We start from the raw sequence: 53970 nt of genomic DNA, 5'->3' as shown, positions 1-53970 counted from the left end.
GGACGCGACCCGGAACGCGATGATCAGGCCGTCGGTGCGGTTGCCGCCACGGCTGGCGCGGTCACCGTCGCCGTCGCCGCGCTGGGAGACCTGGTTGTCCCTGGGGTCGGTCTGCCGCGGCGTGTCCGGCGCGCCGCCCGCGAAGTTGAGGGAGATCTGCTGCGTGCTCAGCGCGTACGCCACGATCCCGACCGCGATGACGAGCGCGACGATCGGCAGCAGCGGCACCGGCAGCAGCGAGAGGAACCTGAACGGGGACTTGCGGGACCGGGCCGGCTCGGCGGGCGCCTTCCGCGACCAGGGGTCCGACGTCTCGGGAGCGGTGGCGGGATAGGAGCTTGGAGCGCCTGGATAGTCACCCGGATAGTCCCCGGGGAGGGGCTCGAACAGGTACCCGTCCGGTGGGCCGTGCGTCTGCGGCGAACCGGACGAGACGCGTTCGTGCGGCGACACGTAGACGCGGTCGTCCGTCGGCCCGGCGAAGTCATCGAAGTCGTCGAAGCCGCCGTAGCCGTTGTAGGACGGATCCAGGTCGTTGTAGGACGGATCCAGCGGAGCACCGTAGAACAGACCCTGGGACGCGCCGACGTCCGATACGGGTTCGTCGTCCGGTCGTTCGCGCCTGGCGTGTCGTCCCATCACATCCCTCTTCGATCACAGGATGTATACCAAACCCGCACCAACCCTGCCTACAGGATGCGTCAATGTGAACGGGTGGGGATGTCGCGTGCGTACCGTTTCACGTCGGGAAATGGTCCCATGCGCCGGTCGGTGGTTCGCGTCCGTCCACACGAACTCCTGCCCCTTCGGCGACGGTTCCGATGACCGTCCAGGCAGGCGGGACGGTGCCGGGAGGGAACGTCGCGGCGAAGGCGTGGTCCTCGCCGCCGGTGAGCGCGTGGTGCTGTCCGTCCGGCCCGAGGATCTCCGGGGCGGGGACGGCCGAGGAGTCGACGTCGATCTGGACGCCGCTGGCGGCCGCGATGTGCCCGAGGTCCTGGACGAGACCGTCGCTCACGTCCAGCAGGGCGGTGGCGCCGTGGGAGCGCGCCTCGTCCCCCGCCGCGTACGGGGGTTCTGGACGGCGATGCGCCGCGAGCAGCTCGGCGGGGCCGTCCCGTCCCGCGTCGAGCAGCGCCAGCCCGGCGGCGGCGTACCCGAGCCGTCCCCGGACCGCCACGACGTCGCCGGGACGCGCCCCGGACCGGGTGAGCGGCGCGGCGCCGCCCAGATCGCCGAGCGCGGTGACCGCCAGCGTGATCTCGGACGCCCCCACCACGTCACCCCCGGCGACGGACGCGCCAACGACACGGCACTCGTCCGCGAGCCCGTCGTACAGGGTTTCGGCCCAGTCCACGCAGGTGTCGGGTGGCGCCGCGAACCCCACCAGAAGGGCCGTGGGACGGGCGCCCATCGCGACGATGTCGGCGAGGTTCTGCGCGGCGGCCTTGCGCCCGATGTCGTACGGCCCGGACCAGTCGCGGCGGAAATGGCGGCCCTCCACGAGCAGGTCGGTGGTGGCGACGACACGTGCGTCCGGCGCGGCGATCACGGCGGCGTCGTCGCCGGGGCCGAGCCGCACGTCAGAACCCTGCGGGAGCCGCCGCGTCAACCGGGCGATCAACCCGAACTCGCCCGCGTCACCGATCGTGCCCATCCGCCCCGTCCCCCGCGCTCCGGCCGTCCGTCCGTGTCCGATCACGGCACGCGAGCCCCTGGCCACGCGCGGCGGCGCGTAACACGATACGGTGAACCGTCCGACGGTTGATTCTCCGCCCGGGGAGGACGTGATGGTGCAGGCCTACATCCTCATCCAGACCGAAGTCGGCAAGGCCGCCGCGGTGGCGGGCCACATCTCCGGCATAACGGGCGTCACTCTGGCGGAGGACGTCACGGGCCCCTACGACGTGATCGTCCGAGCCGAGGCGCGCAACGTCGACGAACTCGGCAAGCTCGTCGTCGCCCAGATCCAGGCGGTCGACGGCATCACCCGCACCCTGACGTGCCCGATCGTCCACATCTAGGTTGAGACGCACGCTCCCGGGCGTCCTCGCCTGTCTCGCGCTGATGGCCGCCGCGTGCGGCGACGATGCCGTGCAGGTGCCGGTGCCCCAGCCCGACGCGGCCGTCCAACGGCTGTGCGAGGGGCTGCGGCTCCCCGAGAAGGTGCACGGGCAGGAACGGCGCGACACGTCCCCGTCCTCGCCGCTGACCGCCGCCTGGGGGTCGCCCGCGATCGCGCTGCGCTGCGGTGTGCCGCGCCCCCGGTCGCTCAAGCCGATGTCAGAACTCGGGGAGATCAACGGGGTGCTGTGGTTCGGTCGCCCCGTCGACCGTCCGGTCACGTTCGTCGCCGTCGGACGCCAGGCCTACGTCGAGGTCACCGTCCCGCCCAAGTACAACCCGGCCGGGGACGTCCTGATCGAACTGGGCCCGCTGATCACGGCGACGATCCCGGCGAAGCCCGAGGGCCAGATCTGACGGTGAGGCGGGTGGGATTCGAACCCACTCAGCGCAAGGCGACCGGGTTACAGCCGGACCCGACTCTCCGAACGTCGGCGCCGCCCCTCGCACGGCCTCGCGGCCGCGTCGTACCTCCGGAGGGATTCGAACCCCCAGCGCACAGCACCTCATGCTGTCGTCTCTACCGTTGGACTACGGAGGCATGCGTACGGCTCCCGGGATTCGAACCCGGAACAACCACTTCCTGAAAGTGGCCCCTCTACCAATTGGAGTAGAGCCGCATGAAAGGACCGGTCTCCTTTCAGAGACCGTGTGTCCCGCCGACGTCGTCTACGGTGCCACCATTCCCGAATTCACCGCAACGCATTTTCGGGTCAGGTCTCGTCGGGCAGGGCCGCGCCGAACGCGATCAGCGCCCAGAACGCGACCATGACCCAGCCGAGCGCGATCCCCGTCACCGCCAGCCCCAGCCCGCGCTCCCCGGAGCGCCGCAGCCGCGCCCACGCCACGTGCCCGGCGACGATCGCCGGGATGGACGGCAACCCGCACGTCACCAGGCCGACCGCGCCCATCGACACCGCGTAGATCGCGAGGCTGTTGACGCGCGGCTTGGCGGGCGGCCCGTACTGGGGCGGCGCGTACCCCGTGGGCTGCTGGTACGCGGCCCCGCGCGCGGCGACCGCGTCGGCGTACCGCTTCCACGTCTCCGCCTCGGCCGTGCGCCCCTGCCCGTGCAGCAGCATGGCAAGGTTGCGCATCGCGCCGGGATCGCCCGCCTGCGCGGCCTGCCGGTACTGCCGTTCGACCAGCACCTCCGCCTCCCCGGCGGCGAGCGCGGGCGGCCGCACGGCCTCGGCCGTCTGGATCCGGGGCTGTGTCGGGAACTGCGTGGGGGGCTGCGTCCTGGCCTCGCGGACGCCGCCGGAGATGAGCCGTCCAACAGCGCCTGGGCGGCCGGACGCCGCGCCGGGTCCTTGGCGAGCGCCGCGCGGACGGCGGCGAGGAGCGACCCGTCCAGCCCGCTCAGGTCCGGCTCCTCGCTCATGATCTGGTGGATGATCGCCGGGATCGAGTTTCCGCCGAAGCACGGCCCGCCGCGCGCGGCGAACGCCACGGTCGCGCCCCAGGCGAAAACGTCGGACGCTGGGGCGGCGCCGCGTCCGTCCAACTGCTCGGGGGCCATGAACGCCGGGGTGCCGACGATGCCGCCGGTCACAGTGAGGCGGGTGGCGTCCAGGGACCGCGCGATGCCGAAGTCGATGACCCGCGGACCGAACGTGGACAGCAGCACGTTGGCGGGTTTCAGGTCGCGGTGCACAATGCCCGCGTCGTGGATGGCGGTCAACGCGGTCGCGATCCCGACCGCGACGGCCTCGAGGTCGGAGCCCCGCAGCGGCCCGTCCTTGGCCACGGCGGCGTCCAGGCTCGGCCCATTCACGAACTCCGTGACGAGATAGGGCGGATCCGCGCCGGGCCCCGCGTCCAGGACGGGCGCGGTACAGAACGGCCGCACCCGCTGCGCCGCCGCGACCTCGGCCTCGAACCGGGCGCGATACTGCCGGTCAGCGGCGAACTCGCGCCTGATCACCTTGAGACCTTGTGCCCCGCAGCGTCCAGCCCGGCGTAGACCGTTCCCATCCCACCCTCGCCGAGCCGGTCCACGACCCGATACGGGCCGATGCGGTCCGGCAGGTCGCCATGCGCCAAGGGACATTCCCCTCATCAAGTGAGTTTCAGCCCCCAAGCCTGGCACATCTGATCACCCCAAACGCCCCAGCCCAACACCCCCAACCAAACCAACCCTCAGCCGGACAGCTCGGCGGCGGACTCGACCCGCACGGAGCGGCGCAGCCAGACGTCCAACCGCTCCCGGTCAGTGCACGCGAGGATCCGCTCGCGCTCGTCCGCGCGCAGCGCCACGCCCCTGGCTTCAAGCACCATCACCACGGACTCGGCTTTTCCCTCGACTTTTCCTTCGGCGTTCGCGGCGCGACGGAAGTCGGAGTAGTAGTGCGACACGCTCTTCGCCACCGCCCCCAGATCGACCAGGCCCCTAGGGAAGTCACCCACTGGCGGCGAACTCAGCCGAACAGGTCGGCGGCGGACTTGGCCTCCACGACACGACTCAGCCAGGTCTTCAACTGCGCCAGGTCGGTGCACTCGAGGATCCGCTCCCGATCCTCAACACGCAACGACACTCCCTTGCCTTCCATCATCGACACGATGATCTTGGCCGTGGTCGTTTTCTCCACGCTGCGGAACAGGTCGGAGTAGTACGGCGAGTCGGTCTTCATCATGGCCTCCAGGCTCTTGCGGACGACCTCGGGAAGCACTCCGGCTACGAAGTCATAGTAACGGTTCAGTCTGGCGTCGTGGTTGTCGCCGAGCAGGTTGGTGGCCTGGACGGCGGACTTGACGACCTCGGCGGATCTCGCGCCGTACCCGTGGTAGAGGGCGGACAGGACGCCCATGGCGGGGTCGGCGGCGATCTCCTTCGGGTCGTTGAGGAACGGGACGTGCTCCTGGCGGACCACCAGGGGCACCAGGACGTTGTTCGGGTGGCCGGTCTGGATGGGGCGCTCGCACTGGGCGGCGATGGCCGGGTCGGGTGCGAGGACCAGCAGTGCGACCGGGCAGCGTTGGCGGGCGCGGAGGATGGCGATGTAGAGCGGCCACGTCCACTCCTTGTCGGTGGGCGGCCAGCGTTGGACCTCCACGACCACACCACGTTTGCCGTCGACGGTCTCCATGACGACGGCGGCGTCGCCCGAGTACTCGCTGGTCTTGAGGTCGATGAAGGACTCCGAGACGTCCTGGACGCTCACCACCTCGGGAATCTCGACGCCCATTTCCGCCAGGAGCTCACCGGCCAGTTCTGGCGACCAGCGGAAGAGTTCCGCCGAAATGTCGTGTTGTTGACTTGGCATGCGGAAGACACTATCGGCACTTCTTTGGATATTGCTTGGTACTTCGTTGACCGTGAGTTATGCCACGCCGCAAAACCTTTTGTTCGGTGCAATTCGGGCTTTTGATGTCTAGAAAAAGTTGGACTTGGGGGAACCGGGTGGGTCTTCTGGGCGTCTGAGGTCTATGGGTAGTCGTACCTTTGCGTCGGTATCGGCGGCGATGTTGCTGGTCGGGGTGACCGGGTGTGGTGGGTCGTCCGGGGGCGGTAAGGCGCCGGAGGCGGCGCCGCCGATGCGGCTTGTCGCTTATGACGGTTGTGACGCTCTGCTGGACGGGTTGCGTCAGGCGACGGCGGAGAAGGTCGGGCCCTACGGGTTGAGCGACATGCCCTTGGGGCTGGCCGAGGATGGCATGTCGCGAGGGAAGGTGCCGCAGGCCGCGCCGGTGCCGGGGGGTGCGCCGGAGCATTCGACGACCAACTCGCATGAGCCGGGGGCCGACGAGCCCGATCTCGTCAAGACCGATGGGCGTCGGATCGTGACGCTCACGGATGGGCGGCTCCGCGTCATCGATCCGGTGACGCGGAAGGTCGTCCACACGCTGGATATCCCGGGGGCGCAGCGGCGCGGGATTGGGCAGTTGCTGCTCAGTGGTGACCGTGTGCTCGTGTTGAGTGAGTCGTGGCCGCTGGTTTCTCTTCCGCGTCGGGCGATGCCGGGGAAGGTCAGGCCGTGGCCTCATCCGGCACGGCCTACGACTCGGTTGACGTTGGTCGATCTGTCTGGGACGCCCAAGGTCATCGGCAATCTGACCACCGAGTCCGACTATCTGGACGCGCGGCAGAGCGGCTCCACGGTCCGGGTCGTGGTGCGGAACAGGCCGGACATCGACTTTCCCGGCCATGGCGCGGACCCGAAGAAGGCCGTCCAGGAGAACAAGGCGGCCGCGATGAAGGCGCCGCTTGGTGCGTGGCTTCCGGAGTTCCAGGTCGATGCGGGGAATGGTGGGCCCGCGAAGAAGTACACGCCTCCGTGTGACCAGGTGAGCCGTCCGGCCTCTTATACGGGGTCGGCGATGCTGAGCATGCTGACGCTCGACCTGTCACGTGGGCTCGGGGACCCGCAGGCGATCGCCGTTACGGCTGACGGGGCGACCGTGTACGGGAATGGGAAGAGCCTCTATGTCACCGGCACTCCCCCGCGGCCTTTCCTGTGGAAGGAGCCGAGCAAGGCGATCGAGCAAAAGACTGATGTCTACAAGTTCGACGTCAGTGGGAAGGGACGTCCGCGTTATGTGGCGTCCGGGTCGGTGAAGGGTGATCTGCTCAATCAGTACTCCATGTCGGAGTACGGCGGGAATCTGCGTGTGGCCACTACTGTCGGGCGGTTCGGGGCTGATCGGGAGCGGTCGGAGAGTTCGGTGCATGTGCTCGCGCAGGATGGTGCGCGTCTTGGTGAGATCGGGCGTGTCGACGGTCTCGGCAAGGGTGAGCGGATCTACTCCGTCCGGTTCATCGGGGCCGCCGCGTATGTGGTGACCTTCCGGCAGGTCGATCCGCTCTACGTGCTCGACCTCAAGGATCCGCGCCGTCCCCGGTTGACCGGCGAGTTGAAGATCACCGGCTATTCCGCGTACCTGCATCCCATGGCGGACGGCAAGCTCCTCGGTGTCGGACGGGACGCCGACACGTCCGGACGCACGCGCGGGCTCCAGGTCTCGCTCTTCGACGTGTCCGGCCAGCCCCGCAAGGTCGCGTCCTACCAGGTGAAGGGCGCCTCGTCGCAGGCGGAGTTCGAGCCGCACGCCTTCCTGTACTGGCCGCGGTCGGGGCTGACGGTGATCCCGGTGGATCGTCCGGGCGGCGGGACGAACGACGCCCTCGCCCTCAAGGTGTCCGGGACGTCCATCAGCGAGATCGGCACCGTCAAACATCCAGGGCGGGCCTACACCGGTGGCGTCCAGCGGTCGGTCATCGTCGGCGGCACGCTCTGGACGTTCTCCGAGGACGGCGCCCGCGCCACCGACGCCGCCACGCTGAGGAGCGCGGCGTGGGTGCCGTTCGGCTGACCGGTCAGCGCAGGCCGGTGGAGCGGCGCAGCGCCGTCTGGATGAGGCGGTCGACGAGCGCCGGGTAGTCGAGCCCGGTCGCCGCCCACATCTGCGGGAAGGCCGACGCGGGGGTGAAGCCCGGCATGGTGTTGATCTCGTTGAGGATCCAGCGGCCGTCGGAGGTGTGGAAGAAGTCGACGCGGGCGAGGCCCTCGCAGTCGACGGCGTCGAACGCCTGGACGGCGATGCGGCGGACCTCCTCGATCGCGGCGGGCGGCAGGTCCGGCGGGATGGCCAGGCCGGAGGCGCTGTCGATGTACTTGGTCTCGAAGTCGTAGAAGTCGTGGTCGCCGCCCACCAGCACCTCGGCGGGCAGGCTCGCCTCGGCGGGGGCGTCGTCCACGCCCTGTAGGACGCCGCACTCGATCTCGCGGCCCTCGACCGCGGCCTCCACGATGACCTTCGGGTCGTGTTCGCGGGCCGCTTCGACGGCGGCGTCGAGGTCGGCCTCGTCGGCGACGCGGCTGATGCCCATGCTGGACCCGGCGCGGGCCGGTTTGACGAACACGGCGCGTCCGGCCGCGAGCCCCAGCTCCTTGATCTCGTCGATCTTGCGCTTGCGCTCGTGCCGCCAGGCGCGGTCGCCGACGACGACGTAGTCGCCGATGGGCAGGCCGCGTGCCTGCCAGACGAGCTTCATGAACTCCTTGTCCATGCCGACGGCACTGGCCAGCACCCCGGCCCCGACATAACGGACGCCCGCGAGTTCGAGCAATCCCTGGATGGTGCCGTCCTCGCCGTAGGGGCCGTGCAGCAGCGGCAGCACCACGTCCACGTCGCCGAGCCGCTCGGGGACCCGCTGCGGCCCGACGACCATCAGGCCGCGGTCGTCGGGGTCGAACGGCATGGCGAGGACGCCGCCGGTGCCGGTGACCTCGGGCAGGCGGCCGTCCTCGATGGCGAGCCGCTGATCGCTCGGCGGGAGCACCCAGCGGCCGTCGCGGGCGATGCCGATCGGCACCACCTCGTACCGCTCCCGGTCGATGGCGGCCATGATCGCTCCGGCGGTGACGCAGGAGATCGCGTGCTCGGAGCTGCGCCCGCCGAAGACCACCGCCACGCGGACCCTTGATGCCTGGGACATGAGGCCCGACCCTACCGGTGATCAGGCACGATCGGCCACGAGCGACCGCCCGCGTCGCCGGTCACACGCCGTACCGTTCGGGCTTCGGGGAGCGGGAGATCAGCGAGATGGCCGCCTCCTTCATCGGCATGCCGTGGTACAGGACGGCGGTGACGGCCTCCGCGATCGGCATCTCCACGTTGTGCTTGCGGGCCAGTTCCAGGACCGCCTCGGACGACTTGACGCCCTCCGCGGTCTGCCGGGTGACGGCGATGACCTCGTCCAGCGTCATGCCGCGTCCGAGGTTCACCCCGAACGTCCGGTTGCGCGACAGCGGCGACATGCACGTCGCGACGAGGTCGCCCATCCCGGCGAGCCCGGCGAAGGTGTGCTCGTCGGCGCCGAGCGCGGCGCCGAGCCGGGCGATCTCGGCGAGCCCGCGGGTCATCAGCATCGCCTGCGTGCTGGCGCCGAACCCGAGCCCGACGGACATGCCGACGCACAGCGCGACGATGTTCTTCACCGCGCCGCCGAGCTCGCAGCCGACGACGTCGGTGCTGGTGTAGACGCGGAAGTACGGCGTCATCGTCGCGGTCTGGAGGCGCTGGGCGGCGTTCTCGTCCACGCAGGCGGCGACGGCCGCGTTGGGCTCGCCCGCCGCGATCTCCGGGGCCAGGTTCGGGCCGCAGAACACGGCGACGCGCTCCGGGGGGACGTCGGCGACCTCGCAGACGACCTCCGACATGCGCCGGGACGTGCCGAGTTCGACGCCCTTCATCAGGCTGACGAGGACGGCGTCCGGCGGCAGCATCGGCACCCACGCGGTGAGGTTCTGCCGGAGGGTCTGCGCCGGGACGGCCAGCGCGACGAAGTCGGCGCCCTTGAGCGCCTCGGCCGGGTCGAGCGTGGCGCGGACGGACTCGGGCAGCGTGACGCCGGGCAGGTAGTCGGGGTTCTCGTGCCGTTCGTTGACGGCCTCGACGACCTCGGGACGGCGGCCCCACAGCACGACCTCGCCGCCCGCGTCGTGCAGCAGCTTGGTGAACGTGGTGCCCCAGGATCCCGCCCCCATCACCGCGGTGCGGTACGTCACGAGCCCTCCGCCTTCGGCTTGGAGGCGGCCTTCGAGCTGGCCTTGGAGGGGGCCTCGGACGTGCCCTTCGAGCTGGCCTTCGAGCTGGCGCGGCGCTCTTCGAGGACGCGGTGGTGGTCGTAGGGCGCCTTCGGCGGCTCCTGGCCGCGCAGCCCGGCGAGCAGGGCGGTGATCGTGGCCATGATGTCCTCGGTGGCGGCGCGCAGCGTCTCCCGGCCGGGCGGTCGTTCCGTGTACCGCGACAGGTCGACCGGCGGCCCGGCGGCCACCTTCATCGTCTTGCGCGGGAACGGGTGGACGCCCTTCTTCAGGCTGCCCGCGAGGCCCGTCAGCTCGCCCTTGCGGTAGGGCAGCAGCTCGTGCGCGCCCCACGTCGCGACCGGGACGACCGCCGCGCCGGTCTTCAACGCCATCCGCGCGACGCCCGTCTGCCCGGTCATGGGCCACAGCTCGGGGTCGTGGGTGCAGCTGCCCTCCGGGTAGAAGATCAGGCACTCGCCGTCCAGCAGGGCCCGTTCGGCGTCCTCCAGGACGTTGGCCGCGTCGGCGCTGTACCGGTGGACGGGAATCTGCCCCGTCCCCCGCAGGACCCTCCCGACGAACCCGGCGTCGAACAGCGTGGACTTGGCAAGGAACACCGGAAACCGGCCGGACTTGTGGACGAAGTGCGCGAGCGCCAGCGGGTCGGCCTCGGAGATGTGGTTGGCGGCGATGATGACGCCGCCCGTCGCGGGCACGTTCCCGCGGCCCCGCCAGTCCCGTTTCAGAAGCGCGGTGAGCAGCGGGCGCAGGACGGCGGTCGTGAACCTCCGCCACCCCGGCGAATGAGCGTGCCCCATGCTCGATTCCTCCTCGTCCCTTCCCCCAGGTGAACGCGGGGTGTACATGAGTGTCGCGGTTGGGTGCGCATAGTGTCGAGTTGCCATGTCTACCGCAGAGAACCTCCAATGGTCGCTCATCGTGCCGGTCAAGGTGCTGGCCAGGGCGAAGACCCGCATGTCGGCGACGGCCGGCCCGCACCGCGAGTCCCTCGCGCTGGCGGTGGCGACCGACACGGTCGCCGCGGCGCTGCGCTGCGACCGGGTCCGCACCGTGATCGTCGTCACTGACGACCCCCTTCCCGCCGCCGATCTGGCCGCGCTCGGCGCCCGGGTCGTGCCCGACGTCCCGGACGCCGGGCTGAATCCCGCGCTGGTCTACGGCGCGGCCCGGGGCCGCGAGCTCGCCGCGGACGCGGGGGTGGGCGCGCTCTCCGCCGATCTGCCCGCTTTGCGTCCCCGTGAACTCGCCCTGGTCCTGGACGCGGCCGCCGACGCGCCGGAGGCGTTCGTCCCGGACGCCGCCGGAACCGGGACGACGCTGTACACGACCCGTCCGGGCGTCGCGTTCTCCCCGGCCTTCGGCGCCGACTCCCGCGCGGCGCACCGGGCCCGCGGCGCCCGCGAACTGGCGTTGCCCGGCACCGACACCGTCCGGCGCGATGTCGACACGCTCGACGACCTCCGCGCCGCGCTCGCGCTCGGTACCGGCCCCCGCACCGCCGCCGTCGCGGCGAACCTGCCCGCGCTCGCCTGAACCCGTCCGCGCTCGCCTAGAGTTCCGCTATGCAGGCAACGGTCAAGGAGTTCGACACGCGAACCCGGACGGGCAGCGTCCTGCTCGACGACGGTACGGAACTGCCGTTCGACGCGGAGGCGTTCGCGGCTGGCGGCCTACGCCTGCTGCGCTTCGGCCAGAGGGTCAACCTCGCCGTGGACGACGACGACCGGATCTCGGTCGTGACCCTGTCCACCTTCCCGCTCGGTTGATCCCGCCCGTCCGACCCGGGGCGGACATGCGACAGCGCCCGGGGCCGACTCTGGGCCCGGGCGCTGTCGCGGGTACGCCTACTTCTTGCCGGCCACCAGGTTCTTGAAGTCCGCGCCGGCCTTGAATTTCGGCACGGACGTCGCGGGGACCTGGATGGTCTTGCCCGTTGCGGGGTTGCGGGCCGTACGGGCAGGCCGGTCGGCCTTCTCGAACGAACCGAACCCGGTGATCGCGACCTTCTCGCCCTTGGCGACGGTGGTCTGAATCGCCTCCAGGATGGCGTCGACAGCCTCGGCCGAGACCTTCTTGCTGCCCAGCCGGTCAGAGATGGCGTCCACCAGCTCACGCTTGTTCATGGGTTACTCCTCTAGTTCCCCCCTTGCCCGAACGAAACTAAGGGACCCTCGGCATGGACACAATCACCTGCACGCACGAGTTGGCGTGTCGCTGGCGTTTTTGTCGGCCTCGCCCCCGTCTCGCCGGGTGACCGGACCGGATCCGGCCACTGCGCACGCTAACCGACGTCGGGGCTCTCGTGGAAATCGGCGAGGAACGTCTCCAGCCTGCGCGCGGCCAGCCCAGGGTCGCGTTTCGCCAGATCGGTGATCGCCAGCAGATGGCGGATGAGCCGCTGCCGGGTGTCGGCCGGCAGCGGCGCGACCGCCCGATGAGCGTCACGCAACTGACGTGCTAGCTGCGTCAACGCGGGATCGTCAAACTCTGGTCCGGCCCAGGGGACCGTACTCAAATCACGCCTCCGAACAGTCGAACGGGTCGTCGCACTAGGAGAATTCTCCCTGCCGCCGGTTCCCGTCCGCCCACCCGGGGCCGAAAAAGCCGTGAACGCCCTATACCAAGTCACTACACCGTCGTGGGGAGCCAGGGCTGCCGGTCGCCCTCGAAAGCGGCCACGGCGTCGGCGTGGCGGAGGGTCAGGCCGATGTCGTCGAGGCCCTCCAGGAGACGCCAGCGGGTGTAGTCGTCGATCTCGAACGGGGCGGACACGCCGTCCCAGCGAACCTCGCGGTTCTCCAGGTCGACGGTGATCTCCAGGGCGGGGTCCTTCTCGATGCGCGTCTGGAGGTCGTCGACCTGCTCATCGGTGAGGACGACGGGCAGCAGCCCCATCTTCGTGGAGTTGTTCCGGAAGATGTCGCCGAAGCGGGACGCGATGACGACGCGGAAACCGTACTGCTGGAGCGCCCAGACGGCGTGTTCGCGGGACGAACCGGTTCCGAAGTCGGGCCCGGCGACCAGAACGCCCGCGCCGTCGTACTGGGGCTGGTTCAGGACGAAGTCCGGGTCTTCGCGCCAGGCGGAGAACAGGCCCTTGTCGAATCCGGTGCGGCTGACCTGCTTCAGCCAGACGGCGGGGATGATCTGGTCGGTGTCGACGTTGCTGCGGCGCAGCGGGACGCCACGTCCGGTGTAGGTGGTGAACGCTTCCATCGTGTTCCTTACAGCTCGGTGTCATTCTGGGGGGACGACCCCCCAGGCCCCCCGGCGGCTGCGCCGAGGTCTTGGGGGGCGGTCAGGCGGCCCGTGACCGCGGTGGCGGCGGCGACGGCGGGCGACACCAGGTGCGTCCGACCGCCGGGGCCCTGCCTGCCCTCGAAGTTGCGGTTGGACGTGGACGCGCTGCGCTCGCCGGGCGTGAGCTTGTCGGGGTTCATCGCCAGGCACATGGAGCAGCCCGCCTCGCGCCATTCGGCGCCGGACGCGGAGATGGCCTCGTCCAGCCCCTCGGCCTCGGCCTGCTTCTTGACCTTCATGGAGCCGGGGACGACCAGCATCCGGACGCCGTCGGCGACCCGCCGGCCGTTCAGGACGTCCGCGACGGCGCGCAGGTCCTCGATGCGGCCGTTGGTGCAGGAACCGACGAAGACGGTGTCGACCGTGATGTCGCGCAGCGGCGTCCCGGCGGTGAGACCCATGTACTCCAGGGCGCGCTCGGCGCTCTGCCGCGCGACCGGGTCGGCGAAGGACGCGGGGTCGGGCACGGAGTCGCCGAGCGGCAGGCCCTGGCCCGGGTTGGTGCCCCAGGTGACGAACGGGGTCAGCTCGGCCGCGTCGATCACGACCTCCTTGTCGAACACCGCGTCGTCGTCGGTGCGCAGGGACGTCCAGTACTCGACCGCCCGGTCCCAGTCGTCGGCGCTCTCATTCTGGGGGGACGACCCCCCAGACCCCCCGGCAACAGCATTTGAGGGCGCGTGCGGGCGGCCCTTGAGGTACTCGAAGGTCGTCTCGTCCGGGGCGATCATCCCGGCGCGGGCGCCCGCCTCGATGGACATGTTGCAGACCGTCATGCGGCCTTCCATCGACAGCGACCGGATGGCCTCGCCGCGGTACTCGATGATGTGGCCCTGGCCGCCGCCGGTGCCGATCCGCGCGATGATCGCGAGGATGAGGTCCTTGGCGGTGACGCCGTCGGGCAGCGCGCCGTCCACGGTGACCGCCATGGTCTTCGGCTGGTTCTGCGGCAGCGTCTGGGTGGCGAGGACGTGTTCGACCTCGCTGGTGCCGATGCCGAACGCGAGCGCGCCGAACGCGCCGTGCGTCGAGGTGTGCGAGTCGCCGCACACGACCGTGGTGCCGGGCTGGGTGAGGCCGAGCTGCGGGCCGATGACGTGGACGATGCCCTGCCCGTCGTCGCCCATCGGGTGCAGCCTGATCCCGAAGTCGGAGCAGTTCTTGCGCAGCGTCTCGACCTGGGTGCGCGACACCGGGTCGGCGATGGGCCTGAGCAGGTCCGTCGTCGGGACGTTGTGGTCCTCGGTGGCGATGGTCAGGTCGGGGCGGCGCACGGTGCGGCCCGCCATCCGCAGCCCGTCGAACGCCTGCGGGCTGGTCACCTCGTGGACGAGGTGCAGGTCGATGTAGAGCAGGTCCGGCTCGCCCTCCGCGCGCCGCACGACGTGCGCGTCGTATACCTTCTCGGCCAGTGTCCGGCCCATCGCTCCCACCTCGGGTGTGTTGATCGTCATGGTTCGTCGCCCTGACTTGCATCTCAAAATCCGAGACGGCAATATCAAGACATGGACAACTCTAGCGGAGTCGGCGTCCTTGACAAAGCCGTTCTCGTACTGAACGCGCTGGAAGCCGGCCCGTCGTCGCTCGCGCAGCTCGTCCAGGCGACCGGCCTGGCCCGTCCCACCGCGCACCGGCTGGCCGTCGCGCTGGAGCACCACCGGCTCGTCCACCGCGACACGCAGGGGCGTTTCATCCTGGGGCCGCGGTTCGCCGAACTCGCCGTCGCCGCCGGGGAGGACCGCCTTCTCGCGATCGCGCAGCCGGTCCTCGTCCAGCTCCGCGACCTCACCGGGGAGAGCGCCTCGCTGTTCCGCCGCCAGGGGGACGCCCGGGTCTGCGTGGCCGCCGCCGAGCGCGTGAGCGGCCTGCGCGACACCATTCCGGTCGGCGCGGCGCTGCCGATGACGGCGGGTTCGGCCGCGCAGATCCTGCTGGCCTGGGAGGAGCCCGACCGGCTGCACCGCGGGCTGCGCGGCGCCAAGTTCGAGGCCGCGACGCTGGCGGCCGTCCGCCGCCGCGGCTGGGCGCAGAGCGTCGGCGAGCGGGAGCAGGGCGTCGGATCGGTGTCGGCGCCGATCCGGGGCGCGGGCGGACGGGTGATCGCCGCCGTCTCGGTGTCCGGACCCCTCGAACGGCTGACCCGCTCCCCCGGCCGCCTGCACGCCGGTCCGGTCGCCGCGGCGGCCGAGAAGATCACCGACGGAATGCGCCGGACGGCCGCCTGATCCGCCCTTCCTCGCTTACCCCCATAACTCGGACACCCATTGGATAGTGCCGGTATCTAATTGGTCCATCCGGATACCGTTAACCAACGGTAAAGGGGGTGCGACGGTGCAGATCTCCGAGCTCAGCGATCGAAGCGGCCTGACGGTCCAGACGATCAAGTTCTACATCCGGGAGGGGCTGCTCCCCAAGGGCTCGGCGGTGAGCGCGACGCGGTCGGAGTACGACCTGCGCCATCTGGAGCGGCTGCGGCTGATCAGCGCGCTCCGCGAGGTCGGCGACCTGCCGGTGTCGGCGATCCAGCAGATCATCGCGGCCATCGAGGACGACCGGGTCAGCCTGCACGACCTGTTCGCCACCACCCAGCACGCGATCGGCCCGCATGTCGCCGCGCCCCACGACCCGCACTGGCGCGCCGCCCGCGAGGACGTGGACGCCCTCGTCGGCGAACTCGGCTGGGATGTCGGCGACCGCGCCCCCGCCCGCGATCTGCTCGCGCACACGTTCGTGGCGCTGCGCCGCCTCGGCTTCCCGATCACCCTGCGCGACCTGCGCCCCTATGTGAAGGCCGCGACCGAGGTGGCCGACCACGAGATCGGCCGGGTCGCCGCCGGGACGCCGCGCGCCAGAACGGTCCATTCGCTGCTGGTCTCGACCGTGCTGTACGAGCAGGTGCTGACGGCGCTGCACCGGCTGGCGCAGGAGAACGCCTCGTCCCGCCGCTTCGGCAAGCCCTGACCGCCGCTGACCTGCGGTGGTCACCGCCAATTCCGGGATGGCCTGTCGGAATGGCCTATTGGCTACCCGACGGTAATGCTCGCGTTTTCGTCGCCTAATATGAATGGACGATGACCGCACCGCACCGTCCCGATTCCCCGCGCGGCAGGTGGTCCGACCGCCTGCTGGCCGAGGGCACCGATCCCGATCCGCGCTTCACGCTCGCCAACGAGCGCACGTTCCTGGCCTGGATCCGGACGGCGCTGGCGCTGATCGCCGCCGGGGTCGGGCTGGCGCTCGCCGACGACCTGGTCGGGGCGCCGCTGCGGCCCGTCCTCGCGGTGGGCTTCGCCGCGACCGGGGCGCTGGTCGCCGGGCTGGCGTTCCGCCGCTGGCTGCGCACCGAACGCGCCCTGCGCCGCGCCGAGACGCTGCCGCCGCCCGCGCTCGCCCCGGTCATCTCCTACGGCCTGGCGGTCGGCGCGATCGTCGTGCTGGTCGCCGTGCTCGTGGCCCGATGAGCCTGCGCGGCCCGGGCGTCCAGCCGGAGCGGACGGCGCTGGCCTGGTCCCGCACCACCCTCGCCCTGGTCGGCGCGGGGTTGCTGTGCGTGCGGCTCGCGCCGTCGGCGGCGGGCGCGGCCATCGCGGCGGTGGTGGTGTGCGGGGGCGCGGTGCTTCAGCTGCACCGCGCGCGGGCGAGCCTGCGCGACCGGCGGCGAAGGTCGCGGGGCGGCGGCGCGGCCGACCCCGAGTCCGTCCTGATCAGCACGGTCCTGACGATCCTCCTGGCCGCGACGGCCGTGCTCTTCGCTCTGTAGCCACGCCGCCCTCTAGCCATGCCTTCGGCGCATGAGTGCCATGCGAAGCCTTCGCTGGTGTCATGGCGGCGTGGCACCTAGCGTCAAAACGCCATCCATTGTCAGCCCTGTAGGAGGAACATCAGGATGCGCGTCACGTTCGGCAACCCAGAAAGCGTCCCCCCGCCGCCGAGGCCCGTCTACTCGCACACGGCGCTGGTGACGCCGGGTCCGCTGCTGTTCGTCTCGGGGCAGGTCGCCCTGGACGAGAACGGCAAGATCGACGCGCCCGGCGACATGGCCCGCCAGACCGAGCTGACCTTCACCTACATCGAGAAGATCCTCGCCGCGCACGGGGCGGGCTTCGCCGACATCGTGAAGATGCAGACGTTCGTCACCGACATCAGCCTGCTGTCGGAGTACGTGGCCGCCCGGGAGCCGTTCCTCAGGGACCTCCGCCCGGTGAGCACCACGGTCGAGGTCTCGCGGCTGTTCCACCCCGACGCCCTGCTGGAGGTGGAGCTGGTCGCCGTACCCGGCGCCTGAAAACCCGGCGCCTGAGGGCCGGGCAGTCAGGGTCGCAGCTCCTCGGCCACGTCCCGCAGGTCCGTGAGGAACGCGGTGACGGCCGGGGACCTGCGGGCGTGCCGTCCGACGGCGGCGTACACGGTCCTGCGCGGCTGATCGGGGGCCACGCCGCGCAGGACGACGCCGTCGCGCGCCACGGCCGTCGCCGCCAGCGCCGGGACGAGCGCGACCCCGAACCCCTCCGCGACCAGCCCCAGCTTGGAGATCCACTCGGCGGCCCGCAGCGGCGTCTCCGGCACGAACCCGGCGCTCTCGCAGCGGGCGCGCATGGTCGCGACCGCCTCGGGGTTGTCGGCGACGATCCACGGCTCGTCGGCCAGGTCGGCGAGGGCGACGCGGGGACGCGCGGCGAGGCGGTGGGTGCTCGGCAGCGCGACGAGCAGCGCGTCGTCGGCGAGCGTCACCAGGTCGTCGGCGGCGATCGACGGGTGCTTGTGCGTGCTGACCACGGCGATGTCGAGTTCACCGGCCTCCAGCATCGGCAGCAGTCGCTCGGTCATGCCCTCCCGCAGCGTCGGCCGGACGCCCGGATGCCGGGCCCGGAACCGGGCGAGCGCGCGCGGCACCAGCGCGGCGTTCGCGGTGGGGAACGCGCCGAGCCGCAGCGTGCCGGTGTCGAGCCTGCGCAGGCCGTCGAGGGCGCGGGCGGTGTCGGCGAGCCGGTCGAGCAGGCCGCGGGCGTGCGGCAGCAGCGACTCCCCCGCCGGTGTCGGCCGGACGCCCCGCGCGCCGCGCGCGAACAGTTCCACTCCGCAGACGTCCTCCAGCGCGGCGATCTGCCGGGAGACGGCCGACTGCGTGTAGCCCTCGGCGGCCGCGGCGGCGGTGAACGAGCCGAGGTCGGCGACGGAGACGAACGTCCTCAGCAGGACGGGATCAAGGGCCTCGGCGCGCACACCCGCAGCATACGAGGCCGCGGGACGGCCGCCGGATAGGGTCGTGGCATGCCGCAGCGCCCCCCGTTCGTCAGCCTCGCCACGGATTTCGGGGCCGCGTACACGGGCATCTGCGCGGGTGTCGTGTACGGGATCGTCCCGGGGGCCACGGTGCTGGTCCTGTCCGACGAGATCACGCCGTTCGCGGTCGCCGAGGGCGCGATGCTGCTGCGGCAGGCGCTGCCTTATCTTCCGGTGGGCGTGCACGTCGGGATCGTCGATCCGGGTGTCGGGACGCCGCGCCGTCCCATCGCGATCGAGACGGGCCGGGGGGATGTGCTGGTCGGGCCGGACAACGGGCTTCTCGTCCCGGCGGCCGAGGCGTTGGGCGGTGCCGTCCGCGCGCATGTCCTGGAGGACCCGGCGTACCGGCTGCCCACCGTGTCGGCGTCGTTCCATGGGCGCGACATCTTCTCGCCCGCCGCCGCGCACCTCGCCGCGGGCGTCGCGGTCGCCGACCTGGGCGCGCCTGCCGAGCCGCTTCCGCTGGACGTCGCGTCGCCGGTCGTGGGCGAGGGCGAGTTGACCGCGCCGATCCTCTACACCGACCGGTTCGGGAGCCTGATCCTGAACGCGGGGCCGGACGATCTCGCCGCCGCGTTCGGCCCGCTGGAGCACGGCGCGCCGCTGGAGGTGTCCGGGCGCGGTGAGCGGATCACGTTCGCGGAGACGTTCGGCGGCGTGGCGCCGGGCGAGCCGCTGCTGTGGGTCGACTCGTCCGGGCTGCTGGGCCTCGCCGTCAACCAGGGCTCCGCGGCGGACCGCTTCGGGATGCGCGAACCGGCCGTCATCACGCTCCGACCTGCGAACTCCTGACTACGTCCGCATTTGGCCGTTTCCTGGGTGCGATGGCGGTTTGTACAAGTTGTCCGGCTATGATCCGGCCACCGTGTTCACATTGGATTCCGGGGGGATCGCGTGTCGGAGGTCCAGCACTTCTCTCATGGATGGCTGACGCCCGTCCTCGCCTACGCCATGTCCGTCGCCGGTTCCCTGCTCGGGCTGCTGTGCACGGCACGCGCGCGCGGGGTCACCGGCCGCGCGCGTGGTTCGTGGCTGGTTCTGGCGGCGCTGGCGATCGGCGGGACCGGCATCTGGGTGATGCACTTCATCGCGATGCTCGGCTTCAGCGTGCCGGGCGCCGAGATCCGCTACGACGTGCCGCTCACGATGCTGAGCTGCGTCGTCGCCGTCGCGGTCGTCGCGGCCGGCCTGTTCATGGTGGGCTTCGGCACGACGCGGCTGCGCTCGATCGTCCTGGGCGGCGTCATCATGGGGCTCGGCGTGGCGAGCATGCACTACATGGGCATGGCGGCCATGAACATGTCCGGGCACGTCGAGTACGGAACCGGCCTGGTGTCGCTGTCGGTGCTGATCGCGGTGGTCGCCGCGTCCGTGGCGCTGTGGTTCGCGCTGAGCGTCCGGGGCGCGTGGGCGACCGCCGGGGCCGCGCTGATCATGGGTGTGGCCGTGACCGGCATGCACTACACGGGCATGGCGTCGATGAGCGTCATGGTGCACCACCAGACGACGTCGCCGTCCGGCGCGACCGCGACCGACTTCCTGCTGCCGCTCATCGGCGGCATCGGCGTCGTGTCGATGATCCTGCTGGCCATCATCGCGCTGGCGCCGAGCGAGGACGAGCTGCGCATCGAAGCGGCCCTGCGCGAACGGACCCTCGCCCGCCAGAACGACACCCCACCGGCGGCTCCCACGGCGTCCGTGCCGCCGCAGACCCGATCCTCCGGCGAGTGGTTCGGCGGCTGAACGGATCAGGACGCGGCGAGTGCGATGCCGCTGCCGATGCCCAACGCCACGGAGACGACCGCCGCCGCCACTGCCACGGCCGCCGCGCTTCGCGACGGGTGGATCGTGTCGCAGGACGGCTGCCGTCCGAACAGCGGGACGATCCAGCGCAGGTAGTAGAAGACGCTCGCGACCGTGTTGACGGCGGCTACCACGGCGAGCCAGGCGTAGTCGCCGTCCAGGGCGGCCCCGAACATCAGGACCTTCCCGACGAAAACGGCGGTCGGGGGCGTGCCGATGAACCCGAGCAGGCACACGACCAGGGAGAGCCCGACCAGCGGCGAGCCGCGCAGCAGGCCCGTGTATCCGGCGAGGTCGTCGCGGCCGGTGGCGAGCACGACGGCGAAGGCGCCCAGGTTCGTCACGGCGTAGGCGGCGACGTAGTAGAGCACGGCGGGTTCCGCGAGGTCGGTCCGTCCGGCCATGGCGACCGGCACGAGGAGGTATCCCGCCTGGCTGACGGTCGAGTACGCCAGCAGCCGCCGGACGTTGTCCTGCCCGAACGCGGCGAGGTTCCCGAGCGTCATCGTGGCGGCGGCGACCACGGCGACGACCACGGGCCAGCCGTCGGGCAGCGTCTCCGCACCGAACCGGTAGAGCGCGGCGAACGCCCCGATCTTGGGGACGGTCGTGACATAGGCGGCGATGGCCGGGGGCGCGCCCTGCGTCACGTCCGGAACCCAGAAATGTCCCGGGACGGCGCCCGCCTTGAACAGCAGCCCCGCCAGCAGCGCGACGACGCCGACCGCCACGGCCGCCGACGGCGCGTCCGCGAAACCCGCCCGCAGCACCGGGTAGCCGGTGCCGCGCCCGACACCGAACAACAGCGTGACGCCGCCGAGCATCAGCACGCCGAGCAGCGCGCCCATCAGGTAGTACTTCAGCGCGGCCTCGGTGCCAGGGGCGTCCTTGCCGAACCCGGCGAGCGCGTACGCGGGGATGCTCGCCAGCAGGTAGGCCGCGACCAGCACCAGCAGGTCGGACGTGGCGCCGAGCGCGATCGTGCCGAGCGCCGACAGCAGGATCAGCACGTAGTGCTCGCTCTCCCGTGGGTGTCCGTGCACCGGCCGGGCGGCGAGCACGACGGCGAGCAGGGTCGAGCCGAGGACGGCGATCCGGGTGACATGCGTGATCGGGTCGATCATGAAGGCGTCGAACGCCATCAGGTCGGCGCGGGTCGCGGCGACGCCCGCGGCGGCCAGCCCGGCGACGAGCCCCGCCGCGCAGATCACGGCCACCCGCCACTGCTGCGTCCTGGGCAGGAACAGCCCGTTGACCAGGCCGAGCACGGCGGCGATCAGCACGCACAGTTCGGGGGCGAGGTCGGCGGGGTTCTCGTTCATCAGCGGCCCACGAGGGCGATCACCATCGCCGACAGCGGCTCGATCGTGTCGAGCAGGACGCGCGGGACGACCCCGATCAGCAGCGACAACACCAGCAGCGGGACGAGCGCCGCCAGCTCGGGCCGTCGCACGTCGGTGACGCGCGACGTCAGCTCGCCGGGCGGCCCGAGCACCACCTTGTGCAGGAGCCGCAGGAACAGCGCGGCGGTGACGAGGATCCCGGTGACGGCCAGCGCACCGGTCACGGCGGTCGCCGTGGTGCCGCTCCCGATCGTCCCGGCGAGGATCTGGAATTCGGCGATGAACCCGGACAGGCCCGGCAGTCCCAGCGACGCGAACGCGGCGACGGCGACCAGGCCCGCGTAGACGGGTGCGGGTCGCGCGATGCCGCCGAACCGTCCGATGTCGTAGCTCGCGGCCCGGTCGTGCAGGACGCCGCACAGCAGGAACAGCGCGCCGGTCACCAGTCCGTGGCTGACCATCTGTGTCACCGCGCCGGTGACGGCCAGCCGTTGGGCGTCCGCGTCGCCGCCCGGGACGCCCGCCGCGCCCAGCGCCAGGACGATGTACCCCATGTGGTTGACGGACGTGTACGCGACGAGCCGTTTCACGTTGTCCTGCGCGAGCGCGACGAACGCCCCGTACAGGACGCTGACCAACCCGACGACGAGCATCACGAGCGCGTAGCGGCGCCAGGCGTCCGGCAGCATCGGCATCGCGATCCGGACGAGCCCGTAGGTGCCCATCTTCAGCATGACCCCGGCCAGGATCGCGGACCCGGCGGCGGGCGCGTCGGTGTGCGCGGGCGGCAACCAGGTGTGGAACGGGACGACCGGCGTCTTGATCCCGAGGCCGATCCCGACCGCGAGGAGCGTCAGCCCGGCGAGCCCCGACGACCCCGCGAACGGCGGCGTGCGGGTCAGTTCGGTCATGTCGAAGGTGTGCGGGTCCGCGCCGAGGTAGAGGCCGATGAATCCGAGCAGCAGGACGAGCGAGCCGAGGAACGTGTAGAGGAAGAACATCAGCGCCGACCGCGCCCGGTTCTCGTGGCCCCACAGCAGGATCACGAAGTACATGCCGACGATCGACAGGTCGAAGAACACGAAGAACAGCAGCAGGTCGAGTGCCGCGAACAGCCCGACGCACACCGTTTCCAGGAAGAGGAACAGCATCGCGTACGCCCGCACCCGGCGCGTCTGCCGCAGCGAATACACCGCGCATGACGTGAACAACACGGCGGTCATCGCGAGGAGCGGAAGCGACAGGCCGTCCACACCAACGTGGTATCCGGCCCGGACGGACGGGATCCATCGCACGTCCGTTTCAAAGGAGGTGCCGCCGCCCGTCCCGTGTACGGCCCACATCGCGACGACGAGTGCCAGTTCGGTGGCGCTGACGCCGGTCCACGTCCACGGCACGGCCCGGCGCGGGACGCCCGGCAGCACGAGCGCGGCGGCGAGCGGCAGGAAGATCACCAGCGTGAGCATGGGTCACCCGGCCAGGACCGCGATGACGACCAGCACGGCGAGCACCACCGCCGCCTGCGCGTAGTACAGGTGGAGCTGCCCGGTCTGTGGGCGCCGGGCCAGCGCGGCGAGGCTCCGTGCGGCGCGTCCGACCGCTCCGACGAGCCCGTCGACGCGGAATTCGACACGGCGACGGGTGAGCCCGGCCGTCCAGAGCCCGCCCCGCGCGATGCCTTGCACGGCGCCGTCCACCACCTGGTCGTCGAACCGCGCCAACGCCCGCGCCACAGCGAATCCAGGACGAACCACCCCCACCACCGCGACCCGCTCCAACCACAGCCACTGAAGACCCCACGCGGGCTCCGGAACCCGTCGAACCGTCAGCACCGCGCCCACCGTCACAACCGCGAGCACCCCGGACAGGACGAGTTCCCAAGCGTCCGGCCCCGGCTCGCCCAAGATCCCGGGAAGCCCGAGCACCCCGAGCCCGGCTGCCGCGATGGCCAGCCCGGCCAGCGGAACCCGCTGCGACCACGGCACCCGCACGCGCTCCCCCGCCCGGAACAACCACAGCAGTGCCTTACCGGCGTATGCGGCCGAAAGCACCGAAGCGGCGAACGCGACCGCGAGCAGCGCGGACGACTGTTCCCCGACGCCCGCGAGCACCTCGTCCTTGGTCACCCACAACGACAGCGGCGGAACACCGGCCAGCGCGATCGCGCCGACGCCGAACACGACATCGACCCACCGGTCGCTCCCGCGTCTAGCCAGCCACATTCCCGCGCACAGGAACAGCAGGCTTTTCACTGCGGCGTGTGCGACGAGCTGCGCCGTGCCGCCGTCCACGGCCCCCGCTCCGGCGGCCAGGACCATGAAGCCGATCTGCGCGCACGTGGACGCCGCCAGCAGTTGCTTCAGGTCGCGTTGGGCCAGCGCGACCGCGCCCAGCAGCAGCGCGGTCAGGGCCCCGGCCCAGCTCACCGCCGTGGCGGCCCACCCGGTGGCGTCCAGCAGCGGACGCAGGCGCAGCAGCAGGTACGCCCCGGCGACCACCATCGTGGCCGAGTGCAGCAGCGCGGACACCGGGCTCGGCCCCGCCATGGCCCGCGACAACCAGAACGAGAACGGAAGCTGCGCCGACTTGCCCAACGCCGCCACCACGACACCGGCCGCCACCAGGCTCCGCCAAGGCTCGTCGGCGTGCGGAAGGTCGTCCAGTCTCAGCGAATGGGCACCGGCGATTGCGAACCCCGCCGCCATGTAGAGACCCATGTCGGCGGCCCGAGTCGTGAGGAATGCGACGTTCGCTGACCGCACCCGCTCGGCGTCCGACCACACGTAGCCGATGAGCGCGTACGACATCGCGCCCATGACCTCCCAGCCCATCAGCAGCACCAGCAGGTCGGACGCCGTGACCGTGACGGCCATCGCCGCCGCGAACACCAGCATCAGCACGAAGAACCGCGCCCCGTACCCTTCCCCGGACGCGTAGGCGAGCACCGCCACCAGCACGACGACCAGGGTCACCAGCAGGATCCCGGACAGCTCGTCCACTGCCAGCCCGCTCGTCCACCCCGGGATCACCTCCATTCCCTGTGGGGGGACGACCCCCCACACCCCCCGGAGCGCTGCACTCATCCCTTCAGATCCCCCGCGTCATCGGTCAGGTCGACGTCCCGGGCCCGGAACAGGGCGGTGACGACCGCGAAGCCCATGGCCATCTCCAGCGCCATGACGGTGATGGCCACGAGCACGAGAACCTGCCCGTCCGCCGAACCCGGCGACACCCAGTGCCAGAACCCGGCCGCCGCGACCACCACGCCGTTGATCATGAGTTCGAGGCCCATCATCAGCATCACGATCGACTGCTGGGACAGCGCGCCGAACAGCCCGACGCAGAACAGCGCGGCCGCGAGCAGCAGGAACGTCTCAAGCGTCATAGCGTCCCCGCCGCGTCGCCAGCACCACCGTGGCGATCATGGTGGCCAGGATGGCGACGCCGATCACCATCATGACCAGCATCTTCGGCCCCATGATCGCCTCGCCGAGCGCGACCGTCGGGTCGGACGGCGGGCGCCCCCGCCGCTCCGGCCACGGGACCGCGACGATCCCGGCCGCCAGCGCGACGAACGCGCCGCCCGCGATGGCCGCCGCGCCCCGCGCGTTGTGCGTCATCGACATCGGCATCAGCCCCGCCGGGTTCATCATGTACATGATCATGAAGACGGCCATCACCAGCATCTCCATGATCATCATCAGCACGACCAGGACCCCGAGATAGCTCAGGTCGATCAGCGGCAGTTCGCCCGCGACGCAGAGGAAGGACGCGAGCAACGCGAACGTCGCCCGCGCCATCGAGTTCACGACGAACACCGCGACGCCGAACCCGACCGACGCGACCGCGAGCACCCAGAATCCGACGTCCCGCATGGCTCACCTCCTCAGACCACGACGATCCCGACGACGAGCATTTGCAGCAGCGTGGCCGGGATCAGCACCGTCCACGCCGCCGTCATGAACCGGTCCATGCGCAGCACGGGCAGGCGCTGCCGCGTCCAGACCAGCAGCGCCAGGACGGCGCACGTCTTCACCAGCGACCACAGCCAGCCCGGCAGCACCGGCCCGGCCCCGCCGCCGAGGAACAGTGGGACGGCGACGCCCGCCGAGACCGCCAACAGCCCGTAGCGTCCCGCCAGGAACACGACCCGGTCCGGGCCGGACAGCTCCAGCGCCGCGCCGCCCGCCAGGTCGCCGCCGACGGGGTGTGCGAACGGCCCCCAGAACGTCATGGCCAGCGCGGACACCAGGTAGACGGCGAACGCGACCGGCATCCAGACCACGTACCAGAGGCCGTCCTGCGCGTCCCCGATGGCGCGCAGGTCCAGGGAGTGGGCGGCGAGCGACGCCGTGATCAGCGCGAACATGTGCGGCAGCTCGTACGCGAGGCCCTGCGCGAGGAACCGGTACCCGCCGACCAGCGCGTACGCGGAGTTGACGCCCCAGCCGACCAGCCACACCGACGCCCACGCCACCACTTCCATCGCGTTGAACCAGACGACGCCGACCGAGGTGTCGATCGCGACGCGGCCACCGAACGGCACCACCAGCGCCGCGAGCGCGGCCGCCACCGGCAGGGAGATCACGCCGATCCGCATCAGCAGCGCGTCGGCTCTGGTGATGGTGCGCCGCTGCAAGGTGAGCAGCCGTGCGACCTCGTGGAACGGTTCGGCGGGACGTCCGGCGAACGCCGCGTTCAGCGACGCTGCCGCCACCGCCAGCGCGCCCAGGACGAGGACCTCAGCCATCGGCGGCCGTCCCGAGATCGGGATCGAGACCGGCGACGATCAGCCGCGCCTCGGCCAATCCGACACCTTCGAGCAGCGCGGGCAGCGCCGCCAGCGCCTCGGGCCAGGGCTCGCGCGACCGCCCGACCGGACGCCCGTCGAGAGCGGCGCCGATGTCTCGCAGCCACCCGTCCAGGCGCCGCTCGACGTTTCCCACGTTTCGCGTCATCCATCGAAGGACCCGCGACCGCCCGACCCTCCGCGCGAATGGGCGGAACCTGTCCGCCACGCCCGGCGCGCCCGCGAGGGCCTCGTCCCGGAGAACGGCCGCGTGCTCGCCCGCCACGTCCCAGCCCGCGACGCGCAGCAGCCGCGACACGCTGTCGAGCCGGTGCGCCGCACGCCGCCCCTCATGCCAGAACGTCGCGTCGGCGGTGTCGACCGCCGTGGCCTCCGCCGCCTGGACGACATCGCCCTGCACGGTCAGATCGACCCGCAATCCCGCAGGCCACCAGGCCAGCACGGGCCCGAACGGGACGTGCAGCACATCGAGCCGGAGCCCGTCCCTGTCGTCCGCCCGATCGGCCATGCCGACGTCGTCCAACTCCAGCGGGGGTCGTGGCGCGCCGCCCGTCCAGTCGAGATCTGCCGACGCACGCGCACGCGGTTCGGGCATATCCCGCCACACGGCCTCGATGGCGCTCGCCAGCTCCGGCCCTGGGTTGCCGCAGACGACGAGCGTCCCCGTCTCCGCTGGGGAGACGGCGGCCCGCCATCCCCGGCGCCGCAGCTCCGCCTCGACCCGCAGCCGGTCGGCCGTCCCGTCCGCCGCCGACACGACGAACGGACGCCGCGTCGCGACCCTCAGGCCCACCGCAACGCCCCTTCACGCCACGCGTACAGAACCCCGACCAGGATCAACGCAAGGAAGAGGAACATCTCTACAACGGCCTTCACACCCACGGACGCCACGACGAGCGCCCACGGGTACATGAAGACCATCTCCATGTCGAAGGCCAGGAACACCATCGACACCGCGTACCACCGCACGTGGTACCGCGACACGGCGTGCTCGACGGGACGCGCCCCCGACAGGAACGGCCCCGCCTCCACGACCCCGCGCGGCGCCAGCGCCCACGACACGGCGTAGACCCCGGCGACGAGCGCGCCGACCAGCCCCACCACGGAGAGGACGACGACGAACGGCGCCATGACCCCTCCCGGGTACGGTTACCTGGCCACGTGACCTCTACCTGATCAGGCACCCGCAAAACATGGGCCTACGCCGGTCCGGCATGCCGTTCCCGGTCGGCGGCGGCCGCGCCGAGGATCATCTCGTCCACGACCCAGCGGGCGTCCGGCGACAGGTCGACGAGGGCGCGCAGCACCTCGGGACGGATGACGCCGTTCTCCACGTCCCGCCGAAGCGCCTTGAGGGTGAGATCGTCGCCGATCGGCTCGGACTCGGTCGGGAACCCGAAGAACCCGATCGGCACGCCGAAGAACGTGGCGAGCGCGGTGAGGGTCTTGAGCTGCGGGTTCTCCTGCCGTCCGGTGCGCAGCTTCCAGACGGTGGTGGACGAGATGTCCTCCCCGGTGGTGCGCGCGATCGCGGCGGCGGTGTCCACGTTGTTGCGCGGCGGCTCCGCCCGCTCCGGCCACAGGTTCCGGATCAGCCATTCGACCTTCTCGGCCAGCGACGCGGCCGGAGATACCTCGCCCATGCGATCACTCATCATGCCTCCCACCCCGAAGCCGATGATTTTAGTTGACCACACTCGCACCCGTCGGCCAAGCACTCGACCGGGAGGGTGAGTCGCCCTCCCTCTCAGGTCCCGTCTCCTCACCCCTGCCGGTGAACTTTGCCAAGAATCGTTGCAAAGACCCTTTGCAACTTCTACGGTCGCTGGCATGAAGGAGCAACCGCCGTCCGAGGCGATGACCGATCCGCACCAGGTGCGCCTTCTCGCGCATCCGCTGCGGCGGCGCATCGCGGAGGTCATGCGGCGCGGTCCGGTCTCGTCCACGACCCTCGCCCGCGAACTCGGCCAGAGCACCGGCTCGACGAGCTACCACCTGCGGCAGCTCGCCAAGCACGGGTTCGTCGAGGAGGTGCCGGAGCTGGCGCGCGGACGGGAACGCTGGTGGCGGGCGGTGCCCGCCGACCGCCGCGTGCCGCGCTACAGCGAGCAGTCCGCGGAGATGCGCGAGGTCGTGGACGAGGTGACCCGCCTGGAGTTCGCCAACGAACTCGACCAGCTCGCCCGTTTCCAGCGGGTGCGCGACGAGCTGGGCCCGTGGGCGGACGCCCTGCTGTTCTCCTTCTCCACCGTCACGCTGACGCCCGACCAGGTGCGTCCGTTCTTCGAGGAGTACATCGCGCTCATCTACCGCTACAAACGCGCCGACGACGACCCGCCGCGGGAAGCGCGCACCGTCCACGCCAGGTTCCTGGCGTTCCCCGAGGTCTGAGCCCGACGAGAAGGTCCGGGCCGCCGAGTTGCCCCTCGACGGCCCGGACGGGCGAAGCCCGCGTCACCACGCCGAAACGGCGTGTTCTCCACGCGACAACGAGCCCCACGGAAAGGAGAGCACCTCATGCTGCTCTCACGCAAACACCAGTCGCCCCCACCACGGGGCCGCCTCCTGAAATGGGTCGTGCTGCTCCTCTGGATCGTGATCACGATCCTGGCCGTCCCCGCCGCGAGCCACCTCCCGGACGTCGTCGAGGGCAGGTCGTCCGCCGAACTCCCGCGCGGCGCGCAGTCCACGAAGGTCGACGAGCTGACCTCCCGTTTCCCCGGCGGCGAGCTGGCGCCCGGGATCATCGCCTACGTCCGCCCGTCCGGCATCACCGCCGCCGACCGCGCGAAAGCGGAGGCCGACCGCGCCGCCCTCGCCCCCATCGCCGCGGGACGAGTCGCGCCGCCCCAGTCGTCCGCCGACGGCAAGGCGCTCATGCTGAACGTCCCGCTGACGGACGACGACACCCTCGGCGACAAGGCCGAGAAACTCCGCGACCAGTCTGAAAAGAACGCGCCGGACGGCCTGGAGATCCGCCTGACGGGCCCCGCCGGGTCCGCGCTCGACGTCGGCGACGCCTTCGAGAAGGTCGACAAGCCGCTGCTCATCATCACGATCCTCATCGTCACGGCCGTCCTGCTGCTCACCTACCGGAGCCCGGTCCTGTGGCTGCTGCCGATCGTGAACGCGGCCATCGCGGTGCAGGTGGCGAACGCGGTCGTCTACCTCCTCGGCAAGCACGCGGACCTGTACGTCGCCGACGGCATGTCCGCCATCCTGAACGCGCTCGTCTTCGGCATCTCCACCGACTACGCGCTGCTGCTCCTCGCCCGCTACCGCGAGGAACTGCGGCACCATCCCGACCGCCACCACGCGATGGCGATCGCGTTGCGCCGCGCCGCCGCACCGGTCATCGCGTCCGCCGCGACGGTCTCCCTCGGCCTGCTGTGCCTGCTCGCCGCCGACATGGGCTTCAACTACGCGCTCGGCCCGGTCGCCGCCATCGGCGTCCTCGCCGGACTGGTCGTCGTCATGACCCTGCTGCCCGCGCTGCTCCTCATCGCCGGACGCTGGATCTTCTGGCCGCGCGTCCCCCGTCCCGGCGACGCCGCGCCCGCACGCGGCGCGTGGGACCGCGTCGGCCACCGCGTCGCGGCCCACCCCCGCCCGGTCTGGATCGGCGGGTTGGCGGTCCTCGGCGCGCTGGCGTCCGCCACCCTCGGCATCACCACGGGCCTGGACCGCGCCCACTTCCTCACCACCACGCCCAGCTCCACCATCGGCGAGAACCTCCTGGCCAAGCACTACCCCAGTGGCCAGGGCCGCCCACTCCAGGTGGTCACGGAAACCCGCGACACACCGCAGGTGACCGCCGCGCTCAAGGACGCCCCCGGAGTGGCCCGCGTGGACGACCCCAAGCCGTCGGAGGACGGCCGCCTCACCAAACTCGCCGTGGTCCTGGACGACCCGCCCGACAGTTCAGCGGCCGAGCAGACCGTCCGCGACCTGCGCAGGACGATCCCCGACGCCACCATCGGAGCCAGCACGGCCAGCGAGATCGACAAGGCCGACGCGCAGGCCCATGACCGCCGCGTCGTGATCCCGCTCGTCCTCAGTGTCGTGTTCGTCGTCCTGATCGCCCTGCTCCGCGCCCTGGTCGCCCCGCTCCTGGTGATCGGCACGGTCGTGGCGTCCTACTTCGCCGCCCTTGGCGGGGCCTGGCTGCTGTTCCGGTACGCCTTCGACTTCCCAGCGCTCGACACGCAGGTCGCGCTGATGGGCTTCCTGTTCATGGTGGCGCTCGGCGTGGACTACAACCTGTTCCTGGTGTCCCGCGTCCGCGAGGAGGCGGGACGCTCCGACCATCGGACGGGTGTCCTGCGCGGCCTCGGCGTGACCGGCGGCGTCATCTCCAGCGCAGGACTGGTCCTCGCCGCGACGTTCGGCGTCCTCGGCGTCATGCCGGTCACGATGATGGTGCAGATAGGCGTCCTGGTTTCCCTCGGCGTGCTGCTGGACACCTTCTTCGTCCGATCCGTCATCGTCCCCGCCCTGGCCCTGGACGCGGGCCCCCGCTTCTGGTGGCCGGGCCGCGTCACCGCGCCACACCACCAGCGTCCCACCCCGATCAAGGCGGAAATATCAAAGTGAATACCAAAGCGATCCTACGCCTGACCATAAGATTTCGTGTTCATCAAACACCGCCGGAGGGATCTACAGGGCGATGCTTGAACAAGCCACTCATAGATGGCAAGAATGTACATCTACCCGCAGTCCATGATGACCGATGGCGGCCTGCAATTGCATTTCGCAGTCAGGCCATGATGCGGTGGCGAGAGTTGTCTCTCTAATCTCACTCCGCGGCCAGCGTGCGGGGAGCCGCGCCGCTGAAAGGGTGGTCATGGGGCGCGGAGGGACGGTCGGGGGGCCGTCCCTCCGCTTCGTCTTCAACGACTCCGTTCGTCGTCCCCGCGTTCACCCCGGACAACGACACGGCGAATCAGATGCACATCGGTGCGCGCTCCCGTGGACGAGGCGAACCCGAACTTGACGGTGTCCGGCACGGGCTCGGGCGCACGGAATCTCAGCACCGGCTGGAACCCCTTACCGTCCTGGAAGTCGATGTCGACCGTGACCATCGGACTGGAGTCGGGCGACACCACGACATGGACGGTCCGTTTCACCGGCTCCAGCAGGCTCTCCGCCCGCCGCGCGGACACGTTGGCGGGCATCGACTTCAGTCGACCGTGGAGATTCCCCGGAAGCGACGACCCCCAGGCGCCCGACGACGACCTGTCGCCGTTCGTCGCGGCGATCAGACAGTAGCCCTCGACCCCGTTTCCGGGCCCGCGCGCCGTCACGATGTTGGGGCCGGGGGCGGGCTGACGATATTCCGTCCCGGCGGGAGAACGCCGATCGCAGCCGTTCCCGCGCCCTTCCCCGTCACCGAAGTACTCCCCCAGCACATCGAGCCCGATACCGAGATATCCACCGTTGACACCCGGGATGAACATGCCATCGGTTCGGCCGCCCGGCAACCGCTGCGCGTAACCGAGACTCCCCCCGAAGGCGCCCGGCGTGGTGAGAGAGGTCGAACCGTCGACGAGAAAGAACGAGAGCCCGTCGGCCGCCCCCCGCGTGGTGTTGCCGTACTGCCACTGCTCGAAGGAAACGTCCAGCCCGCCCGCCGCCGGGATCGGAGAATCGAACAGCACCGCGCCGGTCTGCTCGTCATGGGCATCGGTGAGCTGGAGATATCCACGCGGGGCCGCGTCCCCCGGCGGGACGGGCCCGACCGGATCGCGGCGGCATCCCCGAAGCCGATGATTCGTGGCCTCCGCCTCGCCCTTCCCACGCGGAGCGCCCGTCAGACACGCGGTCCCGTACCCGACGAAGCGCGTGTCGGCGGCGCCGCCGGTGAACGGTTCGTCCACCACGACCGCCCCGGGCGCCCGGCGCACCTCCACCGCGGACCCGCTGGGCGCGACGGCGACCACGGCCGCGACGATCCCGGCCGACGCGACGAGGCAAGTGCCCCATTTTCTCATATTCCCGTTCTCCGATCGCGAGACGATCCCATTCCCGCTCATGGGAACACGACCTCAGGCCCGGAGCCGCGAACTTCCCGTCTCTTGGAAATACGCGATACAGATCATTACAGAAACGCATGTCACCCCATGCGCCGAACACGCCTACCCCCGCCGCCGCCCAAGGCCCCGGCCCGCCTCACCCACTCAACGGACCGTGGGCAGCCGAATCCGCCGTGTCGGACAGGCCGTTGAACGGTCCGAATCCACCGGAATCAAGCCCGACCCGCACCCAGACAAGCCAGACATCACAGGAGGCAGAACCACCATTTCGAGTCGCGATCAGCCGGATACTCGCGGTGGAGCGCGGCAGGTCCTCCAACCGGTCGAAGCCGCTATGAGCGTCAGCGTCCGCCTTGACGACCAGCTCACCATGAGCGAACACACCACTGTCGGCATATATCTGGTAGCTGATCTTTCCCTGACACTGGGAACCGTTCGCTCCCGACGCCCGAGCGTCGAGATGCCCGTCGAGCCAATGAGCACCCGACACCGAGGGGACCCGCCAGGTCACATCAACGTGCTTGCCGGGGCCGAGAGCCCAGCCGACATCGGTGTCCGCCATCCTGACGAGCGATTCGGAATCACGCAGACTGACAGGCCGGTCACCGTGGTCATAAACGAGTGGAACGTCGGTCCCGTTGAACCCGACCGCGCCCACTGTCGCCGCGATGACGGCGAACGCCGGAACACTCACCCAGAACCTGTACTCGAAGGCCCACACGAGCGGGACAAGGGCGGCGACAATGAGCGTCATCACCAAGCCCCACGTCAGGATTCCCAGCGCCGGAACCAGGAGGTCGGGCCAGACCGACTTCATCAACAGGGTCCAGTCGACCGTCTCCCGAGCAGCCCGCCGAACAACAGATGTCTCAGGAACGACAGGCACCTCAACCTGCGAAGGAGGCGGAGTCGGATCCGACAACACCTGCACGGCCGAACCCGCCACAGGAAGCGGTTCAGGCACAGGGAGCGGTTCAGGCAAAGGCAGCGGTTCAGACACCGCCCTTCGTTCATACGCGGGATTGCGACTGAACTCAAAACGCCCAGACGTGTCGGTGCACCGCTGATTGGGCTTGGGCAGCCCTCGCTCGATCAATCCCACACGCAGATGCGGGAAAAGCGCGTCGAGTGTCAGAAACGGCTGCCCATTGGGCAGCCCGGACTGCACCACATCGAGCAGAACACCCGTGAACGACGTGGTCGCGAGCGCCTGTTCCTCCGGCGGAGGCACATGGGCCGCACGATCGGCGGCGGTCAACGTATAGGTGCCGGCCGTTTCGGTGATGTCCGCGACGCCCGTAGCGGTCATGCCCTGCGTCGCTCGACCGGAGTAACAGCAGTCCAGAATGGCGACCTTGACCCGCGCCGGACTGTACTGAAGCGCCTCCTGGATATGCCGATACTCCACACCGGTCACATCGGAATCGTCACTATGGGTGCTGACAACCGTCAGGGAAAGGTTGCCACGATCGGTGATCGTGCCGTGCCCGACGTAGTAGAGCAGCAACGCGCCGGTCGTGGCCTCGGCCAGCCGCCGCACCTGCTGGATGAGTTCCACCGAGCGATACGGGTTGGCGATGACGGTGACCTGGTCCGGCGACCACCCGCCGAGGTCGTCCGCGACGAGCGTCCTGTGCACCGCACGCAGGCTGTTGTCGGCCGCGGGTAGGCGCGGGAAAGCGTCGTCCAGGAAATACGACACACCGATGAGGATCGCCCGGGACCCCGCACGGTTGGGACCCGGCTCAGGCACCATCGTCAACCTGCCGAAGCAGGTCCATGATCAGCCGTTCGGCGTCGGCCGCCTCGGCCGCTTCCAGCTCCAACGTCCTGCCGTTCGGCGAGGTGATGGTCACCTTCACCGCCGGGCGGCGGCTCCTGATCCAGGTGGGCAGCGACTGCGCCAGAACCGCGGCGACACCACCGGACCCGACGGCGACGGTCACCACGTCCAGGACCCCACCGAGCTCCTCGGCCCCGGCGGCCCGACGTCCCAGCTTGACGAACCCCGCGAGTTCCGCCTCGCCCCGAAGCCAATCGTGGAGCGCGACGAGCCCTCCGACTTCGTCGCCCCCGTCGATCTTGATTTGTACTGTGTTCACCACGTCTCATTCCGACCGCGCCGAAAGGACGATTGTTCCAGACCGGAGCCCTCCGGGAAACGGCCCCACCCGCCGAGATTCCGGCCGCGACGACCAACGCCCGTCATCAGACCGCCCGTCCTCTGCGACGTCCTGCAATAGGCTCCCAAGCGGAACCGGGAATGCCACCACGGTCCCCATACGCGATATATGATCAAAATGGACACGGTGTGTGAGCGGGGAAGGAATCCATGTCCAGCGCACTGCTGAACGTCCTGATCGGCCTGGTGACCACCGTCCTGAGCGGCGGAGGTGTATGGCTGTGGAACCGCACGAAGCAGATACGCACGCTGAACCGCAAGGCCGCGTTCTTCGGTCTCGGCGACAACGCGCCCTGCGTCATCGTGATGAACGAGAAGTACAACAAGCCCGGGAGCACGGCCCAGAATGACGTCCACGCGCTCGTCGAGGTCGCGATGCTCGCGCGGGAACTGGGGAGCCCGGTCGAGATCCGCCGGGCGCACGACTACCAGGGCAGCAACGGCGCCAGCACCGAGTTCTGCATCGGTGGCCCGACAGGCGGCTCCAACCCGCGAACCGGCGGCCACATGGCCGCCCACCTGCCCGGCGTCAGCATCCTCCCCTTCGCGGCCGACGACGCCGACTCGCTGGCGTTCTCCATCGGCGACGAGCATTTCCGCTGCGAGTTCGGCCGGCGTGAATACGCCATAGTGGCCAAGTTCCGGCCCGATCCCGCCGTCGGCCCGGTGTTCATCATCTGCGGGCACACTTCCATCGCCAACCGCGCCGCCGTCCACTTCCTCCAACGCCGGTACCGCGAGTTGGCCTCTTCAGTGGAGACCACCGAACGGTTCTGCCTGGTCATCAAAGTGGACGGAATGGAAACCTACGGCTTCCAGGGCGCCACCCTGGAACGCGACGTCACCCGCATCGCCTTCACCCAGCCGAGCAGCCCGAGAAGGCCCGCCCCCCACATGCAAGAGCCGCAGACCTGACGGCCTGCGGCGAATGTACCCCCGAGCGGATTCGAACCGCCGTTACCGCCTTGAGAGGGCGGCGTCCTAGGCCACTAGACGACGGGGGCCAGATGATGAACCCAAGCGATCTCCCACTCGGGCACCCCCCACCCTACCGGAAATCCCCCACCACCCCGACCGAATAACCCACGGCCAAAGCGGGTGTAGGGGCGCAGCCCCACATTGAGGTTGGCCGCCAGGCCGACGAGTGTTTGAACCTCGGGTTGAGCGGGGCTCGCGGATCTCAGCACGGCCCGGCCACGAGGGGGCGTGGGGGGCGGAGCCCACCACATCGGGGGTCTGGGGGTCGCCCCCCAGATAAGCGCGAAAAACGGCGAAGCCGAGCCAAAGGCTCGGCGAGTAGAAGTCGGCCGGTACCCCCGAGCGGATTCGAACCGCCGTTACCGCCTTGAGAGGGCGGCGTCCTAGGCCACTAGACGACGGGGGCGTGTGTCCGCGAGTGCGGACGCAGCTGGGGTACCAGGACTCGAACCTAGACTAAGTGAACCAGAATCACTCGTGCTGCCGATTACACCATACCCCAGTGGGAACGGGCGTCCGGGCCGGTTGGGGCTGGTCGCTCGCGCCTCGATGAGAATACACGGCTGGGGGACCGCGACCAAAACGGATTGGCGGGCGACCGCCGGGCCGGGCCCCCGTCCGCTCGGCCCGGCGGCGCCGTCTATCGGGGTGGGTCGAGGACGAACAGTAAGGCGTATGGCACGGGAACTGACGACGACGTCCTACGCGGTCCTGTCGTTGCTCGCGGTCCGGCCGTGGACGACGTACGAGCTCAAGGAGCAGATGCGGCGGTCACTGCGGACGATGTGGCCGCGCGCGGAGAGCGTCATCTACGAGGAGCCGAAGAAGCTGGTCGAGCACGGTCTCGCCAGGTCCCGCGTCGAGTACACCGGACGGCGCCGAAGCACGGTCTACGAGATCACCGAGGAGGGGCGCGCCCGCGTCGGGCAGTGGCTGGACGAGCCCGGAGCGGGCCCGGTGATGGAGTTCGAGGCGCTGATCAAGGTGGCGTTCGCCGACCACGGCACCGTCGAACAGCTGCGCACGACGCTGCGGCGGATCAGGGACGACGCCGTGAAGCGCGTCGCCATCACCGAGGCGCGGATGGCCGAGTACGAGGAGGGCGGCCCGTATCCGGATCGGCTCCCGGTCATCGCCCTGCCCTCGAAACTGGTGCGGGAGCAGAACGCGTTGCTGCTGCGCTGGGCCGAGTGGGCGCTGGCAGAGGTCGAGCAGTGGAACGGTGTAACGCCGCAGACCGGGGCACGGATCCCGCCGGACGCCTTCAGCGGGTGAAGTCGGGCGGCCCGATGTGCCGGTGGCCCCAGTCGACGAGGGGACGCAGCCGCCGCCACGACGCGCGGACCCGCGTCACCACCTCCGGCGTCTCCATCCAGGGGTCGGCGGGCCAGCCCTCGTGGGCGTAGAGGGAGCGGTGCCGCAGCAGGTCGAGACGCGGGTGGTCGGGGGGCGTGCCGCGCGGGCGGGTCTTGAGCCGGTCCCCCGCGATCTCCATTCCGGCGGCGCGCAGGTCGTCCACGATGGTCTGGAGTTCCGGGCCGTAGAGGTCAGACCCGGCGGCCTCGCGGTAGCGGTGGAGTTGGTCGGACGTGGGCGCGTACATGCCGCCCGCGACCATCAGCCCGTCCGCGTCGACCTGGAGGTAGAAGCCCTCACTCGTGTGGCCGCCCTGGTGCGTCTTGTAGGGCGTCTTGTCCTTGCTGAAGCGGACGTCCCGGTACGGGCGGAACAGTTTGATGGGGCCGAACTCCTCCTCCAGCTCGGCGCACAGCCGCAGCAGAGGTTCGCGCACATGGCGTTCGTACGTGTCCTTGTGGGCCGTCCAGTACGGCTTGCTGTTGTCGGCCTGCAATCCCTCGTAGAACGCGAACGCCTCGTCGGTGAAACCGCCGAACGCCATGGCACTCCCCCGTCACGGTCGGTTCAGTCGCGGGCGATGACGCGGTTGGTGAGGCCGCCGATGCCCTCGATCGTGACGGTCACCTCGTCCCCGATCTCCAGCGGGCCGATCCCGGCGGGCGTGCCGGTGAGGATGACGTCGCCGGGCAGCAGCGTCATGACCTGGCTGACGTACTCGACCAGGGTCGGGACGTCATGCAGCAAGAGGGACGTGCGGGCGTCCTGCCGCGTCTCGCCGTTGACGGTCGTGGTGATCGCCAGGTCGGCGGGGTCGATCTCGGTCTCGATCCACGGGCCGAGGGGGCAGAACGTGTCGAAGCCCTTGGCGCGCGTCCACTGCTTGTCCTTGGTTTGCAGGTCGCGGGCCGTGACGTCGTTCGCGCAGGTGTAGCCGAGGATGACCTCGGCGGCACGGGACGCCGGGACCTCGCGGCACATCCGCCCGATGACGACGGCCAGCTCGCCCTCGTAGTCGACCCGCTGCGACAGCTTCTGCGGGTAGGCGATCGCCTCCTGCGGGCCGATCACGGCGGTGGACGGCTTGGAGAACACCACCGGCTCGGCGGGCGGCGCGTCCCCTCCCATCTCGCTGACGTGTCCGGCGTAGTTCTTGCCGATCGCGATGACCTTGCTGGGCAGAATCGGCGCGAGCAGCCGGACGTCGGTGAGCGGGAGGCGCTGCCCGGTGAACGTGAGGTCACCGAACGGGTGGGCCGCGATGGCGGCGACGGTGTTCTCCTCCACCACGCCGAAGGACATGCCCTCGTCGGTGGAGAACCTGGCGATACGCATGGTCGAGAGCCTAGCCGCTGACACCGACACGCCTGGGCGCCCCGGGCCTCGCGGCCTCGCGGGCGTCACGGCGTCCGGTCAGAAGCCGCAGGGCTCGCCGTTCAGCTCGCAGCCCTTCGGGGTGGACGTCGCGCCAGCCGCCCCGAACCGGACGTCCCACGTCTCGCCGGGCGGGATCGCGGGCGCGCCCTCCAGGTTCACGATCTCGGGGTTCGCGCCGCCGCTGACCAGCCGAGCGCCCCAGATGTTCCGGACGTTCGCGCCGGGGACCTGGAAGGTGAGCCGCCATGTCCGCATCGGCCGGTCGGTGCGGTTGGTGATCACCAACTGGCCCTCGAAGTATCCCTCGCTCTGCTCGACGAGTTGGTAGGTGATGCCGTCGCCCTTCCGCACCGGCCCGATCGGCGCGGTCGGCACGGCCGGGGCCTCGGACGGCCGCCCCACCGCCCCGCCCGACGGGGTCGGGGTCACGGCGGGCGCCCCACTCGGCGACGGCTCTCCGGGCGCTATCGGAGCTTGGGTGGCCGGGGTGGACGCCGTTGACGGCGGCGGCTGGGCCGTCCCTTTCTCGTCCGAGTCGCCCGAGAGCAGCAGCACCGCGACCACGGCGGCCGCGAGAACCACCACCGCGCCGATCACCGCGACGAACAGCAGTGGACGCCGCGTCCCGGACGGCTCCGACGTCAGCATTCCCACTGACGGCGAGGCGATGGGAGGCGGCACCGTGGCCTCGGACGGAGGAGGGGTCTGCGGCGGGTACACGGGCGTTCCGGCGTCGGGGTCCGTCGGCGGGACGGCCTCGGCGCCGAACTGCGCCGTCCAGGGCGCCTCCTCGGGTGTGACCGCCTGCTCGGGCATGGCCGCTTGCTCGGGCATGACCGGCTGTTCGGCCTCGGTCTCTTCGGCGGGGTCTTCCTGGGGTGGTTCCTGCGCCGGGGGTTCCTTCGGTTGGACGGGCATGTCGGCGATGGTCACCGAGGAACGGCCCTCTGGGGTGACCGCGTCTTCCGGGGTTCCCGGCGGGTCTTGGAGCGTGACGTCCGGGGTCGCTTCCGGCTCGACGTCCTGGAGTGTCGCCCCCGGGTCGATGAGATCGTCGTCGTCGACGACGGTCGAGTCGGCCCCCGTCGCGGCCTCCGGATCCGCGGGGCGGCCCGGGACGTGGAACTCGGCGGTCGTCCTGTGGTCCGGGGGCGTGTACCCGGGCTCCTCGCCGCTCAACTCGTCCACCCTCCGCTGTCGTCGATCTCATGGAGTCCGACGACGAACGGGGCGGATCGGTTCATGACGAACCGGGAGGAGTCCGGCGGTGGTCAGTTCAAGGGGTCAGCCGGTGACGGCGGGTTCGAGACCGCGCCGCGCCGCCTGCCGCAACTGCCGGTTGAGCAGGTCGGTGATCAGCTCGATGGCGTCCGGGGTGGTGGCGTCCTGCGCGCCGCTGAGCCAGCGGGTCGCCTCGGCCAGCAGGTCCTCGGCCGAGTCGGCGGCGGAGCCCTCGTCGGCCAACCGGCCCAGCACGGCGCCGAGGCGCAGAGCGGCGTCGGCGCGACCGGACTCGGCGACCACGCGGAACCAGTCCGCGGCCTGTTCGAGGTCGCCCTCGCGCTCGCAGGTCTCTCCGAGGCCGAACGCCACGTCCGCCCACGCCCCGTCCGTGGGACACCCAAGGTCCTCGGGGCTCAAGGGTCGGACAGTCATGGGATCACTCCGGCGCGTCGGTCAACAGAAGAACGGCGAGTGGAACGCCCCACACGCCGTGTCGGTCCAATGGTGGACGTTCCACCCGAAATCCGCCACCGGTTTCGCCATCTTCGGCGAAGTTTCTGCGTAACCGCACCGATGCGGACGGAAAGACTGTCGTTGCGCCGAACGAGCCGTTCAGCTCGCCGAATAGCGGCCGAGCGCGTCCTCGAAGCCGTCGTGACCGGCGGTGAAAGGACGCGGACGCGTCAGGGAGCCCTCGGCTCCGGCCGTCATCAGGGCGGGGACGGTCCGCGGGTCCGGCAGCACGCCGTCGCCCAACCGGACGGGGTCGCGCAGGACGGTACGAACGCCCGGCTCGCCGGAGACGAACTCGCCGAGGACGAAGCCCTCGGACTCGTTCCACACCAGGGCCTGGAGACCGAGAACGAACGTCGCGTCACGGGGATTGCATGGATCGAGCCATACCTCGGAGAGCGGAACCCCGCCCGCCTGAAGCGCGTCGCCGACGCGGGTGATGTAGCCGCGAGTGGCTTCGACGAACGGGTCGGGGTGGGGCAGAGGTCGAATGTGGCCGATCACTAGGTCTACCTCTCTTCCGTTCAGACTCCTGTATTTAGAAGTATGAGGGAAAAGATCCGTTATGTCCCGTTTGTCGGCAAGGAAATTTTTCGGAAGGCAGCCCAAACAGACCCCTTCGCCCCTGTCTCCTCCCTTCTCTCCCCCTTGACTCGTCCGTTACCGGGCCCCGGACCACCCGGGTCCTGACGCGTCGCGACGCCCGCCGCGCGCCGTTGCGCCGCGGGTGCCGCCGTCACTCGTCACGCCATCGTGCACAGCGCGGTCACTCTCACCGCGCCGCCGCGGTGGACGGCGCGCGGAACCGGGGTCGCGGCACCGCGCAGACGAGCCGGGGCACGACGACCACCACGGCGAGGCTCGCCGCCGAGCAGAACGCCGTCAGCCGGGCGGTCGCGCCCGCGCGGCGCCCCAGTTCGGCCGTGAACACCAGGACCGCGATCCCGGCGACCACGAGGGACCAGTCGACCTCCGTCCAGGCCCGCGCCATCGGATGGGTGGCGTGGACCGGGGTGAGCAGCACGAACGGGTAGGCCCGCTCGCTCGGCTCCTCGCACACGGTGCCCCGCCCGTACCCGGACACCGGGTACGACGCGCTCGGCACCGCGTCTGTCCAGCTGTTCTCCACTTCGAACTCTCCTTTGGTCTGCGGCCCGCCCCGCGGCGACCGGAGATCATGCGCCGGGGCCGCCCGCGGGCGGCTCACCGGCCGGGACCACCACGTTGACCAGCAACGCCCGGCGGCCGAGCGCCGGTGTCGGACTGGTCATCCGGGTGCGGAACTTCAGGCCCTTCGTGCGAAGGCCCATGAAGAAGACGACATAGATCGACAGGACCAGGAACAGCGCCAGGGGACCAAGGACCCACAGGGCGATCGCGGCGGTCATGGTGATCCCTCCTCCGACTGGTCGGCGGTATCCCTTACATCCAGCACATCTCACTGCTACTGTTGTCGACGTTCTCTGCTGGTTGAGTTGTACCAACAAGTCTCTCACTCAAGGTGTTACCATTTTTAGAGGTTGCAAACACATTGCATGGGAACGACTTGTTCAGGTCATGAGGCCGGTGACGTCCAAGTCCCTCGTCGGGCGACGGAGCACGGCCGAGTGGACACCGGGAAGGAGCGGATCCGATGGCTCGATCCACGCCGGTCCGCTGGCGCGACATCGCCGATGACCTGCTGCGACGCATCGAATCGGGTGATCTCAGCCCTCGCGGGACCTCGTCCGGGCGACGACGCCTGCCGCCCGAGAAGGACCTGGAGACCCGCTACGGCGCGTCCCGCAACACGGTGCGCGACGCGCTCTCCTACCTGCAACAGCAGGGATACGTGGTCTCGGAACAGGGCAAGGGGACGTTCGTCGTCCACCGGCCCGACATCGTCCATGTGACGCTGTCCGCCGCGGAGATCGACCTCGCGCCGGGCCTCGGGACGGGTGAGTGGTACAACCGCGACGCCCACGTCCCCGGACACCGGAAGGTGCGGGTGTCCCCGGTCAGGGTGGAGGTCCAGGAGGGCACCAAGGTCATCGCCCGCTACCTCCAGACGAACCCCGGCTCGGAGTTCATCCTCCGCCACCAGGAGCTGTATCTGGACGAGCAGCCGTGGGCCCTCCAGACCTCCTTCTATCCGCTGGAGTTCGCCACCGGCGGCGCGTCCCGTCTCCTCTACCCGCGCGACATCCCGGAAGGCGCGGTCGCCTACCTCCGCGAGACGCTCGGCTACGAGGAGGTCGGCTTCCACGACGAGATCAAGGCCCGGGTGCCGAACGAGCAGGAACGCCGGTTCTTCGGCCTCGGCGAGTCGGCGGCCGACGCGGTGTTCGAGACCGTCCGGACGGCCTACTCCCCCGACGGGACGGCGTTCCGCCTGACCGTGGCGGTCTGGGCCGCCGACCGGACGCGGCTGCACTACAACGACGGTCAGGTCCCCCTCGACGTCCTCAGCGCACCCGGCACGGGGCCGCCCGGCGGAGCCGACGCGGACGCAGGCAACGCAGACGCGGGCAACGCGGTCACAGGCAACGCGGTCACAGGCAACGCGGTCACAGGCAAGGACGCCGACGCGACCGCGAAGGGCTCGCCAAGCGAATCCCCATCGTCCGACGACGCCGAAAGCGGATAGACAGCCGCCGCCCGACCATGGCGACCGTCTCCCACTCGTCCCACCCGCCCCCTTCCCGACCGGTCGAGAGTCAGGACTCCCAGGAACGGCCGGGAAGCGGGGCTCGGTCCTTCACGGAGTTCAGGAGAACGTGGACACTGACACCGGGGCCCGTCAACGCGGCCGGGCCCGCCACACCAGCTACCGCATCCGCCTGGCCCGGCCGGACGAGATCGACGTCGTCCTCGGGCTGATCGACCACGCGGCCGACTGGCTGCGCACCAAGAGGACGACGCAGTGGGAACGGCCGTGGCCCAGCACGGACGACCGCAGGAAGCGCGTCCACGAGGCCCTGCTGAACGACGAGACGTGGCTGCTGTTCCACGGTCGGCGCCCGATCGGGACCGTCAGCATCAGGCTCATCGGCCATGAGGAGCTCTGGACGCCGGAGGAACGCCGGACGGAGGCCGTCTACCTGCACCGGCTCGTCATCCACCGCGCCTACGCGGGCCAGGGCCTCGGCGCCGAGCTGATCGAATGGGCGGGACGCGCGGGGGCGTCCCGGCAGCGCGACGCGGAACTGATCAGGATCGACGTCTGGACCGACAACGGCGAGCTGCACGCCTACTACCGCCGCCAGGGGTTCACGGACGTCGCGGTCCGCACCACCAGCGACGCGACCCCGTCGGGCGCGCTGTTCGAGAAGCGGCTGGACGTGTCCGCGCCCTCCCGCCGCCCCCGGATCGTCGAGGCGCGCGACGCCGGGGAACCGGGCATCGCGCTCCGGCGGACCCGGCTCATCGCCGCGCCCCAACCGTCGGCGCCCGCGGCCCGGTGACCACCCGGGCTGCGCCCGACCGGCCAGACCGCGCCCGACCAGCCAGGCCGGATCGAACAACGCCAGGTCAGACGAAGCGGACGAGCATCAGGTCGCTGTCGGGGCTCTCGCGCCAGTAGACGGCACCCGGATCTCGGGACATCCCCTCGACCTCCCCGGCGATGATCAGCGCCCGGTTGATGCAGTCCGTCTTGTTGTAGCCGGTCATCTCCTGGAGGCGTTGCAGCGCCTGGACGGCCTTGCCGGTCAGGTTGACCGTCACCCGTTCGGGCTGCGGGACCGCCTCGGTGCGGTGTGCCCTCTCACCGGCGTCCAAGCTCCCACCCGAGGTGTCGGAAACTGCTCGAGAGTTCGTCATGAGCGCGTTCTCCTATCCGGGACGGAGGCCGGGGCGGGGGCCGGACCGGCGACCGTCCGGCACGGGGTGCCCGGGCGCCCACCGGTCAGCGAGGATGCAGCCTTCCGCCAGCGAACCCATGCCCCTCGCGCAGGGTGCACGTTAGAGGTTCCCCCCACCGGAACCCCGGAAACCTGTACCATCTCGACTCCGCTTCATTGTTGCCAGCTGGATAGCCAACACTCACCTCATTTTATACAGCATTCGTATGCTCATTGCATGTCCTTCCTATGGTTCCCTGGTATTGTGACCGTGGGGAGAAGTGGGGACAGGACGCCGAGGGGGCGCGCGTACACGCGGCGCACCCTCCCGGGGGAAGGACTACTTCGTGAGCACTGACCGTTTCCGTAAGCGGCCGCGGGGGCAAGCGGCTCCCCACGGCGGCACCAGCCTGCTGAGCGCGAAGGTCACCACGCCGGTGACCGTCCTGGCCGTCGTGCTGGGGTACGCGATGGACGGCTCGGCGGGCGCGATGATCACCGGCTCGCTGACATTCCTCACGTTTCCCGTGGTGAGCGTGACGAACGCCTTCGTCCAGTACATGAGGGCCGGGACGCTGCACGAGACGCCCGGGCCGCCGCCGTCCGGGCCCGCCCCGCCGCTGGCGGTCGCCGTCCCCGGCGACGAACTGGTCGAGATCCCGACGTTCGGCGCCTACGACGAGACCACGTTCTGGGGCTCGCTGATGCCGGACGAGCAGGGCACCCTCAGCGCCCTGGCGCGCAGCCACGTCTACCGCAAGGACGACTCGCTGTGCTGCGAGGGCGGCCCCGCCACCGAGGTCATCGTGATCCTGTCCGGCTGGACGCGGGTGTGGGTCGACGAGGGCGCCGAGCAGCGCACCCTCGCCTTTCGCGGCGCGGGCGAGCTGATCGGCGAGCGCGCCGCGCTGATGGTCAAGAACAGGTCCGCGAACGTGACCGCCGAGGGCGACGTGCGGGCCCTGCGGATCGGCCCCCGCGACTTCGCGACGTTCCTGGACGGGCACCCGCGCGTCCGCGGCGTTCTGGAGCAGCAGGTGTATCAGCGTCAGGTCGAACCGGCCGTCCTGGGCGGCGCGGGGGGTCGTGCCCCCACGAGCGACTGGCCGGGGCCGGTAGCGCTGCCCGACTGGTCGGGCGGCAACTGCACGATCCTGATCACCGACATCACCGGGTTCAGCTCGCCGTCGCGCACCGACGCCGACCGCAAGCACGTCCTCGACGCCATGTACGGGTTGCTGGACGAGTCGTTCGCCGCGTCCTCCCTGCGGCTCGCCGACCTCTACCGGGAGGACCGCGGCGACGGGGCGCTGATCGTCGTCCCGCCCACCACGCCGACCGAGGCGGTCATCGACCCGATGCTCGCGCACCTGGCCGCCGGCCTGCGCCGCTACAACCGCCGCGCCGCCGACCCCTGCCGGATGCAGCTGCGCGTCGCGCTCAACGTGGGCCCCGTGCAGCGCGGGCCCAACGGCGTGTCCGGCATCTCGATCATCAAGACGCGGCGCATGGTGGACGCGCCCGCGGTGAAGAAGCGGGTCGCCGAGTCCGGCGCCGACCTGGGGTTCGTCACCTCCGACTTCGTCTTCGACACCGTCATCACGTCCGCCCCCGGGTTCGTCGACCCCGGCCGGTACGCGCGGGTCCGCGTGCGGCTGAAGGAGACGTCGCAGTCGGCATGGCTCACCCTCGAAGGCGGCGACTCACGGCTACGCGCCGTCTGAGCCCCTCACTTCGCGACCATGTCCTGGTAGTCGGGGTGCTTCTCGATCCACTTCCTGATGAACGGGCAGAGCGGCACGACCGACAGGCCCTTGGCCCGGACGTCGTCCAAGACGCCACGGGCCAGCGAACTGCCGACGCCCTTGCCCTCGTAGTCGGAACCGACCTCGGTGTGGGCGAGGACGAGCGCGCTGTCGCCCCGCTCGTACTCCACGAACCCGGCGACGTCGCCGTCCAGGCTGATCTCGTAGCGGTTCCGCGCGGAGTTGTCGGTGATCTCGGTGCTCATGCCTCCGATAATGCCCGCCGCGTCGGACTGATTCCCGTCGGGCCCCCGTCAGCCCGCCTCGTAGCCCGCGCGAAGCAGGCTGTAGGTCACGGCCTCCTCCAACGCCTGCCACGACGCCGCGATGACGTTGTCCTCCACGCCGACCGTGCCCCACTCGCGTTCGCCGTCGCTGGACTCGATCAGCACCCGGGTGCGGGCGTCGGTGCCGTGCGAGCCCTCCAGGATGCGGACCTTGTAGTCGATCAGCTCCAGCCGCGCCAGCTCCGGGTAGAGGCGGCCGAGCGCGATGCGCAGCGCGTTGTCGAGCGCGTTGACGGGGCCGTTGCCCTCCCCCGTCGCGATGATCCGCTCGCCCTTGGCGTGCAGCTTGACGGTCGCCTCGCTGACCATGGAGCCGTCCGGACGGCGCTCCACGATCGACCGCCAGGACTCGACCTCGAAGTGCCGCTGCCGGACGCCGGTCAGCTCCTCGCGCAGCAGCAGCTCGAACGAGGCGTCCGCGGCCTCGAAGGTGTAGCCGGTGGACTCCAGCTCCTTGACCTTGCCCACGACCGCCTTGGCCTTCTCGCCGGACAGGTCGTAGCCGAGCTCGCGGCCCTTCAGCTCCACCGACGCGCGTCCGGCCATGCTGGAGACGAGCATCCGCATGTCGTTGCCGACGGCGGCCGGGTCGATGTGCTGGTACAGGTCGGGGTCGATCTTGACGGCGGAGGCGTGCAGCCCCGCCTTGTGCGCGAACGCCGACACGCCGACGTAGGGCTGCTGGGAGCTGGGCGCGACGTTGGTGACCTCGGACACGGCGTGCGCGATCCGGGTCATCTCGGCGAGCTGGTTGTCGGAGACCAGCGACATGCCGCGCTTGAGCTGGAGGTTCCCGACGACGGTGAACAGGTTGGCGTTGCCGCTGCGCTCGCCGTACCCGTTCGCGCAGCCCTGGACGTGGGTGGCCCCGGCCTTCACGGCGGCGAGGGAGTTGGCGACCGCGCAGCCGGAGTCGTCATGGCAGTGGATGCCGACGCGGACGCCGAGCCCCACGACCTCGTGGACGACGTCGGCCAGCTCGTCCGGCAGCATGCCGCCGTTGGTGTCGCACAGCGCGACGACGTCGGCGCCCGCCTCGGCGGCGGTCCGCACGGCCTCCAGCGCGTAGGCGCGGTTCGCCTTGTAGCCGTCGAAGAAGTGCTCGGCGTCAAGGAAGACTCGTTGGCCCTCCGCACGCAGGTGGGAGACCGTGTCGCGGATCATCGCGAGGTTCTCCTCCAGGGTGGTGCGGAGGGCCAGCTCGACATGCCTGTCGTGACTCTTGGCGACAAGGGTCACGACGGACGCGCCGGAGTCGCGCAGCGCGGCAACCTGGGGGTCGTCGGCGGCCCGCACACCGGCCCGGCGGGTCGCGCCGAACGCGGTGAGCTGCGCGTGCGTCAGGCCGAGCTCTGTTCGAGCCCGCCTGAAGAATTCGGTGTCCTTGGGGTTGGCTCCGGGCCAGCCGCCCTCGATGAAGCCCACGCCAAGGTCGTCCAGGTGCCGCGCGATGGCGAGCTTGTCGGCCACGGAGAGGTTGAGCCCCTCCTGCTGCGAGCCGTCGCGCAGGGTGGTGTCGTAGACGTGGAAAGCGTCGCCTTGCATTGCGTGGTACCCCCAAGGGGACTGCGCCAGGACACAAAAAAGACCCCTCACGGACGTGAGAGGTCTGCGCGCCGGCGCTTGTCCCGTTAGCTGCTGCCGGCGCGCCAGCCGATAATCACGAGGCTGATGCGCATGATGCACACAGTCTGCCACACAACCCCGCGCGCTTGGGACACCGGTCTCGGATGCTGAGACATCCCAGGTGGACGGCGTGGCCCCGGTGCGGTACCGGGGCCTCGACGACCGTGATCAGGCGATCTTGTGGACCCAGCCGTACGGGTCGGGACGGGTGCCGTACTGGATGCCGATGAGCTCCTGGCGCAGCCGCATCGAGATCTCGCCGGGCTCGCCGTCGCCGATCGTCCACTCCCGGTCCGCGCCCTTGACCCGGCCGACCGGGCTGATGATCGCGGCCGTGCCGCAGCCGAACACCTCGGTGATCTCGCCGGACTCGCAGCCGGACTGCCACTCCTCGACGCTGATCTTGCCCTCCTCGGCGGGGATGCCGAGGTCGGTCGCCAGCTTCAGCATGGAGTTGCGGGTGACGCCCGCGAGCAGCGTCCCGGTGAGCGCGGGCGTCAGGAGCCGGGCCTGGGAGCCGGAGCCGTAGACGAACATGAGGTTCATCGAACCCACCTCCTCGACCCAGCGGTGCTCCACGGCGTCCAGCCAGACGACCTGGTCGCAGCCCTCCGCGACGGCCTGCGCCTGACCGGCGAACGAGGCGGCGTAGTTGCCGCCGGTCTTGGCCTCGCCGGTGCCGCCGGGCGCGGCGCGGGTGAAGTCCTGCGAGAGCCACACGGACACCGGCTTGATGCCGCGCGGGTAGTACAGGCCGGACGGGGACGCGATGACGGCGAAGAGGAACTCGCTGGCCGGGCTGTTGACGCCGAGGGCGCGGGTGGTGGCGATCATGAAGGGCCGGACGTAGAGGCTGTGCCCCTCGGTCTCGGGCACCCACTCCCGGTCGGTGCGGACGAGCAGCTCGATCGCGTCGACGAACAGCTGCTCGGGGATCTCCGGCATCGCCATCCGGCGGGCGGACCGGTTCATCCGCGCCGCGTTCATGAACGGCCTGAACGTGACGACGGATCCGTCCGGCTGCTTGTAGGCCTTGAGGCCCTCGAAGAGCTCCTGCGCGTAGTGGAACACCTGGCTGGCCGGGTCCATCGGAAGCGGCCCGTAGGGTTCGAGGCGCGCGTCGTGCCAGCCCCGGTCCGGCGAGTAGCGGATCGTGATCATGTGGTCGGTGAAGTGCCGGCCGAAGCCGGGATCGGCCATGACGCGCGCGCGGTCGTCCGCCGTCGCGGGTCGCTCGGTGCGCGTGATCTCGAAGTCAAGTGTGCTGCTCATCGCGGTGTCGTCCTCTCGCGGATCGCCGGAACGGCCCCATCGCCGCTACGGCTTCCATAGTCCCTATTGTCCTACTTCGTCTAGTCCCACTCCTCCGGGCGCGGCGCACACGAAAAACCGGGCGCGCCGCGTGGCGCGCCCGGAGATCCTCTGGTCCGGCAGAGAGGCGCGCCCTCAGCCGGATACTCGCTTGGCGATCGCGTCACCGATCTGCGTCGTGGACCGCTCGCCGACCGCGGCCCGCTCGGCCAGGTCGTCGGAGACGGCGCGCTCGACCCGGCGGGCGGCGTCGGCCGCGCCGATGTGGTCGAGCAGCATGGCGACCGACAGGATCGTGGCGGTCGGGTCGGCCTTGCCCTGCCCGGCGATGTCGGGCGCGCTGCCGTGCACCGGCTCGAACATCGACGGCGCGGTGCGGTCGGGGTTGACGTTCCCGGACGCGGCGAGCCCGATCCCCCCGGCGACGGCGGCGCCGAGGTCGGTGATGATGTCGCCGAACAGGTTGTCGGTGACGATCGTGTCGAACCGCTGCGGCTGCGACACGAAGAACATCGTGGCCGCGTCGACATGGCAGTAGGCGGTCGTGACCTGCGGGTACTCCTCGCCGACCTGCTTCAGCGTGCGCTGGTACAGGTCGCCCGCGAAGGTGAGGACGTTGTCCTTGTGGACGAGCGTGAGGTGCTTGCGGGGCCGCCCCGCGGCGACCTCGAAGGCGTACCGGATGACCCGCTCGACACCGTAGGCGGTGTTGACGCTCTCCTGCGTGGCGACCTCGTGCTGGGTGCCCTTGCGGACGACGCCGCCGACGCCGGTGTACGGCCCCTCGGTGCCCTCCCGGATCACGACCATGTCGATGTCGTCGGTGGTCACCCCGGCCAGCGGAGTCGACACGCCAGGGAACAGCTTCACCGGACGCAGGTTGACGTAGTGGTCGAGCTCGAACCTGGCCCGCAGCAGCAGCCCGCGCTCCAGCGTCCCGCTCGGCACGGTCGGGTCGCCGACGGCGCCCAGCAGGATGACCTCCTGCTGGCGCAGCTCGTCCAGGACGGCGTCGGGCAGCGTCTCGCCGGTCCGGTGCCAGCGGGCGGCGCCCAGGTCATAGGACGTCCGCTCGAACGTGAGACCGCTGGACGGGGACACCGCGTCGAGGACCTTCAGCCCTTCGGCGACCACCTCTGGACCGATCCCGTCCCCCGGGATCACGGCCAGACGAACACTGCGGGAAACCATGCGCGCACTCTACTGCAAACGTCTCAGTGCCTGGGCTTCGATCTCACATTTCGGGACGCAAGCAGCAGTCGCCGCACATGCCCCCACCTGGGACACGGTAGTACAGACAGCAGCTACGCCGGACGTATCCGTGCGTCCCCCACACGCCCGTCGCCTCCAGGGGTTCCCGCCCGAGCAACTCCCGGACGATGGCGCGCCGCGCAAGATCATCGGGCCCCACATTGAGGCTCCCGACCAGAGCGGACGCGGCGTTCCCCCACGCGAGCCCCTCCGCGAGGCCCGCCGTCAACTCCCGCAACCGGCGAAGTTGGCCGTCCACGACCACGGAGTAGACCCGCTCGGCGGCACCGACCGCGTCGTTCACCCGCCACCCGCGAGGCTCGACGACTCCCAGCACGATCGGCTCGCCGGGCAGCCCGCGCCACCTCAACTCCCCCAGATCAGGCACGACCCCCAGAGCCGCCGAGGCGACGACCGGCGACCACAACCGCGCCGCGAGCCCCTGAAACAGCAGCGAACTCGCCACCCGGGCCTCCCCGGTGCCGAGCCGCTCGGCGTAATCACCGCTCAGCGCGTCAAGTTTCCCGACCTCGCCGGGAAACGCGCTCCACCCGGCACCGTCCGCCTGAACCCCGGTGACGATCTCGAAGTAGGGCCCGAGCCGGGCGGCCTCCCCCAACACCTCGGCCACCTCACGGTGACCAACATCGACCGCCATGCGCCCAGTTTCCCACCCGCGAACCAAGACAGCTCCTCGCGATCCTGCCCGAGGACGGGTTCAGGATCGCGAGGAGCTGTCTGTGGAACGCACAGCGACCGCCGCTGCGGGGTCCGGCTGGTCGCGGGTACTAGTCGGCGCGGCGGTCCAGCGCGGTTTGCAGGGCGCGGGCCGCTTCTTCTTCGGCGTCGTCGGCAGGAGTGTTGGTCCAGGTTTCGTTCATGGGTTTGCTCCAAGTCGCTGTGCTGATGACCGCGGGGGCCGCCGGAGTGCCGTGGTTCGCACGGGTCGGCGGGAGATCGGACTCACGGCCAGGCAGAACCTCCGCAGCGGGGGCCGGCCTGCCGAAGTGTCAGGCCCCGCTGCGGCAGCGAAGGATTACTACGAAGCGCCGCATGACTACCTGCGAGATTACCCCCGGCGCGACAAAAGAGTCCGACCCGTGGCAGAAAATCTCACGATCTGAGACGGACGACGGCCTGAACCGTCACGCGAGCGCGTTACCTGGCCGTGGGAGGCGACGCCGAAGGCGAGCCTCCCACGGCCAGATCGCGAAGCGATGCAGCGCTCGCACAATCACGGTCAGGAGTGCGAGCCGCCAGGCGAGCGCTTCTGACCGTGATTGCGGAAACACAGCCGCCAGACGAGCACGATGGGCCGGGATTGAACAAATTCAGTTCTCCAGGTCTACGCGGCGGCCCATGTCGGCGCCGACCTCGGCGGAGATGGCGTCGACCAGCTGGGTCGGGATGACCGAGTCGACGGTGAGGGCGATGAGGGCCTTGCCGCCCTTGGCGGCCCGGCCGACCTGCATGCCCGCGATGTTGACCTGCTCGTCGCCGAGGAGCTTGCCGACCGCGCCGACGATGCCGGGACGGTCGACGTAGGAGAAGAACGCCATGTGCTCGGTCGGGACCAGCTCCATGTCGTAGCCGTTGATCTCGATGATCCGCTCGGCGTGCTTGGGGCCGGTGAGGGTGCCGGAGACCGACACCACGGAACCGTCGGACATGGTGCCGCGGACCTGGACGACGTTGCGCCAGTCGGGGCTGTCCTCGCTGGTGGTGAGGGTGACCTCGACGCCGCGGTCGCGGGCCAGCAGGGGCGCGTTGACGAAGGTCACCGCGTCCTCGGTGACGTCCAGGAAGACGCCCTTGAGCGCGGCCAGCTCCAGGACCTTGACGTCGTGCTCGGCGATCTCGCCGCGGACGACGACGTCGAGTCGGACGGGGACGCCGCCCGCGAGGGCGGTGAAGATGCGGCCGAGCTTCTCGGCGAGCGGGAGGCCGGGCTTGACGTCCTCGGCGACGGCGCCGCCCTGCACGTTGACCGCGTCCGGGACGAACTCGCCGGACAGGGCCAGCTTCACCGAGCGGGCGACCTGCGTGCCCGCCTTCTCCTGCGCCTCGTGGGTGCTGGCGCCGAGGTGCGGGGTCACGACGACGCTGTCGTGGTGGAACAGCGGGCTCTCGGTCATCGGCTCGGAGGTGAACACGTCGATGCCCGCCCCGGCGACCCGGCCGTCCTTGAGCGCGAGGTCGAGCGCCTCCTCGTCGACGATCCCGCCGCGGGCGGCGTTCACGATCCGGACGCTGGGCTTGACCAGGCGGAGCTCGCGGTCGCCGACGAGGCCGAGGGTCTCGGGCGTCTTCGGCAGGTGGACGGTGATGAAGTCGGACTCGCGGAGCAGCTCGTCCAGGGTGACGAGCTTCACGCCGAGCTGGGCGGCGCGGGCGGCCTGCACGTACGGGTCGAACGCGATCACGTTCATGTCGAAGGCGGCGAGGCGCTGCGCGACGAGCACGCCGATGCGGCCGAGGCCGAGGACGCCGACGGTCTTGCCCTGGAGTTCGACGCCGGTGTACTTGGACCGCTTCCACTCGCCCTGCTTGAGGGCGGAGTGGCCCTGGGGAACGTTCCTGGCGGTGGCGAGCAACAGCGCGATGGCGTGCTCGGCGGCGGTGACGATGTTGGACGTGGGCGCGTTGACGACCATGACGCCGGCCTTGGTGGCGGCCTCCACGTCCACGTTGTCGAGGCCGACGCCCGCGCGGGCGACGACCCGCAGCCTGGCGGCGTGCTGGAACACCTCGGCGGTGACCTTGGTGGCGCTACGGACGATCAGCGCGTCGACGTCGGCGACGGCGGGCAGGAGCCGCTCGCGGTCGGCGCCGTCGACGTGGCGGACCTCGTAGTCGGCCTCCAGCACGGCGATGCCGGCCGGGGAGAGTTCTTCTGCGACGAGGACGACGGGCTTACTCAAGAGGAAACAGTCCTTCGGAAAGTGGGTGTCGGTTCGGTGTGCGGGTGAAGTCGCGGGTCACCTCGTCGTGCCCTCGCCCCCGGCCGCGATTCTATCTCCCGTGCCCCCGCGCGGTTCGCGGCGGGGAGACACCGGCTCATAACTCACCTTCGTCCGATGGCGCGCCCGATGGCACGGGCCACCCGGTTCCGGGCGCGCCCGATCGCCGCGTGCCCCTCAGGCCGCGCGGCGATCAGGCGTGCCCGGTCCCGTCCGGTCAGGCCGCGTTGGGCTCCGGCACCGCGGTCAGGACGCACGCGACCCGTTCCGCGTCGGCGAGGTGGACGTGCGGGACGTCCACGAACACGCGCAGCGGACCGGGCGGCAGGCCCAGCTCGTCGGCGACCTGCACCTGCACCTCGCGGAGCGGGATGTAGGTCAGGTAGGCGCGGTGGACGTTCTGCGACCTGAACATCGCCGTCATGATCAACCGGTAGCCGCGGATGCGGAAGGACAGCGCCGTCAGGGCGGGCAGCCCCTCCGCGGGCTCGCCGGGGATCGTCAGCGGGATCCAGGCGCTGGTCGTCCACGGTCTGGCCCGGAGCAGGTCGACGACCCAGCGGATCTGGTCGTTGCCCTCCAGATCGTGCAGCCTCGGCCAGTAGCGTCCGCGGACCGTGCGGCGGGTGCGCTCCTGGGCGCGCCGCACGATCCGCGCGTGGTCGCCGTGCTCGTGGAGGATCGGGTCCTCCCAGCTCAGCGACGCGACCTCGAACAGCAACGGCGGGCCCTCGATGATGGCGTCGCCGTCTTCCAGGCCCGCCTCACCGGCGGTCCACACGTGTCGCAGGACGCCGATCCACGCCTGCCCGCACGTGTCCCAGCGCCGGACCTCCCGGTCCTCCTCCGCCGGCACGTCACGACTCCACGCCGTCATTCATTCCGTGGCCCGCCATGCGGATCACGGAATTGCGCGGCCGGGGGATTGTCGTGCCGGGGATGAATTCCACTTCGGTTCCGGCCGGTGACCCTCCGTCGTCTTTGAACTGCATCACACCACTCATGCTCTCCGCCCCTGTTGCCGCTCC

61 protein-coding genes, 6 tRNA genes and 1 pseudogene (1 of these 68 cut by a window edge) are annotated in these 53970 nt (G+C 70.5%); 19 read left to right on the top strand and 49 right to left on the bottom strand.

Annotation, left to right across the window (positions count from 1 at the left end):
• Both ABD808_RS09800 and ABD808_RS09795 read right to left on the bottom strand, forming a co-directional pair.
• Positions 1-639, bottom strand: partial view of a cellulose binding domain-containing protein gene (locus ABD808_RS09800; RefSeq protein WP_344893277.1) — the 5' portion only. The gene continues 270 nt to the left of window position 1, outside the view; 639 of the gene's 909 nt are visible here — the first part of the coding sequence; it begins with the start codon at positions 637-639; its stop codon lies off the left edge, out of view.
• Positions 640-739: 100 nt separating this feature from the next.
• On the bottom strand, positions 740-1657 hold the full coding sequence (locus ABD808_RS09795; RefSeq protein ID WP_344893274.1) for a thiamine-phosphate kinase: 918 nt from the start codon (positions 1655-1657) through the stop codon (positions 740-742).
• Positions 1658-1790: 133 nt separating this feature from the next.
• Between ABD808_RS09795 and ABD808_RS09790 the strand changes: the two genes are divergently transcribed.
• The gene (locus ABD808_RS09790) at positions 1791-2024 is read left to right on the top strand and encodes an Lrp/AsnC family transcriptional regulator (protein ID WP_344893272.1); all 234 of its coding nucleotides are present in this window, start codon (positions 1791-1793) and stop codon (positions 2022-2024) included.
• A 1-nt stretch (position 2025) separates the two neighbouring features.
• Positions 2026-2481, top strand: coding sequence for a DUF3515 domain-containing protein (locus ABD808_RS09785; RefSeq protein ID WP_344893269.1), 456 nt, complete (start codon positions 2026-2028; stop codon positions 2479-2481).
• A gap of 3 nt (positions 2482-2484) precedes the next feature.
• On the opposite strand, the gene ABD808_RS09780 is transcribed toward ABD808_RS09785, so the two are convergent.
• The 8 genes and pseudogenes from ABD808_RS09780 to ABD808_RS09745 form a co-directional block, all read right to left on the bottom strand.
• Positions 2485-2568, bottom strand: a tRNA-Tyr gene (locus tag ABD808_RS09780).
• A 24-nt stretch (positions 2569-2592) separates the two neighbouring features.
• Positions 2593-2665: transfer RNA gene (locus tag ABD808_RS09775), tRNA-Leu, on the bottom strand.
• A 5-nt stretch (positions 2666-2670) separates the two neighbouring features.
• Positions 2671-2744, bottom strand: a tRNA-Leu gene (locus ABD808_RS09770).
• 93 nt (positions 2745-2837) lie between these two features.
• Positions 2838-3311 (bottom strand): DUF4190 domain-containing protein, encoded by a 474-nt coding sequence (locus ABD808_RS09765; protein ID WP_344893266.1) that lies wholly within the window; start codon positions 3309-3311, stop codon positions 2838-2840.
• A gap of 149 nt (positions 3312-3460) precedes the next feature.
• Positions 3461-3901, bottom strand: a pseudogene (locus ABD808_RS09760) (serine/threonine-protein kinase); the annotation flags it as partial.
• 146 nt (positions 3902-4047) lie between these two features.
• A complete protein-coding gene (locus ABD808_RS09755) occupies positions 4048-4170 on the bottom strand; it encodes a hypothetical protein (RefSeq protein WP_344893263.1) in 123 nt (40 codons plus the stop codon).
• 96 nt (positions 4171-4266) lie between these two features.
• Complete coding sequence (locus ABD808_RS09750) at positions 4267-4533, bottom strand: hypothetical protein (protein WP_344893260.1); 267 nt, start codon at positions 4531-4533, stop codon at positions 4267-4269.
• An 11-nt stretch (positions 4534-4544) separates the two neighbouring features.
• Positions 4545-5390 carry a hypothetical protein gene (locus ABD808_RS09745; RefSeq protein ID WP_344893257.1) on the bottom strand — a complete coding sequence of 282 codons (846 nt, stop codon included), beginning with the start codon at positions 5388-5390 and terminating at the stop codon, positions 4545-4547.
• A 271-nt stretch (positions 5391-5661) separates the two neighbouring features.
• On the opposite strand from ABD808_RS09745, the gene ABD808_RS09740 reads away from it, so the two are divergent.
• Positions 5662-7437, top strand: coding sequence for a beta-propeller domain-containing protein (locus tag ABD808_RS09740; RefSeq protein ID WP_344893254.1), 1776 nt, complete (start codon positions 5662-5664; stop codon positions 7435-7437).
• A 4-nt stretch (positions 7438-7441) separates the two neighbouring features.
• Here ABD808_RS09740 and ABD808_RS09735 read toward each other — a convergent pair whose 3' ends face one another.
• The 3 genes from ABD808_RS09735 to ABD808_RS09725 form a co-directional block, all read right to left on the bottom strand.
• Positions 7442-8563: a D-alanine--D-alanine ligase family protein gene (locus tag ABD808_RS09735; protein WP_344893251.1), complete on the bottom strand. Its 1122-nt coding sequence runs from the start codon at positions 8561-8563 to the stop codon at positions 7442-7444.
• A gap of 61 nt (positions 8564-8624) precedes the next feature.
• Complete coding sequence (locus ABD808_RS09730; RefSeq protein ID WP_344895340.1) at positions 8625-9614, bottom strand: NAD(P)H-dependent glycerol-3-phosphate dehydrogenase; 990 nt, start codon at positions 9612-9614, stop codon at positions 8625-8627.
• Between the two features lie 17 nt (positions 9615-9631).
• Positions 9632-10474, bottom strand: coding sequence for a lysophospholipid acyltransferase family protein (locus ABD808_RS09725; protein WP_344893248.1), 843 nt, complete (start codon positions 10472-10474; stop codon positions 9632-9634).
• 85 nt (positions 10475-10559) lie between these two features.
• Between ABD808_RS09725 and cofC the strand changes: the two genes are divergently transcribed.
• Positions 10560-11210 (top strand): 2-phospho-L-lactate guanylyltransferase, encoded by a 651-nt coding sequence (gene cofC / locus ABD808_RS09720; RefSeq protein ID WP_344893245.1) that lies wholly within the window; start codon positions 10560-10562, stop codon positions 11208-11210.
• A 29-nt stretch (positions 11211-11239) separates the two neighbouring features.
• A complete protein-coding gene (locus ABD808_RS09715) occupies positions 11240-11443 on the top strand; it encodes a hypothetical protein (RefSeq protein WP_344893242.1) in 204 nt (67 codons plus the stop codon).
• 78 nt (positions 11444-11521) lie between these two features.
• On the opposite strand, the gene ABD808_RS09710 is transcribed toward ABD808_RS09715, so the two are convergent.
• From ABD808_RS09710 to leuC, 4 genes are all read right to left on the bottom strand, one after another.
• Positions 11522-11800, bottom strand: coding sequence for an HU family DNA-binding protein (locus ABD808_RS09710; protein ID WP_344893239.1), 279 nt, complete (start codon positions 11798-11800; stop codon positions 11522-11524).
• Positions 11801-11958: 158 nt separating this feature from the next.
• Complete coding sequence (locus tag ABD808_RS09705; RefSeq protein ID WP_486303652.1) at positions 11959-12192, bottom strand: SCO5555 family protein; 234 nt, start codon at positions 12190-12192, stop codon at positions 11959-11961.
• Positions 12193-12305: 113 nt separating this feature from the next.
• A complete protein-coding gene (gene leuD, locus ABD808_RS09700; RefSeq protein WP_344893233.1) occupies positions 12306-12893 on the bottom strand; it encodes a 3-isopropylmalate dehydratase small subunit in 588 nt (195 codons plus the stop codon).
• A gap of 8 nt (positions 12894-12901) precedes the next feature.
• On the bottom strand, positions 12902-14401 hold the full coding sequence (leuC, locus tag ABD808_RS09695; protein ID WP_344895337.1) for a 3-isopropylmalate dehydratase large subunit: 1500 nt from the start codon (positions 14399-14401) through the stop codon (positions 12902-12904).
• An 81-nt stretch (positions 14402-14482) separates the two neighbouring features.
• Between leuC and ABD808_RS09690 the strand changes: the two genes are divergently transcribed.
• The 5 genes from ABD808_RS09690 (at position 14483) to ABD808_RS09670 (ending at position 17262) form a co-directional block, all read left to right on the top strand.
• Positions 14483-15202, top strand: coding sequence for an IclR family transcriptional regulator (locus tag ABD808_RS09690; RefSeq protein WP_344893230.1), 720 nt, complete (start codon positions 14483-14485; stop codon positions 15200-15202).
• Positions 15203-15308: 106 nt separating this feature from the next.
• Entirely contained in the window at positions 15309-15938 is a 630-nt protein-coding gene (locus ABD808_RS09685; RefSeq protein WP_344893227.1) for a MerR family transcriptional regulator, read from the top strand.
• A gap of 110 nt (positions 15939-16048) precedes the next feature.
• Positions 16049-16438: a YidH family protein gene (locus ABD808_RS09680; protein WP_344893224.1), complete on the top strand. Its 390-nt coding sequence runs from the start codon at positions 16049-16051 to the stop codon at positions 16436-16438.
• A complete protein-coding gene (locus ABD808_RS09675; protein ID WP_344893221.1) occupies positions 16435-16737 on the top strand; it encodes a DUF202 domain-containing protein in 303 nt (100 codons plus the stop codon). Before ABD808_RS09680 ends, ABD808_RS09675 begins: the two co-directional genes overlap by 4 nt.
• A 126-nt stretch (positions 16738-16863) precedes the next feature.
• On the top strand, positions 16864-17262 hold the full coding sequence (locus tag ABD808_RS09670) for a RidA family protein (RefSeq protein WP_344893218.1): 399 nt from the start codon (positions 16864-16866) through the stop codon (positions 17260-17262).
• A 26-nt stretch (positions 17263-17288) separates the two neighbouring features.
• Here the strand turns inward: ABD808_RS09670 and ABD808_RS09665 are convergent, their stop codons facing one another.
• Complete coding sequence (locus tag ABD808_RS09665; protein WP_344893215.1) at positions 17289-18200, bottom strand: LysR family transcriptional regulator; 912 nt, start codon at positions 18198-18200, stop codon at positions 17289-17291.
• Between the two features lie 48 nt (positions 18201-18248).
• Here ABD808_RS09665 and ABD808_RS09660 point away from each other — a divergent pair, with 48 nt between their 5' ends.
• On the top strand, positions 18249-19055 hold the full coding sequence (locus ABD808_RS09660) for an SAM hydrolase/SAM-dependent halogenase family protein (protein ID WP_344893212.1): 807 nt from the start codon (positions 18249-18251) through the stop codon (positions 19053-19055).
• Positions 19056-19157: 102 nt separating this feature from the next.
• The gene (locus ABD808_RS09655; RefSeq protein WP_344893209.1) at positions 19158-20006 is read left to right on the top strand and encodes an MHYT domain-containing protein; all 849 of its coding nucleotides are present in this window, start codon (positions 19158-19160) and stop codon (positions 20004-20006) included.
• Positions 20007-20011: 5 nt separating this feature from the next.
• On the opposite strand, the gene ABD808_RS09650 is transcribed toward ABD808_RS09655, so the two are convergent.
• From ABD808_RS09650 to ABD808_RS09610, 9 genes are all read right to left on the bottom strand, one after another.
• Complete coding sequence (locus ABD808_RS09650; protein WP_344893206.1) at positions 20012-21388, bottom strand: NADH-quinone oxidoreductase subunit N; 1377 nt, start codon at positions 21386-21388, stop codon at positions 20012-20014.
• Positions 21388-22875, bottom strand: a complete 1488-nt coding sequence (locus tag ABD808_RS09645; RefSeq protein ID WP_344893203.1) for a complex I subunit 4 family protein — start codon at positions 22873-22875, stop codon at positions 21388-21390. Before ABD808_RS09645 ends, ABD808_RS09650 begins: the two co-directional genes overlap by 1 nt.
• A gap of 3 nt (positions 22876-22878) precedes the next feature.
• Entirely contained in the window at positions 22879-24444 is a 1566-nt protein-coding gene (locus ABD808_RS09640) for a proton-conducting transporter transmembrane domain-containing protein (protein WP_344893200.1), read from the bottom strand.
• 44 nt (positions 24445-24488) lie between these two features.
• Positions 24489-24794 (bottom strand): NADH-quinone oxidoreductase subunit NuoK, encoded by a 306-nt coding sequence (nuoK, locus tag ABD808_RS09635; protein ID WP_344893197.1) that lies wholly within the window; start codon positions 24792-24794, stop codon positions 24489-24491.
• On the bottom strand, positions 24784-25284 hold the full coding sequence (locus ABD808_RS09630) for an NADH-quinone oxidoreductase subunit J (RefSeq protein ID WP_344893194.1): 501 nt from the start codon (positions 25282-25284) through the stop codon (positions 24784-24786). Before ABD808_RS09630 ends, nuoK begins: the two co-directional genes overlap by 11 nt.
• Positions 25285-25295: 11 nt before the next feature.
• A complete protein-coding gene (locus tag ABD808_RS09625) occupies positions 25296-26159 on the bottom strand; it encodes an NADH-quinone oxidoreductase subunit H (RefSeq protein WP_344893192.1) in 864 nt (287 codons plus the stop codon).
• Complete coding sequence (locus ABD808_RS09620) at positions 26152-27012, bottom strand: hypothetical protein (protein ID WP_344893189.1); 861 nt, start codon at positions 27010-27012, stop codon at positions 26152-26154. The genes ABD808_RS09625 and ABD808_RS09620 overlap by 8 nt, the downstream gene beginning before the upstream one ends.
• Positions 27003-27350 (bottom strand): NADH-quinone oxidoreductase subunit A, encoded by a 348-nt coding sequence (locus tag ABD808_RS09615; protein WP_344893186.1) that lies wholly within the window; start codon positions 27348-27350, stop codon positions 27003-27005. Before ABD808_RS09615 ends, ABD808_RS09620 begins: the two co-directional genes overlap by 10 nt.
• Positions 27351-27418: 68 nt before the next feature.
• Positions 27419-27862 (bottom strand): hypothetical protein, encoded by a 444-nt coding sequence (locus ABD808_RS09610; RefSeq protein WP_344893184.1) that lies wholly within the window; start codon positions 27860-27862, stop codon positions 27419-27421.
• A 187-nt stretch (positions 27863-28049) separates the two neighbouring features.
• Here ABD808_RS09610 and ABD808_RS09605 point away from each other — a divergent pair, with 187 nt between their 5' ends.
• Positions 28050-28610, top strand: a complete 561-nt coding sequence (locus ABD808_RS09605; protein WP_344893181.1) for an ArsR/SmtB family transcription factor — start codon at positions 28050-28052, stop codon at positions 28608-28610.
• Positions 28611-28736: 126 nt separating this feature from the next.
• Complete coding sequence (locus ABD808_RS09600; RefSeq protein ID WP_344893178.1) at positions 28737-30812, top strand: MMPL family transporter; 2076 nt, start codon at positions 28737-28739, stop codon at positions 30810-30812.
• A 296-nt stretch (positions 30813-31108) separates the two neighbouring features.
• Here ABD808_RS09600 and ABD808_RS09595 read toward each other — a convergent pair whose 3' ends face one another.
• From ABD808_RS09595 to ABD808_RS09585, 3 genes are all read right to left on the bottom strand, one after another.
• Positions 31109-32209, bottom strand: a complete 1101-nt coding sequence (locus tag ABD808_RS09595; protein WP_344893175.1) for an L-type lectin family protein — start codon at positions 32207-32209, stop codon at positions 31109-31111.
• 178 nt (positions 32210-32387) lie between these two features.
• Positions 32388-34007 (bottom strand): caspase family protein, encoded by a 1620-nt coding sequence (locus tag ABD808_RS09590; protein WP_344893172.1) that lies wholly within the window; start codon positions 34005-34007, stop codon positions 32388-32390.
• Complete coding sequence (locus ABD808_RS09585) at positions 33997-34353, bottom strand: effector-associated constant component EACC1 (protein ID WP_344893169.1); 357 nt, start codon at positions 34351-34353, stop codon at positions 33997-33999. The genes ABD808_RS09590 and ABD808_RS09585 overlap by 11 nt, the downstream gene beginning before the upstream one ends.
• 230 nt (positions 34354-34583) lie before the next feature.
• On the opposite strand from ABD808_RS09585, the gene ABD808_RS09580 reads away from it, so the two are divergent.
• Positions 34584-35348, top strand: coding sequence for a hypothetical protein (locus ABD808_RS09580; RefSeq protein WP_344893166.1), 765 nt, complete (start codon positions 34584-34586; stop codon positions 35346-35348).
• 16 nt (positions 35349-35364) lie between these two features.
• Here the strand turns inward: ABD808_RS09580 and ABD808_RS09575 are convergent.
• The 3 genes from ABD808_RS09575 to ABD808_RS09565 form a co-directional block, all read right to left on the bottom strand.
• Positions 35365-35437: transfer RNA gene (locus ABD808_RS09575), tRNA-Glu, on the bottom strand.
• A gap of 307 nt (positions 35438-35744) precedes the next feature.
• A tRNA-Glu gene (locus ABD808_RS09570) sits at positions 35745-35817 on the bottom strand.
• A gap of 24 nt (positions 35818-35841) precedes the next feature.
• Positions 35842-35913: transfer RNA gene (locus ABD808_RS09565), tRNA-Gln, on the bottom strand.
• Positions 35914-36086: 173 nt separating this feature from the next.
• Between ABD808_RS09565 and ABD808_RS09560 the strand changes: the two genes are divergently transcribed.
• Positions 36087-36686 carry a PadR family transcriptional regulator gene (locus ABD808_RS09560; protein WP_344893163.1) on the top strand — a complete coding sequence of 200 codons (600 nt, stop codon included), beginning with the start codon at positions 36087-36089 and terminating at the stop codon, positions 36684-36686.
• Here the strand turns inward: ABD808_RS09560 and ABD808_RS09555 are convergent.
• From ABD808_RS09555 to ABD808_RS09525, 7 genes are all read right to left on the bottom strand, one after another.
• The gene (locus ABD808_RS09555) at positions 36676-37311 is read right to left on the bottom strand and encodes a DUF2461 domain-containing protein (RefSeq protein ID WP_344893160.1); all 636 of its coding nucleotides are present in this window, start codon (positions 37309-37311) and stop codon (positions 36676-36678) included. The genes ABD808_RS09560 and ABD808_RS09555 overlap by 11 nt on opposite strands.
• A gap of 23 nt (positions 37312-37334) precedes the next feature.
• Complete coding sequence (locus tag ABD808_RS09550; protein WP_344893157.1) at positions 37335-38102, bottom strand: fumarylacetoacetate hydrolase family protein; 768 nt, start codon at positions 38100-38102, stop codon at positions 37335-37337.
• A gap of 78 nt (positions 38103-38180) precedes the next feature.
• A complete protein-coding gene (locus ABD808_RS09545) occupies positions 38181-39332 on the bottom strand; it encodes a cellulose binding domain-containing protein (protein WP_344893154.1) in 1152 nt (383 codons plus the stop codon).
• 96 nt (positions 39333-39428) lie between these two features.
• A complete protein-coding gene (locus ABD808_RS09540; RefSeq protein ID WP_344893151.1) occupies positions 39429-39800 on the bottom strand; it encodes a tetratricopeptide repeat protein in 372 nt (123 codons plus the stop codon).
• A 180-nt stretch (positions 39801-39980) separates the two neighbouring features.
• Positions 39981-40385 carry a DUF6292 family protein gene (locus tag ABD808_RS09535; protein WP_344893148.1) on the bottom strand — a complete coding sequence of 135 codons (405 nt, stop codon included), beginning with the start codon at positions 40383-40385 and terminating at the stop codon, positions 39981-39983.
• A gap of 268 nt (positions 40386-40653) precedes the next feature.
• Positions 40654-41010 (bottom strand): hypothetical protein, encoded by a 357-nt coding sequence (locus ABD808_RS09530; RefSeq protein WP_344893146.1) that lies wholly within the window; start codon positions 41008-41010, stop codon positions 40654-40656.
• A gap of 46 nt (positions 41011-41056) precedes the next feature.
• Positions 41057-41269 carry a hypothetical protein gene (locus ABD808_RS09525; RefSeq protein ID WP_344893143.1) on the bottom strand — a complete coding sequence of 71 codons (213 nt, stop codon included), beginning with the start codon at positions 41267-41269 and terminating at the stop codon, positions 41057-41059.
• Positions 41270-41514: 245 nt separating this feature from the next.
• Between ABD808_RS09525 and ABD808_RS09520 the strand changes: the two genes are divergently transcribed.
• Together ABD808_RS09520 and ABD808_RS09515 are read left to right on the top strand one after the other, a co-directional pair.
• Positions 41515-42507 carry a GntR family transcriptional regulator gene (locus tag ABD808_RS09520; protein WP_344893140.1) on the top strand — a complete coding sequence of 331 codons (993 nt, stop codon included), beginning with the start codon at positions 41515-41517 and terminating at the stop codon, positions 42505-42507.
• Positions 42508-42637: 130 nt separating this feature from the next.
• Positions 42638-43324, top strand: a complete 687-nt coding sequence (locus tag ABD808_RS09515) for a GNAT family N-acetyltransferase (RefSeq protein WP_344893137.1) — start codon at positions 42638-42640, stop codon at positions 43322-43324.
• Positions 43325-43391: 67 nt separating this feature from the next.
• On the opposite strand, the gene ABD808_RS09510 is transcribed toward ABD808_RS09515, so the two are convergent.
• Positions 43392-43682, bottom strand: a complete 291-nt coding sequence (locus ABD808_RS09510) for a hypothetical protein (RefSeq protein ID WP_344893134.1) — start codon at positions 43680-43682, stop codon at positions 43392-43394.
• A gap of 367 nt (positions 43683-44049) precedes the next feature.
• Here ABD808_RS09510 and ABD808_RS09505 point away from each other — a divergent pair, with 367 nt between their 5' ends.
• Positions 44050-45426, top strand: coding sequence for a cyclic nucleotide-binding domain-containing protein (locus tag ABD808_RS09505; protein ID WP_344893131.1), 1377 nt, complete (start codon positions 44050-44052; stop codon positions 45424-45426).
• 5 nt (positions 45427-45431) lie between these two features.
• On the opposite strand, the gene ABD808_RS09500 is transcribed toward ABD808_RS09505, so the two are convergent.
• From ABD808_RS09500 to ABD808_RS09465, 8 genes are all read right to left on the bottom strand, one after another.
• On the bottom strand, positions 45432-45713 hold the full coding sequence (locus tag ABD808_RS09500) for a GNAT family N-acetyltransferase (RefSeq protein ID WP_344893128.1): 282 nt from the start codon (positions 45711-45713) through the stop codon (positions 45432-45434).
• Positions 45714-45761: 48 nt separating this feature from the next.
• Positions 45762-47339 carry a citramalate synthase gene (gene cimA, locus ABD808_RS09495; RefSeq protein ID WP_344893125.1) on the bottom strand — a complete coding sequence of 526 codons (1578 nt, stop codon included), beginning with the start codon at positions 47337-47339 and terminating at the stop codon, positions 45762-45764.
• Positions 47340-47588: 249 nt separating this feature from the next.
• Positions 47589-48692, bottom strand: coding sequence for a branched-chain amino acid aminotransferase (locus tag ABD808_RS09490; protein WP_344893122.1), 1104 nt, complete (start codon positions 48690-48692; stop codon positions 47589-47591).
• A gap of 174 nt (positions 48693-48866) precedes the next feature.
• Positions 48867-49922 carry a 3-isopropylmalate dehydrogenase gene (locus ABD808_RS09485; RefSeq protein WP_344893119.1) on the bottom strand — a complete coding sequence of 352 codons (1056 nt, stop codon included), beginning with the start codon at positions 49920-49922 and terminating at the stop codon, positions 48867-48869.
• Positions 49923-49965: 43 nt separating this feature from the next.
• Complete coding sequence (locus ABD808_RS09480; RefSeq protein ID WP_344893116.1) at positions 49966-50640, bottom strand: (2Fe-2S)-binding protein; 675 nt, start codon at positions 50638-50640, stop codon at positions 49966-49968.
• Positions 50641-51313: 673 nt separating this feature from the next.
• Positions 51314-52903 (bottom strand): phosphoglycerate dehydrogenase, encoded by a 1590-nt coding sequence (serA, locus tag ABD808_RS09475; protein WP_344893113.1) that lies wholly within the window; start codon positions 52901-52903, stop codon positions 51314-51316.
• A gap of 256 nt (positions 52904-53159) precedes the next feature.
• Entirely contained in the window at positions 53160-53798 is a 639-nt protein-coding gene (locus ABD808_RS09470; protein WP_344893110.1) for a thymidylate synthase family protein, read from the bottom strand.
• Between the two features lies 1 nt (position 53799).
• Entirely contained in the window at positions 53800-53937 is a 138-nt protein-coding gene (locus tag ABD808_RS09465) for a hypothetical protein (RefSeq protein ID WP_344893107.1), read from the bottom strand.
• Positions 53938-53970 lie beyond the last annotated feature (33 nt).

The organism is Actinomadura meridiana, from assembly GCF_039537545.1.
Classification (GTDB): domain Bacteria; phylum Actinomycetota; class Actinomycetes; order Streptosporangiales; family Streptosporangiaceae; genus Spirillospora; species Spirillospora meridiana.
Note: the sequence above shows the minus strand (reverse complement) of the source record. Positions and strands in the feature narration are given on the sequence as shown.

Coding starts and splice junctions, on each gene's coding strand:
- ABD808_RS09795 (WP_344893274.1), bottom strand. CDS start 1,657: ATGGGCACGATCGGTGACGCGGGCGAGTTCGGGTTGATCGCCCGGTTG.
- ABD808_RS09790 (WP_344893272.1), top strand. CDS start 1,791: ATGGTGCAGGCCTACATCCTCATCCAGACCGAAGTCGGCAAGGCCGCC.
- ABD808_RS09745 (WP_344893257.1), bottom strand. CDS start 5,390: ATGCCAAGTCAACAACACGACATTTCGGCGGAACTCTTCCGCTGGTCG.
- ABD808_RS09740 (WP_344893254.1), top strand. CDS start 5,662: ATGCGGCTTGTCGCTTATGACGGTTGTGACGCTCTGCTGGACGGGTTG.
- ABD808_RS09735 (WP_344893251.1), bottom strand. CDS start 8,563: ATGTCCCAGGCATCAAGGGTCCGCGTGGCGGTGGTCTTCGGCGGGCGC.
- ABD808_RS09730 (WP_344895340.1), bottom strand. CDS start 9,614: ATGGGGGCGGGATCCTGGGGCACCACGTTCACCAAGCTGCTGCACGAC.
- ABD808_RS09725 (WP_344893248.1), bottom strand. CDS start 10,474: ATGGGGCACGCTCATTCGCCGGGGTGGCGGAGGTTCACGACCGCCGTC.
- cofC (WP_344893245.1), top strand. CDS start 10,560: ATGTCTACCGCAGAGAACCTCCAATGGTCGCTCATCGTGCCGGTCAAG.
- ABD808_RS09715 (WP_344893242.1), top strand. CDS start 11,240: ATGCAGGCAACGGTCAAGGAGTTCGACACGCGAACCCGGACGGGCAGC.
- ABD808_RS09710 (WP_344893239.1), bottom strand. CDS start 11,800: ATGAACAAGCGTGAGCTGGTGGACGCCATCTCTGACCGGCTGGGCAGC.
- leuD (WP_344893233.1), bottom strand. CDS start 12,893: ATGGAAGCGTTCACCACCTACACCGGACGTGGCGTCCCGCTGCGCCGC.
- leuC (WP_344895337.1), bottom strand. CDS start 14,401: ATGGGCCGGACACTGGCCGAGAAGGTATACGACGCGCACGTCGTGCGG.
- ABD808_RS09690 (WP_344893230.1), top strand. CDS start 14,483: ATGGACAACTCTAGCGGAGTCGGCGTCCTTGACAAAGCCGTTCTCGTA.
- ABD808_RS09680 (WP_344893224.1), top strand. CDS start 16,049: ATGACCGCACCGCACCGTCCCGATTCCCCGCGCGGCAGGTGGTCCGAC.
- ABD808_RS09675 (WP_344893221.1), top strand. CDS start 16,435: ATGAGCCTGCGCGGCCCGGGCGTCCAGCCGGAGCGGACGGCGCTGGCC.
- ABD808_RS09670 (WP_344893218.1), top strand. CDS start 16,864: ATGCGCGTCACGTTCGGCAACCCAGAAAGCGTCCCCCCGCCGCCGAGG.
- ABD808_RS09660 (WP_344893212.1), top strand. CDS start 18,249: ATGCCGCAGCGCCCCCCGTTCGTCAGCCTCGCCACGGATTTCGGGGCC.
- ABD808_RS09650 (WP_344893206.1), bottom strand. CDS start 21,388: ATGAACGAGAACCCCGCCGACCTCGCCCCCGAACTGTGCGTGCTGATC.
- ABD808_RS09645 (WP_344893203.1), bottom strand. CDS start 22,875: ATGCTCACGCTGGTGATCTTCCTGCCGCTCGCCGCCGCGCTCGTGCTG.
- ABD808_RS09640 (WP_344893200.1), bottom strand. CDS start 24,444: ATGGAGGTGATCCCGGGGTGGACGAGCGGGCTGGCAGTGGACGAGCTG.
- nuoK (WP_344893197.1), bottom strand. CDS start 24,794: ATGACGCTTGAGACGTTCCTGCTGCTCGCGGCCGCGCTGTTCTGCGTC.
- ABD808_RS09630 (WP_344893194.1), bottom strand. CDS start 25,284: ATGCGGGACGTCGGATTCTGGGTGCTCGCGGTCGCGTCGGTCGGGTTC.
- ABD808_RS09625 (WP_344893192.1), bottom strand. CDS start 26,159: ATGGCTGAGGTCCTCGTCCTGGGCGCGCTGGCGGTGGCGGCAGCGTCG.
- ABD808_RS09615 (WP_344893186.1), bottom strand. CDS start 27,350: ATGGCGCCGTTCGTCGTCGTCCTCTCCGTGGTGGGGCTGGTCGGCGCG.
- ABD808_RS09610 (WP_344893184.1), bottom strand. CDS start 27,862: ATGGGCGAGGTATCTCCGGCCGCGTCGCTGGCCGAGAAGGTCGAATGG.
- ABD808_RS09605 (WP_344893181.1), top strand. CDS start 28,050: ATGAAGGAGCAACCGCCGTCCGAGGCGATGACCGATCCGCACCAGGTG.
- ABD808_RS09600 (WP_344893178.1), top strand. CDS start 28,737: ATGCTGCTCTCACGCAAACACCAGTCGCCCCCACCACGGGGCCGCCTC.
- ABD808_RS09595 (WP_344893175.1), bottom strand. CDS start 32,209: ATGAGAAAATGGGGCACTTGCCTCGTCGCGTCGGCCGGGATCGTCGCG.
- ABD808_RS09590 (WP_344893172.1), bottom strand. CDS start 34,007: ATGGTGCCTGAGCCGGGTCCCAACCGTGCGGGGTCCCGGGCGATCCTC.
- ABD808_RS09580 (WP_344893166.1), top strand. CDS start 34,584: ATGTCCAGCGCACTGCTGAACGTCCTGATCGGCCTGGTGACCACCGTC.
- ABD808_RS09560 (WP_344893163.1), top strand. CDS start 36,087: ATGGCACGGGAACTGACGACGACGTCCTACGCGGTCCTGTCGTTGCTC.
- ABD808_RS09555 (WP_344893160.1), bottom strand. CDS start 37,311: ATGGCGTTCGGCGGTTTCACCGACGAGGCGTTCGCGTTCTACGAGGGA.
- ABD808_RS09550 (WP_344893157.1), bottom strand. CDS start 38,102: ATGCGTATCGCCAGGTTCTCCACCGACGAGGGCATGTCCTTCGGCGTG.
- ABD808_RS09540 (WP_344893151.1), bottom strand. CDS start 39,800: ATGACTGTCCGACCCTTGAGCCCCGAGGACCTTGGGTGTCCCACGGAC.
- ABD808_RS09525 (WP_344893143.1), bottom strand. CDS start 41,269: ATGACCGCCGCGATCGCCCTGTGGGTCCTTGGTCCCCTGGCGCTGTTC.
- ABD808_RS09520 (WP_344893140.1), top strand. CDS start 41,515: ATGGCTCGATCCACGCCGGTCCGCTGGCGCGACATCGCCGATGACCTG.
- ABD808_RS09510 (WP_344893134.1), bottom strand. CDS start 43,682: ATGACGAACTCTCGAGCAGTTTCCGACACCTCGGGTGGGAGCTTGGAC.
- ABD808_RS09500 (WP_344893128.1), bottom strand. CDS start 45,713: ATGAGCACCGAGATCACCGACAACTCCGCGCGGAACCGCTACGAGATC.
- cimA (WP_344893125.1), bottom strand. CDS start 47,339: ATGCAAGGCGACGCTTTCCACGTCTACGACACCACCCTGCGCGACGGC.
- ABD808_RS09490 (WP_344893122.1), bottom strand. CDS start 48,692: ATGAGCAGCACACTTGACTTCGAGATCACGCGCACCGAGCGACCCGCG.
- ABD808_RS09485 (WP_344893119.1), bottom strand. CDS start 49,922: ATGGTTTCCCGCAGTGTTCGTCTGGCCGTGATCCCGGGGGACGGGATC.
- ABD808_RS09480 (WP_344893116.1), bottom strand. CDS start 50,640: ATGGCGGTCGATGTTGGTCACCGTGAGGTGGCCGAGGTGTTGGGGGAG.